Origin of the sequence: Microcoleus sp. w2-18bC1 (assembly GCF_036700365.1) — a bacterium.
GTDB lineage: Bacteria > Cyanobacteriota > Cyanobacteriia > Cyanobacteriales > Microcoleaceae > Microcoleus.
The window spans coordinates 1-42,717 of the sequence record NZ_JAUBOS010000051.1; the positions used below are offsets into that span (position 1 = coordinate 1).

Genomic DNA, 42,717 nt, shown 5'->3' on the forward strand with positions numbered 1-42,717 from the left:
CTCCAAGTCTTCTCTTCATCCCTTGGGCTTATCTTGGCAACTAGAATAACTGCTACCCCTACTTATTGAGCCGATACATCGATTCAATCATCACAAGCGTTTCAGGTTGTTCTACATTCACGACTCAAATAGACTTGCTATAGTCAATAGTCAACAGTCAACAGTCAACAGTATTCCCATTACCCATCCCCTATGCCCCATGCCCCCTGACCAATCTCGGAGTGTTTTATGTCAGAAAAACAACCAAACGATGTAATGAGTTTTAGCCGCTTTGCCGACTGGTGCAGGCATATTGACAGTCTTTCAGAAGAGGCAAGGCACACAGTTAAAGTGTTGTTAAAAAAAGCTGGCACTGATGACCCTGAAGCAGCGGAGCAGATACTTTCAAGCATGACAGAACTCGATCTCAACAGAAATCGAATTACCGACATCAGCTTCCTCGGCTGGCTCACCAATCTGACCACACTCGATCTCAGCTACAATCAAATTAGCGACATCAGCTCTCTCGGTTCGCTCACCAATCTGACAACACTGTCTCTCCGCGGCAATCAAATTACCGACATCAGCTCCCTCGGCTCGCTCACCAATCTGACCACACTGGATTTCGGCGACAATAAAATTACCGACTTCAGCTTTCTCGGCTCGCTCACCAATCTGACCACACTGAATCTCTACAACAATCAAATTACCGACATCAGCTTCCTCGGCTCGCTCACCAATCTGACCACACTCGATCTCTGGCGCAACCAAATTACCGACATCAGCTTCCTCGGCTCGCTCACCAATCTGACAACACTTTCTCTCGAAAACAATAAAATTACCGACATCAGCTTCCTCGGCTTGCTCACCAATCTGACAACACTGGATCTGTGCAGAAATAAAATTGCCGACATCAGCTTCCTCGGCTTGCTCACCAATCTAACCACACTCAATCTCGACAGCAATGGAATTACCGACATCAGCTTTCTCGGCTCGCTCACCAATCTGACCACACTGAATCTCTACCACAATCAAATTACCGACATCAGCGCCTTGCGTAAGCTCACCAATCTGACAACACTGCATCTCGGCGGCAATCAAATTACCGACATCAGCGCCTTGCGTAAGCTCACCAATCTGACAACACTGGATCTGTGCAGAAATAAAATTACTGATATCAGCGTGTTAGGCCTCCTCGCACAAAAACGTCTTACTCTCTCGACTACGCCAATTGATGCTCAAAAAGCCACAGAAGCAGTCAAAGTTGCCTATGCCACTATTGGCTTAGAAGAACCCTCCGTTATTGTTTGCAGCAGTCCCCGCGATGCTTTTCTCCAACTCTTCAACTTGCCCAAAGGCGACCATTCACCAAACTGGTCAAAGGAAGAGCATTGGGATAGATTGGGGAAAAAGCTAGAGTGGAAATGGATGTCCCCATCGATTGTGAGAGAATTTACAAATCCGGCGGTGTGGGAGTATGAGCTTGATCGCATGACGATCGAGTCCGAAGCAGACAGCACACTGAGTTCGCTAATGTACGAAGTTGTTGAGGAATATGCTCGATCGGAACGAACGATGGGGATTTTTTTTCCCGCTCATTTGTTATACCTGAAATCCGCTGAAACCCCCACGACTTTGTTTAAAGAAATCTATTTGACTCAATGGTATATTTCTTCATTAGGCGTCAATATTTCCCAAAAAGCTCAAGAAATACATCACTGCCAAAAGCAGCTTTTCGAGCATTGCGGTTGGATATTTCCCTTTGAAAAAATTTGCGCGGTGTGCGATCGCCCGCGCCACCTGCGCTTTGACAGTCAAAACCGCTTGCACGCGGAAGGAGAACCTGCCATTGAGTTTGCGGATGGATGGAATTTTTATTATTATCACGGTGTCAGATTGCCTGAAGAATATGGCAAAGTCCACCCAAATCAATGGCAATCCCAATGGATTTTAGCAGAAGATAATGCCGAAGTTCGGCGAGTGTTAATTGAAGAAATTGGTTACGCTCGCATTTGTCAAGAATTGTCAGCAAAACAAATAGATAGTTGGCAGGAGTATGCACTATTACAAATAGATGACGCCGATGATATAGATGACGCCTATGATGTCGAGCCGATTATTTTGTTAAAAATGACTTGTCCAAGTACGGGATTCATTCACGCTTTGAGAGTGCCGCCTGACCTGACATCAGCGAGGGAGGCAATTCGCTGGGTAAATTGGGATATTGATCCAGAGGAATTTTCCGTGCAGACTTGATATAATTGTGGCGAGGGATTTCTACAAGTAGTCAGCTACACTGGACAAGGATTTCCCAGCTCGCTCGCAGCAAAGCTGCTGCTATTTTTTGCTCAGAATACGAAGCCTCTGTTTCCCGTCGGAGGAATGACGAGTATTGACCACGCTGACTTACCGAATGTGGGGTCAAATCCTCGATTACGGCTGGCACTTAATTTTGCCAACAGTCGCTTTGAGCCTTACTGGTTTTGCTGTCCGGCAAAGATTGAGGCGCGGACAATTGTTGGACGTACTGCGTCAAGATTACATCCGAAAAGCACGGGATCGCCTGTTTGGCGGACGATCGAGTAATTTACATTCATGCTTTGCGGAATGCTGTTAATCCGTTGATTACGCTATTGGGTTTTGAGGCAAGCTAGTTTGTTGAGCGGTGCGTTTATTGCCGAATATTTCTTTAATTAGCCGGGTTTGGGAAAGCTGAATTTGGAGGCGGTTAACAATCAAGATTTGTATTTAGTAATGGCAAGTTTGATGATGGGTGCGGCGATGTTGATTGTTGGGAATTTGTTGGCGGATTGGCTGCTGAAAGCTGTCGCTCCTCGGATCAAGCTGGAAGATTTGAAATAGAAGACTTAACTCAGTGAGAAGATGTCAGTTGTAACTTAAATCTTGCACCATTCTAAATAATCTGTAGGGGCGGTCTCACCAACAGTTTTAAATAATACAGACAGGTTAAATAAACCCGCTCCCACCCACAAAAAAAGCCCCTTATTGATATTGGTGCAAGATGTCAGTTGTAAATAAAATTTTGTCCCTTTCCGAGTGTTTTATGTCAGAAAAACAACCAAACCAGCCAATGATTTTTAGCCGCTTTGCCGACTGGTGCAGACATATTGACAGTCTTTCAGAATCGGCAAGGTACACAGTTAAAGTGTTGTTAAACAAGGCTGTCACTGATGACCCTGAAGCAGCGGAGCAGATACTTTCAAGCATGACAATACTGTATCTTGACAACAATCAAATTACCGACATCAGCGTCCTCGGCTCGCTCACCAATCTGACAACACTGTTTCTTAACGACAATCAAATTACCGACATCAGCGTCCTCGGCTCGCTCACCAACCTGACAACACTGTTTCTTAACGACAATCAAATTACCGACATCAGCTCCCTCGGCTCGCTCACCAATCTGACAATACTGTCTCTTGACAACAATCAAATTACCGACATCAGCGTCCTCGGCTCGCTCACCAATCTGACAGCACTGTTTCTCAGCACCATTGAAATTACCGACATCAGCTCTCTCGGCTCGCTCATCAATCTGACCAGACTCGAGCTGTGCGACAATCAAATTACCGACATCAGCGCCTTGCGTAAGCTCACCAATCTGACAGGAGTGAATCTCTACAACATTCAAATTACCGGTCTGTGCGTGTTAGGCGAACTCGCGCAGAAACGTCTTACTCTCTCTACTAGGCAAATTGATGCTCAAAAAGCAACAGAAGCAGTCAAAGTTGCCTATGCCGCTATTGGCCTAGAAGAACCATCCGTTATTGTTTACAGCAGTCCCCGCGACGCTTTTCTCCAAATCTTCAACTTGTCAAAAGGCGACCATTCACCAAACTGGTCAAACGAAGGAGATGGAAATAGATTGGGGAAAAAGCTAGACTGGAAATGGATCTCCGTGTTCCCATCGATTGTGAGAGAATTTGCAAGTCCGGCGGTGTGGGAGTATGAGTTCCGGCGCATAAGGATCGAGCCCGAAGCAGACAGCATACTGAGTTCGCTCATGAGGGAATTGGTTGACGAATTTGAGCAATCGGAACGAAGGATGGGGAATGTTTTTCCCGCTGATTTGTTAGGCTTGAAATACCCTGAAACCCCCACGACTTTGTGTAGAGAAATCTATTTGAGTGAACTTTATATCTCTTCACTAGGCGTCAATATTTCCCAAAAGGCACAAGAAATACTTCGCTGTCAAAAGCTGCTTTTCGAGCATTGCGGTTGGATATTTCCCTTTGAAAAGTTTTGCGCGGTGTGCGATCGCCCGCGCCACCTGCGCTTTGACAGTCAAAACCGCTTGTACGCGGAAGCAGAACCTGCGATCGAGTTTGCCGACGGATGGAATTTTTACTATTATCATGGTGTCAAATTGCCGGAAGAATACGGCAAAGTCCACCCAAATAAATGGCAATCCCAATGGCTTTTAGTAGAAGAGAATGCCGAGCTGAGGCGAGTGTTAATTCAAGGGATTGGTTACGCTCGCATGATTCAAGAATTGTCAGCAAAAAAAATAGATAGTTGGCAGGAATATGCACTATTACAAATAGATAATGCCGATGTCGAGCCGATTTGTTTGTTAAAAATGACTTGTCCAAGTACGGGATTCATTCACGCTTTGAGAGTGCCGCCTAACCTGACATCTGCTAGGGAGGCAATTCGCTGGGTAAATTGGGATATCGATCCACAGGAATTTTCCGTGCAGACTTGATGATGGTTGTCGCCGCTACACACAAAGCCCACCGTCGCAGGCTTTAAGATTAAAGTTAAAAAATAATTTCTGACCGTACAGATCCAAAATTATAGAGTCAGCGTATATTACTAATGAACGCAGTACAAAATTTCATAGGTTCGCACCGCTAAAAATTTCAGCTTGCCTGTTTGCAGTTGAGCTGCGATCGCCCTTGGCTACACAGCCAACTATAAAATACGGCTAAGTGATCTTTATTTAGGATTGGGTTTATTTGAACCCGGTGGCTGGTTTATATATCATTTGATCTGCCTGTAATACTTTTATGGCAACCCACCCCTACAGCCGAAAATAACAAAAACTATCCTAAAAGTGCGAACTTGTGATATTTTAACTGAGAATACCACCGCCGTTAGGCAACAGAAGTATCAAATTTAGAGGCTGATTAGAAAATGGCAGAAATTAGAGGCACCGGCCAAGCAGACTTGCTAGCAGGAACTCCGGAAGATGACCTGATTTTTGGTTTGATGGGCACTGACACCATTGCCGGAAACTCTGGTAATGACAGCATTTTTGGAGGTAAGCAAAGCGATTTAATTGATGGCAATTCTGGTCAAGATTCGCTTTTTGGAGATTTAGATAACGACCTTATTAACGGCGGCGAAGGTAACGATTTTTTAGTGGGCGGAAAAGGCAGCGATTCCATATCGGGCAACTCCGGCAATGATGTTTTGTCGGGCGATCGAGATACTGATGTCCTGATAGGCGGAGACGGGGCCGACCTCTTTGTTTTGAGGCGCTACGCTGAGGCTGACCCTTCCCGTACCAGTGGCGGTGTTAGTTTGGCAAATGCCGACGCGATCGCCGATTTTGTACCAGGTACAGATTTAATCGGTTTGGGGGAAGGTCTTAGTTTTAGCGACTTGAATATTCTGGAAGCTGGAAACAATACTGTTATTCAAGACCGGGTAACAGGAGAATTTCTCGCTACTCTCCAAGGGGTGAGGCAAAGTGCGATTAACCAGGCAAGTTTCACTAATAATATTAGCAGCGTTGTTCCCAATCCCCCGCCTCCAGCGCGGACAACGGCTTATGCTTTAACTCCTGCTAATCGGATTGTCGGTTTTAGTCTTTCCAATCCGGGAAGTGTGATCTCAGATTTGCCCGTGACTGGATTGCAAGCGGGAGAAAGTTTGCTGGGAATAGATTATCGGCCGGCTAACGGTTTGCTTTACGGTGTGGGTTCTAGCAATCGCTTGTATACTGTCAATCCGATGACTGGGGAAGCAAGTCCAGTCGGTAACGGGGAGTTTGCTGTTCCTCTAACTCCGGGGGCTGCGGGTTTTGATTTCAATCCGACAGTCGATCGAATTCGGTTTGTCAATGAAGGCGATCAAAACGCCCGCCTCAACCCGGATAACGGGGCACTTGTGGATTTTGACACGGTGGCGGGGGGAATTCAACTCGACGGGAATTTAGCTTATGTTGCGGGCGATCGCAATTTTGGGTCAAATCCGGCTGCAGCAGGGGCTGCGTATGTGAATAACTTTGCCGGGGGAACTTCGACCACACTATTTGTAATTGACAGCGATTTCGATGTTTTGGTGCGACAAGATCCGCCGAATAATGGAGGGTTGAATACGATCGGATCTTTGGGAGTTGATGCGAATAGCGTTCTCGGCTTTGATGTCAGGAGTATTGGCGGCCGCGAGGTGGCAGTGGCGGCGCTGGAAGTTGGTGGCATTTCCGGCTTGTACAATATCAATTTAAGTAGCGGTCAAGCTTCCTTTGTCGGTCAAATTGCCGACGGGAGACAGATTAACGGTTTGGCTTTGCCTTTGCCTACAGCTTACGCTTTAACTGTTAGAAATGGCGCTGAAACAATTGTCGGTTTAAATGAGGCGGCACCGCGGGCGATTCTCAGTGATGCAGCAGTTACAGGGTTGCAGCCTGGAGAAAGTTTGCTGGGAATTGATTTTCGCCCCGCTAACGGTGTGCTATACGGTGTGGGTTCTAGCAATCGCTTGTACGCGATTAATCCAGTTACTGGGCAAGCAAGTGCAGTCGGTAGTGGCCAGTTTGCTGTTCCCCTAACTCCGGGGGCTGCGGGTTTTGATTTCAATCCGACAGTCGATCGAATTCGCTTTGTCAATCAAGCCGGTCAAAACGCCCGCCTAAACCCGGATACGGGGGCACTTGTGGATTTTGACACGCTGACGGGGGGAGTTCAACTCGACGGGAATTTGGCTTATGCTGCGGGCGATCGCAATTTTGGCAATCCCGGCGCGGCTGCTGCTGCTGCGTATGTGAATAACTTTGCAGGGGCAAATTCAACGACACTATTTGCAATTGACACCAATTTAGACATTTTGGTGCGACAAGATCCGCCGAATAATGGGGTGTTGAATACGATCGGATCTTTGGGAATTGATGCTGGTACCGTTCTCGGCTTTGATGTCAGGAGTGTTGGCGGTAACGAGACGGCTTTGGCTGCGATCGAGGTTGGCGGAGTTTCCAGTCTATACAATATCAATTTGACGACTGGTCAAGCTTCGATTGTCGGTCAAATTGGTGACGGGCGAGGGATTAAAGGTTTAGCACTGACTTTAATTTAACTGCTAGATTCCCAGCGATTTTAGGCATCAATTATGTACTTTTGAGGTAGAAAGTTGAAAAAAACTCAACTTTTATACAATCTGAAATTGTCAGTCTAAAATCGTTTGGGCAATTCCTAATTCCCCATTTGAGGTAACATATTATTTTGACAACCAAGATAAGATGTTATCTCAAGTTTTTTACTTGCTACGTTCCCGCAGTGACGGCAAATATCTGTCCGCGAATCCCAATCCTGATTCGGCAGTGAGTTACCTGCTGATGTTTCGCGAAGACTATGACGCTTTGAGCTATCTCAACGCCCACGCTGCTGATGTTGCCGATCGATTCGGAGTAGAATCAATTTCGGGTTCTCAGGTGAAAAAGCTGCTTGAACGTTGGGGCTTTAACGGTGTGGGGGTTGTTCAAGACCCGCTGTTACCCAATATTGAGTTTTTATTGACAAAGGATTGACAATTGACAAGATTTGGTATTCACCCGGTTTCAGGAAGAAATCGGGTTTTTTTGTCAAGTTTTGAGGAGCTCGCCCGATCGAGCTTGTACACTTCTGTGCCCCATATTTAGTGCAAATTGTCAAATATATTAACCTTTAACCCTAAATCTGAATCCTGTTGTATATTCGTAGTCTGTTGATTTATTCCGACACGTCAGTACACAACCTATGGTTAGAGAATTAGAGCGATCGAGTGCCAGCGATCAACGCAACCTGTCCGATTTTCCCGAAACAGCACCCGCAGCCAATCCAGTATTTTTTAGGACTTACAGCCGCCGTACCGAGACAGGGCGGGAGACTTGGGAGGAAGTGTGCGATCGAACAGTCAAGGGGCTGCAAAAGCTTGGAAACCTCACCCCCGAAGAAACACAACTGCTGCACCGGATGCAAAACCAGCTCAAAACCCTCGCTTCAGGCCGCTGGCTGTGGGTAGGTGGCAGCAAATGGATCGAGCAACCAGAGAATTTTTCCGGCGCATATAATTGCTCCTCAACAAATATTCTCGACTGGCGTTCCTTTGGTTTGTTGATGGATTTGGCAATGATGGGCTGCGGCACTGGGGCAGTCTTGGAACCACAATATATCAACCAACTGCCGCCGATTCGCAACCGTTTAACCCTAACCATGCAAGGCGAAATCGGCTCTACACCCGCCCAGTCGCGCCGCCAAGAAACAGAAGTAAAAATAGCAGAAAAAACTGCAACTATTTATGTCGGAGATTCTCGCCAAGGTTGGGTAAACTCCTATCAAACTTTGCTGGAATTATCCACAGATGAAAGATTTGCAGGAGAAGTTCAAGTTTTCATCGATTTGAGCGACGTTCGCCCGGTCGGAGAACCTTTAAAAGGTTTTGGCGGAGTAGCAAATCCGGTGAAATTGCCCGATCTTTATCAGCGCTGCGCCGCAATTTTGAATAAAGCTTTAGGGCGGCAGTTAAATTCAGTTGAATGCTGCGTGTTGATTGATGAAGCGGCGGTCACGATCGTCGCCGGCAATATTAGAAGATCTGCCGGGATGCGTCAGTTTTCTTTTGATGACGAACTGGGGGCAAATGCTAAAAATAATTTGTGGCAACAAGATGAAAGTGGCAACTGGAGAATAGATCCAGAACGCGATGCCCTTCGGATGGCCAACCATACGCGAGTTTTCCATACCAAACCTACACTAGAAGAATGTATTGATGCTGTCCGTAAACAGTATTACAGCGGCGAAGGTGCGATTCAATGGGCCGGCGAAGCTGTAGCTCGATCTAACGTTGATTTACTTTCTACACCGAGTCTTAAACTTGAGTTTTTGAAAGCTTATGACGAAGGAAAAGCTAAAGAGTGGTTGCAGGAACGCCATCCTAATATGACTGCTGGCGAGTTAGAGCATAGGTTAGTTCGTGTGGGCTTAAACCCGTGTGGTGAAATCATCGGCTCTAATTTTCATTGTGTCAGTGGCGACACTCTGCTAATTACTAGAGACGGACTGCATAAAATAAAGGACGTTCTTGGAACTGAAATCGAGATTTGGAATGGTAAAAGATGGAGCTGCGTCACACCATTTAAGACAGCGAGTGATACTTGTGGCGGGCGACGCAAACTTTATCGTGTAAAGTTTGGTGATGGTACTTATCTGGATGCCACAGAATATCATCGCTTTTTTGTCAAGGATCGCTTTGGTAAAGTTTACAGAGAAGTTCAAACCAAAGACTTGATGGATACAAGCCGCTATAGCATTCATACTGAACCTTTTACAATTCAGTATGAAGATGGCTTGAATATCGATTCAAGTTATGCTTACACTTTGGGGGTCGCTCTAGGAGATGGAACTACCGACAAAAATGACAATGCGAAAGTTCGACTTTACGAACATAAAATGGCATTGTCAGTAGCAGGAAATAAGTCTCCTGAAAGAAGCTATGACTATTTACCTGCTTTTACCGATGTAACTAACTTGAGCTTTTCTGGAGAGTTGCTGAAAAGTTTGAAAGTTAACCCAGAAGCACTAAATGTAATTGCGAGCTGGAATCGGCAAGCAATTTTACATTTTATTGCTGGATTAGCCGATACGGACGGCTCGAATACCCACAGTAATGGTATCAGAATTTATATTTCTGACCGCGATCGCGCTTTTAGAGTTCAGTTACTTTTGACCAAATGTGGTATTCGTTCGTCGCTAAATCTTTGCGCTCATCAAGGGTCAATTACTAATTACGGTGTCCGAAGTCGAGATTTGTACTACTTGCAAATTACTGAATGTGGTGAAATTCCTTGTCAGCGGTTAGATGTGAGCAAAGGGACGAATGCTAAACACAAAGGTAAATGGCAAGTGGTCAGAAGTGTCGAAGAATTACCAGGATTGCACGATACTTACTGCTTCAACGAACCAGAGTTTCATAAGGGAGTTTTCGGCAATACCCTAGCTGGAAACTGTAATCTTTCTGAGATCCACCTCAATCAAATTGACCCTTACAACTTCAAAGAACAGGAAGAAGCTTTCAGGGCTGCGGCTCTATCTGTCGCGGTACTTCTCAATCACAAATTTCTTGAACCCCGCTATCAATACAGCCGCGAATTAGACCCGATTGTCGGCGTATCTTTCACGGGATTGTTCGATTTCTTCGTTCATGCTTTTGGCGTTGAGTGGCTGCGCTGGTGGGTGGAAGGCCGCCCGCAAACTCCGCAAGGAATCGCTTTTAAACAGCGGGAAGAAGAGTATTTGAGTGGTTGGCGCGAGATTGTCGATCGGGTAGTATGGGATTATTGCGATCGTCATTCCTTAAAACGCCCCAATCGCTGCACAACCGTTCAACCATCGGGTACTAAATCTCTGCTGACAGGTGCTTCTCCCGGCTGGCATCCGCCGAAAGCCCAGCGTTTCATTCGCCGAATCACTTTCGGCAAAAACGACCCCGTAGCCCTCGCCTGCATCGACTACGGATACAACGTGATTCCGTCTCAATCTGACAAAGATGAAAACGGCAATTTGCTGAACAATCCCTTCGACGAACGCTGTACAGAATGGCTGGTAGAAATACCTGTTGCGGTAAGTTGGGCTGACTTGCCCGGTGCTGATGAAATTGACATTAACAAGTTCTCAGCGGCGGCACAAATGGACTTTTATATGCAGGTGCAAAAGTTCTATGTCAGACATAACACTTCAGCCACGATTGAACTGCGCGAAAATGAAGTGGAAAGTTTGGGCACTCGGATTTATGAAGCGATTCGCGATGATGAAGGCTACATTTCCGCAGCGCTTTTGGCTCGGTTTGATGCTCTTGAAACTTTTCCGCGTTTGCCCTTTGAACCGATAAACAAGGAAACTTACACCAAGATGGTGGAAGAGACTTTAGCGCGCCGCCAAATAGATGTTTTTCATGCGGCACTAAGTCGTTATGACTTAGGTGAAATGATGGATTCAGGGCCAGCGGGCTGCGATTCCGATAAGTGTTTGATGCCAGAGACTAAGGCTATGTAATAGCCTTGAAAGAAATCCCCCGTTTGGGGGATTTTTTTATGTTGTTTTTAAGTGCTGGTTCAGCAAAAATCGTAGGGGTGAGTTCACCAACCATAATTGCCTAAAATCAATAATCTCGTAAACCCGCCCCCACCCAACGACTAATTGTCACTCTCTCCCCGTGTCCGGGAAGGGATTCTTTGAAAATTACCGATCGAATGTTCTGTAGCAAGTGTCAGCTTGCTGCGACTCTAGCAAGTCGGGGTTAAATATCACCGCGAATTTCCCGCCAGGAACCAAGCGACGGAGAATCTCTAGATGACCGTCCGCATCCGATCGAGTGCGGAACTGACCAACTGTCAACCGCTGCATTTTGGGCAGCAAACGAACCAGCACCCAAGGATAAAGTCGTTCTTTGTAAGGCATAATTAACTTGTCTCCATTACGTATGGGAGCCAGAGCCAGTGCTGATAGGTTGGTAGCCGGGACGCACTGGCTTTCTGACGAATGTGATGTTCTCCTCTCATACTACGGACAAATTATGGTTAAGTCAACTTAACCATAGGAATTCTGAATTTGGATAGTTAATGAGTAGTGTGGGGGAAAAACTCAAACAGCGACGCCAATCGCTTTCTTTAACGCAGCAGCAAGTTGCGGATGAATTGGGCGTGAGTGTAACCACTGTGAAAAATTGGGAAGCGGGTAGACATATTCCAAAACTCTATCTCGAACAGACGAAAGTATTGTGCGACCTCCTGAAGCTGTCCTTAGACGATTTGGTAGATTAAATATTTTTTAAATTTGTAACTAATAGCAACATGATAAGAGGTGCAATTTCAGATGAAATTCCTGGGAAGCTGGCACAGACGATCGCCGGGTGCTGCGTGGCAGTTCTTGGCTCAACAATGCGATCCTTTGCCGCAGTGCCTATCGTACCAGGAAGCGGGCGAACGTCCGCACAACGACATCGGTTTTCGCGTTGCTTTGGTTTCCGGTTCTGTGCTGTAGTCTCCCATTTTGACAACTGTCGTTACAGAGACAAGGAGTATTAGACTCGGATTTGGTTTGATATTAAGCAACTGCAAACCCGGTATTAACGCGCATTTCAGGAGGATAAAAAGCCAGCACGATATCCTCTGGTAAAACTCCAGCTTCTAGCAATTCTTGAGTCACTCCTTCTTCAATCCCATCCCATTCAATCCAAATCTTCCCTTCGCGAAGGCGGAGGTGCAAAACAATATTGTGAACTCTGCCAGTTTGATTCCATCCTGCACCCATCAATAAATAGTTATCGTTTTGTCGATCGCAAATTGTCAGACTTTCAATTTCTGGCTGACTGGATTTATACTGTCCGTGAACGGCTACAATTTTTTGAACTATCTGCCGATAGTTTTCTAGCTTATCCATTGTACTATCTCCTCAGAACTTGCATTAAAAACAATTAACTTAATTTCTTGGTCTTGGAGGATCGTTTGAATAGAAACACGCATAAAAAATCCTTTATAAATTTGTTGAGGTACTGCTAAATATATTTCTCTTTCGGGATGCTGCCGCCTCAAAAAGCCTCGGTATATATTGTATTGTCCGACAGCTTTTTCTAGTTCGGAAACTAAGGAAGGACTCGTAAAGCTTTTGATTTCTACAACAATTTTTCGGTGATTCCTTTCAGCAGCGAATAGCTTCTCTGCTGCTAAATCCGCATAGAGACGCAGGTCTTAAAATTCGATTGTCAGCGGATCGTCTGTAATTTCCCAGCCCTCTTTGGCTAAAGCATTTTTGACGCAATCATGATAGATGTCTTGTCTTGGCATGGAAGTAATTATACCAAAAAATTGATCTGCCTTTCAGGGCGGTGTCGGACCAACGACCCATCGTGCGTTATTTAAAAATATCTTTCTGCTTCTGCAACAGCACAGTGGCGGTTAAATAAACTGCGGCGTGCAAACCTAAAATTCCCCAATTCCAAGCCAAGTTTTGCCAAGTCGGTTCGTAGACTGCACTTTTCTCGAATAAGTGCGGTAAGATTGTGCGATCGCACAATCTTACCGCACTTCCCTCAACCGTTCACATAATAATCCCGCGTTCCCTTCGCATTCATCGCTTCTCCGAGTCGATTTAACCCGTACACGTAAGCCGCAGTTCTCATGGAAACTGAAAATTCCTGAGATTTTTTCCAAATTGCCTCAGTTTCTTCGACCATTTTATGCTTCAACCGCTGGTTGACCTCCTCCAGCGTCCAATAAAGTCCGCTGCGATTTTGCACCCACTCAAAATAACTAACAGTTACGCCTCCCGCATTGACTAAAATATCAGGAATTACCTGAATTCCCCTCGCTTCTAAAATCAAATCAGCAGCAGAATCAATCGGCCCGTTAGCTACTTCAAAAATAAACTTAGCCTTAATATCATTAACATTCGCTTCAGTGATTTGATTCTCCAAAGCTGCTGGAACCAGCACGTCTACATCTAATGCTAAAAGCTGTTCATTTGTCAAGATTTCGTGTTCGATAATATTGCAAACAGAACCTTCACAGTAAAGAGCTTTGATACCTTTGTTAGAGTCTTTAAAGCCTCGAATACTGGGGATATCCAGCCCTTGTTTAGCATAAATTCCCCCTTGGGAATCGCTGACAGCAACAATTTTGTAACCTGCTTTCCAGAGCAGTTCAGCTATTTCGGCACCTGCATTACCAAAACCTTGTACCGCTACAGTTGTATCTTGAGGATTTAGCTCAAATTTGGGTAGAATAGTTTGTACTACAAAAAAAGCACCCATTGCTGTTGCCGTATCTCTGCCCAAGCTGCCGCCAATTGTCACTGGTTTTCCAGTCACCACCGCTGGAGAAAGCTGCCGCTTAATAATATTGTACTGATCCATCATCCAACCCATAATCATGGGATTGGTGTAGACATCCGGCGCGGGAATATCGACATCGGGGCCGATGAAATCTGCGATCGCATCGACATAGCCCCGGCTCAACCGTTCCAATTCCAGTTTGGACAATTCCTTGGGATTGAGAGTAATTCCGCCCTTGGCTCCTCCAAAGGGCAAGTTCAAAACTGCACATTTAAAAGTCATCCAAAATGCTAAGGATTGCACTTCATCCAGGGATACTCCCGGATGATAGCGCACTCCTCCTTTAGACGGGCCTCTGGTATTGTCGTAGCGCACCCGATAACCTTGAAAAATTCGTAGGGAACCGTCGTCCATCCGCACGGGAATCGATACAATTAAACTGGATTTGGGGTGTTTCAGCCGTTCGATCGTATCCTCGGAAAGGGACACATATTTTAAGGCTCGTTCTAATCGGCGGCTGGCATCGGCAAATAATGATTCAGACATAAGAAGTTAGTTGACTGTTGACTGTTGTTAGTTGACTGTTGTCAGAGAGAAGAAGGATTCGGGTGCTTAAGCTAATTTAATCACAATCCTGGTTGAATGCTGCCTCCTTTATTCTGACAACAGTCAACAGTTAACAGTCAACTGCGATATTGTCGATCGACAATATCGCAGTGCCAAGCAGGATTAAGCAGATACACTTACAATAGAGGGTGATATTTAAGCTCAAGCCTCAATTTGAGTTCGATAGCTCAAATCATAGCCAGCCATCAGGGGAATTAAATTCTGAAATAGATCGAGGCTTTAGCTGACGTTAGAAACTGAATTATTATTATGGTTGGACTCCTAGCCGCACTCTCTGCGTCTGCGGCAGGGGGTATGAGAATTGCCCTGCCCCTGCTGTTAATTGGTTTGTTGCGGATTGACAAACTTTGGTCTGAAATACCTCTATTGTCGGGGGTTCCCCCCCAGGTGGCTATCACCATCTTGGTGAGTTGGTCGCTGTTAGAGTTATTTGCTTCTAAAACCTTTGTAGGACAGCGGGTACTGCAAATTGTGCAAATTATTTTCAGCCCCATTGTAGGAGCAATTATGGGAATTGCGATCGCTCAGGTAAGTTCGATCGAGGAAATTATTGCTCACCCTTGGATGCTGTGGATAATTGGTATTGTCGGAGGTTTGTTGGCTTTAGTGCTGCAACTGGTACAAGCAGGATGGTTTTATCGGCTGCGGGGTTTGCCGATTTGGGTGATTTTCCTCCAAGATGTTCTGTGCATTTCCTTGGTTTTGTTTGCCTTTGACGCACCGCGGCAGGGAGGGCTAGTGGCGATGATGCTGCTGTGGCTGGCAATTCGCAGTTCTAAAGAGTGGTATCGCTGGTACAGAAGTCAGGGAATACCGGGCGATAGGGGAAATCCCCGCCGCCGCAAGCGCGATCCTGATTAATTAGTAATTAGTTATTTGTAATTAGTCATATCATTTACCCCACATTCCGCACTTCTTAACATAGTCAAAAATATGTTGACGAGAAAACGTCATCCTAGAAATTTAATTGCCAACATATTCTCGATAATTAATGACTATTGAGAACAAAGAAACACTCCTTAATAAAAGCTCATATTTCTACATATCAATAAAAGGCTTGTAGACAAAGAATTACAGCCATTTATTACCCAAAAATCTCCAATTAATGTTAAGACCTGCGGAATGTGGGATTTACGGTTGTTTCGGAATGATTTAACCGCAGAGACCGCAGAGGGCGCTGAGGAAGAGAAGGAAGAGATGAATAATTCCGATCCCAACGGATTTGATATCATTAGTCATGTGTAACAACAGTCAACAGTCAACAGTCAACTGCCAACTGTCAACTGTCAATTTAAAGCAATCCGATCGAGTGTAGCGGGCCTTGACCCGTAATTAACTCCAGCAATAGTGCCACAAAACCAATCATCGCCACACGACCGTTCCAGACTTCCGCCCCCGTGGTCAAACCCCACTCCCACTGCTCTTGAGGGTACATTTTCACTGTCTTGGAAGGGCGTATAACATCGGAGAATTTAACGCTGGGAGATTCGATCGACTCGATGACTAAATCAGCCAAGGCTTCAATAAACACCGGATGAGTATTCAGGGCGGGCACTCGGTAGAAATTTTGAATCCCCGATTCTTCTGCTAATTCTCGATACTCCATGTCAATTTCTTGCAGAGTCTCGATGTGTTCGGAAACAAAACTAATCGGAACGACCAACAAATCTTGGACTCCATTCTCTGCCAATTCGGTAATGGCGTCTTCGGTGTAAGGCTTGAGCCATTCCACCGGGCCAACCCGACTTTGATAAGCTAGAGTGTGTTCGTTCGATCGGTTCAAATGTTCCATAATCAGACGAGTGCAATCTTCAATCTCGCGCTGATAGGGGTCTCCAGCCTCTTCTACGTAGCTGAGGGGGACGCCGTGGGCACTGAAAAAGATGTGAACTTGATCGGGATTCGGATTGTGGTCTAGTTGTTGGGCTATCAATTCCGACATTGCCTGAATGTAACCAGGCCGCTGATACCAAGAAGGAATGGCGGTATATTGTATATCCTTGAGGGCAGGATCTTTGCCCCACATTTCTTCTAGCTGCCGGAAGCTAGAACCGCTGGTGCTGATGGAAAATTGAGGATACAGCGGCAAGATTGTCAAATGTTCGATGCGATCGCGCTTAATTTTGGCGATCGCCTCTTCAGTAAAAGGATGCCAATAGCGCATCCCCACGTATACTCGAGCATCCTGTCCCTTTTCTTGCAAGAGTTCTTGCAGCGAAGTGGCTTGTTCCTCGGTAATCCGCCGTAAAGGAGAGCCGCCACCGATTTGGCGGTAGTTTTCCTGGGATTTTTGAAAGCGCAGGGTCGAAATCAACCAGGCGAGCGGTTTTTGCATCCACGGAAACGGAATGCGAATGATTTCCGGGTCAGCAAACAAGTTGAACAGGAAAGGACGGACATCCTCGATTTGATCTGGCCCGCCCAAGTTTAATAGCAATACTCCCACACGACCCATAGCGGTTACAGCTCTCCCATCGTCTCAGTTCTGTTACTTATCTTTATCATATAACTTAATAATATCTTAAGTCGATAGCAAGGTATACATAATTTTGACTATGGCAACAATTTTTAGAGATTTAAGTTATCGGTATCAGTGTCTCTAGGATTGCGATCGCGCGTCTGGCTGCTTTGAGCGTAGGTGGCCAAGCTCGTTTGAGTCAACTAGCCTGGGAAAATTTGACCGTCAGGGCCGAAACTAAAGTTTTAGACGGTTGCTGCGGTAGCGGTCAAACTAAGCAATTTCTGGTGCAATATTTCCAGGATGTCACAGGACTTGACGCTTGGCCATTATCTCTGCAACGGCCAACGAAAAATGTACCATCAGCCAATAATTATTTAAAAGCTTTTGCCGACTGTCAGTTTGACAGGAGTACACAGCAGCGTTGCGATGCACGAAATGCAACGGGCGCAATTGCGACAAATCTTTCAGGAAGTATACCGCGTGCTTAAGCCCGGTGGTCTATTCATTTTGGTAGATATTCATCGGCATACAAATCCGGTATTTAGGTCAGGGTTGGCTGTATTTTTGTGGTTGTTTGAGACTGAAACTGACTTGGGGAGTTTGTTGGCAGAGGTAGAATGGCGATCGTACAATTCCGAAGAAGCTCAACAACCAAAACTTTATGCTGGCGGCAGCATTCAAGTAATCCAAGTTCAAAAGTCATTAGTCAGCAGTTATTAGTCAGCAGTCATTAGTCATTAGTAATGGACGCGCCAATTATTGACTAAACACTGCTGAATTCTTACTTTTAAAATAAGGAATTTTTACTCATCGCTAATCCTTCATAACTAATGACTAATGACTAATGACTGATGACTAATGACTAATGACTAATGACTAAACAAACTTTTTCGCTTCTGCCAAAGCTGCCTCAAACTTGAGCAATACATCCTTTTCTGTGTGAATAGCTTTCTCTTGTTCCAGCAGCGGGCGGCCAAAGCGAAAAATGCCGTCCTGTTCTACGTGGTCTACATAAGGCAGCGTTTCTGGATGCGGCAAAAATTTTCTACCGATTGGGTACGGCGTGTGGAAAGAAAAACTAAAATCCGGAAACTTGTCGCTCTTGATTTCTAGGTAGTAAAGCGAGTAATAATCTTTGATGTCGGAGTACACGCATTCGCGGCACTTATTTACCAATTTGCGGTTCTGATAAAAAAAGTCCCACTTATCCCAATAGTAGGCATCTTTCATCATTTCCTGGTGGTCGTCGCACAGTTCAAGATATAATTTGTCAGAATCAGCCGGACGGTAGAAGTAAAGCATGGCGTAGGGCATTTCAATCAGTAACTTGACTGCTTGATTTTTTCGCTGATACCATTCCTGCTGGTGAGTTTCGTAGACTTCCTTATATTTAATTGCTTTAAAGCTGTTGAGCTGATTTTCTTTGGCCCAGCGCGACGCCCAAACAGTCCAGTAAGCTAGCTGGAAGGTTGCTGAAATTTCTTCCGAACCTTGTTCTTTCCAGTCGGCTATGATTTTTTCCCACTCGGAACTAAAAGCTACTCGTGATAGTTCGTTTTCTTCAGGCGTTTCTGTATTGATTGGGGTGGGTATTTCGCGATTATTTTTAATCAGCCCTTTGGGTTCTTTGCGCCAATTATTAATATCGGTTGGCGTTAGACTTAAGATGAATCTTCGGTCGTGAACGGGATATTCTAAATGGATTCCTGATTTGCGGAAAGAGCGGTATTCTAAAATAGGGAGTTTGTCTTGTTCAATCCACTGCTGGCGTTCTGCTGGCGAACACTTGAGTATTGTTTCTACTTCTACCGGATCGACGGCTAATTCACTTTTGAATGTCTCCCAAAATCTTTCTTGTTCGGCGGGATTTGCTTCCAGCAGGGATACAATTCGGTTGACGAGATGATCGGTTTGGTCTGGGCAATTTTCGGGAAGTCCTAAGAAGTCGAGGAGTTTGGTCTTGAGTATTCGTCTGGCTGAGATTAGCTCGGCTAACATGAGAAGCTCCAGTAGAGTCATGACTTGCGCCCTTGAACTGGCAAGATTTGCACAAGTCTTATATATCTTAATAGATTCTCCTGGGTTGTCGGCAATTGAAATGTCGGCGCGAGGGAAGCTATCCCGATCGCGCCTGCGGGCCCGTTGCGGTAGGGTATCGCCGCACCTCGGCCCCATCCCTAAGCTAAAATACTCAAAACCAGGGCAAAAGGTCGATCGACCTTTTGCCCTTTTTGGCTAAAACTCATATGTTGCACCATTCTCAATCACTTGTTTGGGAACAGGCTTTTCGGCCTGTTCCACAAAATATAAATTTTCTTGTGGAACAGGCCGAAAAGCCTGTTGCTGACAATGGTGCGAGATATCAGCTAAAATCGATAATTGCGATCGCGCACCCACAAACTTACAGGCACAGCATGGCCTGTTTTGTCAACCTTTACTTCTACCAAAAAAGATTGTCGCTGCTTCCTTTGAGCTTCGCTAATGTCCTGATTGACTTTTTCCCTTTCATCCTCTGGCATATAATAAGTTTCTAAGCCGTATTCCATTTGCCAACCGTTATATTTGCCCTTAATTGCGATTTGATTGGCGGGCAAATTAACGGGATTTTCTCGACTGACGCGGACGGGTTTCCAAGCTTGGGGGCGCCCCGGATTAGTCGCGGCTTTTGGGGCTTCTAAGATTACATAAAAACTGGTTTGTGGTTTGAGATTGTGCGTATTTTTTGGACAAACAATTCCGGGCGGACAAGGCTTTTTTTCGGTAGGTAAATCTTTCCAGTCGGGGAGTTTTTGGAGATTTGTGAGATCGGAAATATCATATCTCAAAACTTGGTAATATCCGCGCAAAAAGTCGTAAGGATCTACTGGTGCTGTTTGCAGGACAACTGTTTTGCCAGTAATAAAAGTGTAAACTGCGGTCGCGGGTACGGCGGCAATTAGTCCGATTTGCAAGAGTAAAGGAACCCACATTCGCCACGCGGGAAGGCGTTTTGCTTCCGGGGGAAGGGTGAATGATGGGGGATTAGCGCTGGTATTTGCTATTTCGGAACTTGGAGGTGTTAAATCTGGATTTTCGGTGTTCATATTGGGAATTGGGAATTGGTTCGCAGAATAATATCGTTGACCTTTGAATCGGCATAATCATCTTCCGAGTGCAGTGCAAGGGGGACGATCGCACTATAGTAGAATGCTCCTATTCATCGGGGATTTTTGCGAAGTGGCGCTCGAACCACAAACCAGCAGCAATTACGCCTATTCCACACAAAACAAAGACAAATGATTTGAGCAACAATCCTGTGTTATATTCAAATACTCTGCTGATAATTTGCAGGGTAATTAATACCATGCCTCCCCAAAAAGTCCGGCGGTTTCCTAATGCTAAACCTTCTCGGATTAAGCCGACAGCGAGCAAAAATGATAAAACATTGAACAGAAAAGTTGCTAATTGAGGAAGGGGAGTAAAATTGAGGTGAATAAGCGGTATTAAAGCGCTGGCGAGGATTAAAATGCCGATCGCACTTGTAGTCAAATCCACTGCTTTTTGTCTTGGTCGCCGCAGTTCCAAACGTCCCAAGCGCAGCCATTCAAACAGCGTGAAACCGCCGAAAACAGCCACATTTGCCAGCAAAACCCAATCCGGCTTAGTTGGCGCAGGATTCGACGAATCTTGCCACAACCAGTGGAAAGAAAGAAAATAAAATAAACTGGCGAGAAACAGCAGGGCTAAACTGCGGGCGGTAGGTTGAAACAGCTTGCTGCGTACCTTCGGCCAGATTGCATCGTCGTATCCCCACAGCAAAGCGGGCGGTAGGGCGCAAAAAATTGCTGTACCCCAGGTTAGATTTAAGCCTTGGACGATAGAAACTTGTAGGGAAAAAATTATCGCGATCGCACCTATGGCAAAAATAGCACGCGATCGACACCAATAAGCCAGCGGCACAAACATTATACTGGCTGCGATCGGCATTTGCCGCACCAAAACTTCCAGCCAAGAAAACTCGACTTTGGAAGACCAATCTAACACGGCAAACCAATAGCCCCAACCGATTAAAAGTGCGGACAAAACGCCCAAAGAAGTCAACCGCAAACTGTAAGCCATTCCGAGCACGCCGATTCCCCAAGCAAGGAAAAGTCCGTAGGAAGAACCGCCAATATGGAACATTTGCGCCATCAATGCCATATTTGCTCCTAAAATCAGAGCTCCTAACAGCAAAAATCCTTCACCTAGGAGTTTGTTTCGCCCTTTTGTTGCGGGCATATTGGGATTGGAGTTTTTGCTTCGGGATGGGGGAATTCGCCACAGATAGAAACCTGCTGCATTGACTGCTACGAAAAGACTTAGCAGCAGTGCCACTCTCACTTCCCGCGACCAAACTTGCCAGTTTGCGGCGACAAAGGTGATGACTCCTATACCGAGGAGAATGCCGCCGAGACTCATCAGAATGCTGAGGAATCGGTTGCGGGAGGCGGTTTCGAGTGTGTTGAATTGGTAGCGTTCCGAAAGTTGTTGGTAGAATGAAGTGTCGATGAGTCCTTCTGCTTGCCAGAGTTTGGCTTGTTCTCGCAACTCGCGCCGAAATTTATCTGAAATCATTTTTAATATTCCAGAGGATTTGAACTGTGATAGTTTTTAATATGTCACTTGTGGGTCGATTGTCGATGGAGGCTGGGACACCTGCTGAACTTGCACAGCAGATTTGATTGATATCCTTCGGCTGTTGAAACCGTTTCTACATAAACAAAGTCCCAGCAGAAAGAAACGAATAAATCAAGGAATGTAATATTATGGTACAAGCTCACTCTAAAAAAATAACTTTTGACGAGTACCTTAATTACTCAAATGATACGGGTCAACGCTATGAGTTAATTGATGGGGAGTTAATAGCTTTGCCACCAGAATCTGAACCTAATAATTTCATTGCTAACTATCTATTTTTCTATCTTGCTAGCAGCGGGCTAGTGCCACTCAGGCTGATTAAAACGCATAATTGCGAGGTTCAAGTTGCCGTTTTGCGATCGGGAGATGCCGCCAACCGCTACCCCGATTTGATAATTCTGGAACCTGAACATATTCCGCTGACAGCAACCAGGCTAACTATCACTTTCGATATGCTGCCTCCTCGGTTTGTTGTGGAGGTAGTGAGTCCGGGTAGAGTGGGCAGCGATCGGGATTACGATCCTCTTCGAGGGCTTCGCCAACGCAAACGAGCTCAGTACGCAGCGCGGGGCATTGCAGAGTATTGGGTTATCGATCCAATAGAAGAAGTGGTGACAGTTTTGCGGCTTGAGGAGGGGCAATATGTTGAGGTTGGGGTATTTCGGGATGGAGAGGCGATCGTATCTCCGATGTTTCCACAGCTAAGTTTGACGGTTCAACAGATTTTGAGTGGAGAGGTTTAAGGGCGGATCAATAGCTAATTGGTTAGCATTCATCTAACCACCTACCGATTAGTGAAAATCTCCACCCTCAACCTGATTGAGGCCATGTTTCAATCCCTGATAGGGATTTAGGTTGATTGCAACCTGTAAGTTTCGCTAACAGTCACACCATTTTTAGATAGTGACGTGAGAATATCATCAACCTTACTTTGCTAAATAAATCTAGGCGAGGAAACTCTATTTTCCCCGCCTAAGCCCTGTAAACCTTGAGTATTCTATAAATCAAATCTCTGTAACTGATGTTTCAAGACCTGTATTACCTTTCTTAATACTTACAAGATAATTATTTTTATTAGCAGGTATAATTCGCTTAGCTGGTAATATATCATCACCCAATTTATAAACAAAAATATTTAATTCACAATCATGTGGTTCCAAAAAATGAACATCACTTATTTCAAAAACTTTGATATTGTTATTGTCCAATGTTATATCTTCAATATTACCATCTCGATAAATTACTTTCACCCGAACAGATTCACCATAAGTGTTGGCAACTTGTACAGTTCTGGAAGTCATGTTTTTATTTCGTTAATAGAGAGTAGATAAAATATATCATAATACATCAATTATTTATATAAATACCACTTAAACCCGCTACCGTCAGGTGGTGGCGGGTTTTGCTTTTTAAAAAAGTGTGAGGTTATCACTCACACCTGTGACGCAAAAAAGCTAGGGGGGAAAACGGGTATTTCCCAGCCTAGCGCTTGAAACTTTTAAAACAAGGTGGCAGGGTAAGGTTTACTCTGCATAACAGGTTTTTAAAATAGGATTATTACTGAGATTCTGATTGCTGACGAGCCATCTCTACTCCTTTGAAAACACCAAAGGCGACCAACCCTGCTACTGCCACAACACCCGCTACAGGTAAAGCTACGGTTGTAGTGGTGGTAAACCCTATAACTCCAAGAATCCCCGGAGCCGAAGAAGTAATTGTAGCAATTGTCACAGAACCTGTCCCAGTAGCTGCCGCTGCACTGGTAATAGCACCCACAATTTTCAAATCATCCATAGCTCTTCCCTAAGATATCTAAAATCATTAATTGAAAAACGCTTTCTTGAGTCCGTATAGTGCTAAACCGACAACAGCACCAGCAGCAACAACGGGTGCTGCACCAATTGCAACAGCCGTTCCGCCAACTGCTAAACCCATCCCACCTACTGCACCAGCTACGGTTGCTCCAGCCGCAGCACCACCAGCTACATACCCAACTACCTCTGTTTTATCTTCAGAGTCATCTTTATGATTAGACATTTATCATTTCTCCAAAAGAAAGGGATTACAAGTCCTTATTGCATATTCAACCTTTTTCAATTCAGTGTCTACCGAAAAAATACTTAAACATCAACTCTTTACATAAAGACCTGTGCCAGCCTCTCCGACATCTCCGACCGCGCTAGACCGTGCCAGCGCTCCGACCGTGCCAGCGCTCCGACATCTGAGAACTAATAACTGATATCTAATGACCACCACCGCTCCCATCGCTTGAGCCGTGGCTGTGGTGCGATTCTCACCCCTTCAGCCGTGCCAGCCATCCAATCACCCCAAAACCCCACACACCGCCCTAAATGGTGCATTTTTCACCCTTGCCAGTGCCAGCAGTCCGATCGCCTCTCACCTGGTCACAGTCGATCGCCTCGGACTCATCCGATCGCCCTGTTGAATCTGGCAATTTGAAGGGGTAACGACAGCCGAAAAAAATTACTCCCTCAAAACAACACCTACCCCTAGGCGCAAATTTTATCCTTCAACCCGATTCAAATTCCAGTCATAGGGCAAAAAAACGATCGCCCATCCATCACCCACAGCCGCCTCCGTCCCCAAATAACCGCCCACATACTCAGCCACCGAACCCGCCGCCTTTACAAAATCCTCGCCGTACCACTTAAAAATCTTGCTCAAATAAAGCGTCTTTTTCTCGGCATCATATCGCACCTTATCAGGATTGTGAATAAAACGGCTCACATCCGCTTCTAGTTGAGTCCGTACCGACTCCGGAAAATAAGCCCCCCGGCGCAGCAGCGGGCACCCGACTGAAGCGCAAACTAATGCAAAATGGATGCGCGGTTCGGCAAATTCCGGCCGCAAAATTGCGTGTTCGATTTGATTGAGACTGTACTTTTTGCCGCCAATAATCGTATTTGAACGAGTGAAAAAATCCAAAAAACTCAGCCAGTTGGGAATTCCCAAAACTTTGGGACGGATGGACGCGATCGGATATACTTCCAGAACTTGAGAAATTGCGATCGCATTATACGCATTCAGCCACAACGCCAGCCGCGCATCCGCATCAGTACCATCCGCCAAATCGACATCGGCCAAACTTTCCAGCCACGCCCTCAAAACATCAGCCCCCTCAGCTTTCCAGCGCCGATAATTGACGCGGCCCAAATCGTCAACGTAGCGTTGCAGCAACTCGTCCCAAATCGTAAAGTCGATCGTACCGATCATTTATTACTATCCCTAATCTAAGGCGGGCATTGCTTTAGCTTCTGCTTCTATTTAATACTACCGTCAATCGATTTTAGATTTTAGATTTTAGATTTTAGATTGACTTCACGGATAAATGCGGGGGCTTGAGGATTTTCGATTTTCGATTGATTCCACGGATAAATGCGGGGGCTTGTACCACCTTTGAAATTCTTGGTCAACCAAAATAATACCTCCAACGGTAGCATTTTTTAGATTAACCCCCTCAAACGGGCTCTGGATTAAATTAGCTTGAGTAAAATTAGCGCCTTGTAAATTAGCTTGCCGCCAAGAAGCCCCGCTCAAACTTGCCCCTTGCTAATTCGCATTTGCTAAACTAGCGTACTGCAGGGGAATGCCGATAAAATCGCCGCCCGGACACTGGTTAGTTTACCGCAACTAATTGATTTGCTGCGGCTTAGGTGAAATCACTGGTGTAGCCAACTCGAAAATCATTCCCCATGAAACTGCTCCCAAAGTTACAGATTTCCTGCTCTTTACATTCTACAATCTTAAAAGATTCTTAATTTCAATTTCAACGGGGATCGGTTTCTTCCGGCACAACACCCCTTTCACTTTGATCTGCAATTTTTTTAATTCCCCTTACCTTCCTAACAAATTATGACGGAACGAACCGACTTTTTCGATAAACTGTTAGCGGCTGTTGAAACCAATCAAAGTTTGCTGTATTTAGCCCTCGATCCCGACCCGGAAACCTTGCCCGCGCTGGTTTCGATGACTGGGGAAGAGACTCAAACTTTTGTAACTGATTTGTTGTCAAAGCTAAAAAGTGCGATCGACCAAACAGCCGATTTAATCTGTGCCTGCAAAATCACCCTCGGTTTTTACCAATCTCTCGGTATTCCCGGTTGGGCATTGCTGCAAGAAATTTTAACAATTATTCCCCCTCACCTGCCAGTAATTTTAGATGCCAAACACTGCGATTTAAATACCAGCACAGTGTTTGCCAAAATTGTATTTCAAGACTGGCGAGTTGACGCTATTACCTTAAGTCCCTATCCCGGATTCGACCAAGTAGCGCCATTTTTGTTATACGCCGGAAAAACTGTTTTTGTGCTCTGTGCCACCGCAAACCCCTCAGCGGCGGCTGTGCAAGAATACCCGACGCCAAACAACCCTTTTTACTTGCAATTAGTCCGACTCTCTCAAACTTGGGGAACTCCCGAAAAACTCGGTTTAGAAGTAGGAGTAATGCCGGATATGTTAGCCCGCATCCGCAAAGAAGCTCCTGAACGCCTAATTTTAGTCGAAGGAGACATCGCCGAAGAAAATGACCTCACAGAAGAAAACGACCTCGCACAACTGCTGGCGGCCGGTTTAAGCACAAATGGTGACGGTTTGCTGCTGCCAGTCCCCCCAAGTTTATTAGCGGGGAAAGAGCCGCACCGAGAAATTGAGAAACTGCGGGATAGTATTAATAAACAGAGGGTGCGGGCGATCGAAGGTAGTCCCACTTGCGAATTGTGGCTGCCCGATGTTTGCTTTTTGCAACCGGAACCTCACCGCGATTTAATCTTGCAACTTTATGACATCGGCTGCGTAGTTTTTGGCGACCACGTACAAGCATCCGGCGCCGTATTTCCATATTACATCGACTTGCGGAAAATTATCTCAATTCCGCAGATTTTCCATCAAATTGTCAGCGCTTATGCAGACATTCTCAAGGATTTAAAATTCGATCGCATTGCCGGAATTCCCTACGGTTCTTTACCCACAGCAACGGGTTTAGCATTGCGGATGGAACGCCCGATGATTTTCCCGCGCAAGGAGGTGAAAACTTACGGGGCGGGCAAATTAATTGAGGGGCATTTTCAGGCAGGAGAAACGATTGTCGTAGTCGATGATATTTTGATTAGTGGCAAAAGCGTGATGGAAGGCGCGGCTAAGTTAAAATCGGCTGGGTTGAATGTGGAAGATATCGTGGTATTAATCGACCACGAACAGGGAGTCAAAGATAAGATGCAGGCCAACGGTTATCGCGCACATTCTGTGCTAGCGCTTTCGGAAATTGCTGAAGTTTTGTATCGAGCAAGTCGCATTGATACCGAGCAATTCAAGCTTTTGACTGCGAAACATTAAACCCCAATTCCTGTAGGCACTGGTTTCTTGTTACCGGGATCTGCCTGGGAACGAGTAAGAACTATGTGTGTCAACTTAAGACTAAAACCCTGTATCTCTCTCGTTTGTATCGAAGTCTTGATCCCCCTAAATCCCCCTTAAAAAGGGGGACTTTGAGTGCTTCCAGTTCCCCCCTTTTTAAGGGGGGTTAGGGGGGATCCAGAGGATGGTGACTCACACAGAAGACTGATACTACGTTTAACTTTAGCTTGACACTAATGCAGTAAGAATTCGTCCCTACAATGCCATTCGATCAACCTTGCAAAACTTCAATTAAAGCATTGCCCATCGCCCGACAGCCAACGAGTTTCATGCCTTCCGACATGATATCACCAGTGCGATAACCTCGATCCAAAACTTCGACAACGGCTTGCTCAATTTTATTAGCAGCTTCCGGCTGATTTAAGGCGTAGCGCAGCATCATTGCCGCACTCAAAACTTGGGCGATGGGATTGGCTTTATCTTGTCCGGCGATGTCTGGTGCGGAACCGTGCACGGGTTCAAAAACTCCCGGCCCGCTTGCTCCCAAACTAGCAGAAGGGAGCATCCCAATACTACCAGTTAGCATCGCCGCCGCATCGGAAAGAATGTCGCCGAATAAATTGCCTGTGACAATTGTATCGAACTGTTTCGGCCAGCGAATTAACTGCATGGCTGCGTTGTCAACATAGAGGTGAGAAAGTTCGACATCAGGGTATTCGGAAGAAAGGGCAATAATACGATCGCGCCACAGTTGCGAAACGTCCAAAACATTCGCTTTATCAACGGAACACAGCCTTTTGCTCCGCTTCCTGGCCGTCTCAAAAGCAACTCGCCCGATCCTGTCAATTTCCGACTCGGTGTAAGCCATCGTATTGACACCGCGTTTTTCGCCTGTTTCCGTCTCAAAAATACCTTTCGGTTTGCCGAAGTAAATGCCGCCTGTGAGTTCGCGGATCACCATAATATCCACCCCTTCGACAACTTCCCGTTTCAAACTAGAAGCATCAACCAATTGCGGTAAAATAGTCGCAGGACGCAAATTTGCAAACAATCCCAATCCGGCGCGCAGTCCTAATAATCCAGTTTCCGGGCGCTGTTCGCGGGGCAAATTATCCCACTTGTAACCGCCAATTGCTGCTAACAATACTGCATCGCAGTTGCGGCATTTTTCCAGTGTTTCTTCTGGCAGCGGATTGCCTGTGGCATCAATAGCAGCGCCGCCCATTAAAGCTTCTTGAAATTCAAAGCCGATGTCCAATTGTTGACCGACAAGTTTCAGGACATCTACCGCCACAGCGATAATTTCAGGGCCGATGCCGTCTCCTGGTAAAAGAGTGATGCGGTAGTTTTGAGTCATATCGATTTTGGAGTTTTGATTTGAGATTTGAGATTGAGAGTTAATGGGAATTCTTTGGAAATGCAAGACATTCTCACAAGGTTATAATCATATCAGGATAAGCAACCTCAGAATTCATTGTCAGGAACCTCAGCCTGAAGGCATGAGGCTTGAAAGAGAAATCTGACAAGCCGTTCTGACCAGCCTAAGTCTTAACTGACTACGTTTTTTGAGTCACGACACCCTGGAATGCGTAGCTAGTTCCTTGCTCTGTCGCTGAAGGTTAAACAGTTCTAAGGTCACTGGGACAGTGCTTTCAGCCTAACAAGCTCTTAAAACATTGGCGAAGCTAACTTTACTCCGAAAGGAGATTGAGGCAACCATACCTCGCCGGAGGGGCAACCATACCCCTCCACCCCACAAAAGTTTTAACTCAATGTAAAGCCGTCCTAAAAGGACGGGGTTTCTAACCCATATTTCTGATGACATTCCCGACTTACCCGCCTGCTCAAGCTGAACCGCCTTTAGACCCCCGGCAGAGTTTGCCAACAATGTATGATTTACCTAGCGAAGACCCAAAGGAGCCCGGTTTGCCAGATACATTTCATTTAGATCAGCCGCAACTCTTGGAATTCACGTTTTTGCCGCCGGGATGGGATGCGGAACAAGTCTTTACAGCCAGTGACCTAAATTTGTATTACGATGCAACACAACCGCGCTGGCATAAACGCCCGGATTGGTTTGCTGCGGTGGGTGTGCCAAGGCTTTATCAAGGGCGCGATATGCGTTTGAGTTATGTAGTTTGGCAAGAACGGGTAAATCCGTTTGTGGTGGTGGAATTGCTATCGCCGGGTACTGAAGATGAAGATTTAGGGCGGACTGTTCAGCAAGCTGGGGAACCGCCGACTAAGTGGCAAGTTTATGAACAAATTTTGCGGATTCCTTACTATTTTGTGTTCAGTCGCTACACGGATGAATTGCGAGCTTTTCATCTTGTAGGAGGCCACTATGAACCTGCCGAATTAATTGATGGGCGGTTATTTATTCCTGAGTTGCAGTTGAGTTTAGGTTGGTGGCAAGGCACTTATAAGAGTATGAATCGTTTGTGGTTGCGGTGGTTTACTGCCCAAGGAGGGTTGATTTTGAGTCCGGGTGAAAGAGCGACGGCGGCGGAACGGCAACTGATAGAATCTCAACAGCAAGTAATTGAAGCTCAACAGCAACTCACAGAATCTCAACAGCGAGAGGAAAGACTAGCGGCGCGGTTGCGGGAACTAGGCATTGATCCTGAACAGTTGGTTTAATAGTTCTCGCACCCAGGCCTGGTGAAACCCGGTTTCAACTCCTCGAATCCGCGCAACAGGAGTGAAATAAGATAAAAATAGTTCGATCGCACGCACGTACAAAAAAATCGGCAAGGAGTCGCACCAGTGGCAGAGGGCGAAGGCATACCAACATCAGCACAGATTGATTCTAGGGACTATTCTTGGGCCTTTTGGCCAGTCGTCCCCCTCTATCCCTACAGCAAGCGGCGCACCATCCGCAAGGAAATAGTTAAAGATACAATCTGGACTTTTGACCAGCTACAAGGCATTTTCTACGTTGTCGTCCCGATTCGGATGACAGTAATTAAATTAGAACCCGAAGGCCTTCTCGTCTATGCCCCCGTTGCACCGACTCCTGAGTGCATCCGCTTGGTAAAAGAGTTAGTAGCAGAGCACGGCGAGGTGAAGTACATCCTGCTGACAACGGTTTCCGGCATCGAGCACAAAGTTTTTGTCGGCCCCTTTGCGAGGTGTTTTCCCGAAGCGCAGGTATTTGTCGCCCCGCAGCAGTGGAGTTTCCCCGTGAATTTGCCGCTGAGTTGGCTGGGTTTGCCCGCGAAACGCACGTCTGTACTGCCCTTTGACAGCAGCAACACGCCGTTAGTCGATCAATTTGACTGGGCAATTCTCGGCCCCCTCGACCTTGGTTTGGGCAAATTTGCAGAAGTTGCGTTATTTCACAGACGATCGCGCACGCTGATGTTAACAGATTCCGTGGTTTCCATTCCCGAAAATCCTCCCGCGATCGTCCAACTCGACTCGTACCCGCTGCTATTTCACGCCAAAGACAGCGCCTCGGACATTGTGGCAGACACCCAGGAAAATCGGCGCAAAGGGTGGCAGAGAATTGCCTTATTTGCCATGTATTTTAGCCCCAGCGTGCTGGAAGTACCGCCGTGGTCGGAGGTATTTGCTAGCGCGCGCAAAGCGCCAGAACGCTCTAGGAAAGCTTATTTCGGGTTGTATCCGTTCAAGTGGAAAACAGATTGGGTGCGATCGTTTGAGGCTTTGCGGGGAGGAGGGCGGTTGTTTGTGGCGCCGATTTTGCAGACATTGATTCTCAACCGCGCGCCGAGGGAAACTCTCGATTGGGTGGATAAAGTGGCGAGTTGGGACTTTCAAAGAATTGTACCTTGTCACTTCGATAGTGCGATCGACTCCCAGCCGCGTGAATTTCGGCAAGCATTCTCATTTCTGAAAAAACACTCGCCTGTTAATTCCTTACCCGAAGATGATTTTAAATTGCTCAGGCAGATTGATGCGGGTTTGAATAAAACTGGTTTGGTTCCGCCTGCGAAAGACAAGGTTTAATCTTACATCTTCCACCTTTGTTAAGCACAGGCAAGATGCCTGTTCCACACAACTCAATTTTCTTGTGGAACGGGCCGGAGAACCCGTTCCTAAACAGGTAATTAAACAGGGTGCAACATCTCAGTTTAATCTTATACCAAGTTGCGTTCAGACGTACAATCATGAGTGATACCAAGTTGGCGTATAAACCGTAATTCCATGAATAAGAAAAACTTTTTGCTGGTACTCTGTCTGTTGCTACCAAGCCTAGTCATAGGCTGCAAGCAGCCACAAACCTCTCAACAAACATCAAGTCCCTTTGTCCGCACACAAACCACCACCATCCCAGGTTGGAAAAAATTTGAGGGACGCGGTGTACAATTGCAGTTACCGGAGAGTTATAGCGGCGGAGATCTCAGCCAATATCTGGACGTGGTGGTTCAGAAGCTGGAATCTTTGGGGCCCTACTATCAGCAGGTAGCTCAGTCACTCAAACAGAATCCATCCGCATTCGTCATCTGGGCTTTTGACTCGAAGGTTAGTAAAGCAGGTTTTCTGAGTAATGTCGCTATTGCTATAGAGTCAGTTGGACCTACAGTGACAATAGATACATACTTGGATCTGATTCCTAAACAATTACCCAGCGAATTTCGTGTCGTGGAGCAGAAGAAAGTGTCGCTTGACCGCTATCAGGCAGGTCAGATCGTGATAGAAGCAACAATTTCCGGTGTAACTGCCAAACAGATAATCTACACGATTAAGCAAGGGAGCAATATGTGGATTGTTGCATTCTCTACCAGTGCTGAGGAATTTGAAGAGCGCAGGCCCACGTTTGAACAAAGTATTAACACGTTTTCAGTGAGCGATTAGCTCGACTTTTTTTCCAGCGAACATTGTAGGTCTGTTGTATAAGCTGATACTAAGTTGCTTTCAAAGAGCTTATTCTAAAATGTGGGAAATAAGTCATTGAGCGCAAGCGTTCCGGATTAGATGCTAGATTGACAAGTCCATGACAAAGTTCATCGACTACCTTAGACATTGACTTGAATATTCGGTTATTAAAGTAGTTTTCTCGTAAATCTTCCCACAGATGTTCAACGGGCATTAATTCGGGGCTATAAGACGGTTGATTCAACAGCCGAATATTTTCGGCGATTTCCAAATTATTTGACATTTATCACCCTCAACTAGATTCTACATCACAATGCAGCTTGGTATTACATCTTGCACCATTCTCAAGAACAGGCAAGATGCCTGTTCCACAAAACTCAATGTTATTGTGGAACGGGCATCTTGCCTGTTCCTAAATAGCTAATTGAGAATAGTGCAAGATCTCAGTTGACTCAGATATCTGTAGGGACACGGCAATGCCGTGCCCTTACCTTTCGCACTTAAACTCATCAAACTTCACCACTTCCGACTCTGGTTTCCGCGTATCAAAATAGTAGCTGCTAACCGTACCCTCGCCCGTATCAAAAATAGTAAACGCAGTAATATCATTGCTATCAATATACGGCAGTGGCCGCCCGTCTTCTCCCAACAAAGGCGCAACAGTCGGCACTACAGGTTCCAATCCGTTCGGGTCTCCAATAGCGCTGTAATCTTCCCGATATGCCGGCGGCACAAATCGGCGCTTTTCCCCCACAAAAGCACCGTAACTGTTGCCCACATTAGAAGTCTCCAAAAAGTGCATTCCGCTGGAACTTACAAACCGATTCCATAAGTGGGAATGTCCGTAGAATACCAACTGCACGCCCGCTGTTTCTAGTAGCGGCACTACATCCCGAATCAGATAATCTTGCTGTTTCGGATACTCGTAACGCACCATTTTAATCTCGCCATCGAGAGCGCGATCGACTATTTGCGCTGGATCAGTATAAGCAGGTACAATATTGTCACCCAGAGAATGCGGCGGGTAGTGAAACATCACAATTTTATATTTTGCCTGCTGGAATTCCGCACTTTTTAACTCTTGTTGCAGCCAATTATATTGAGGGCTGCCCTTGACAATCGGCTCAAAAATATGCTGTCCGTAGCCCCATTTTTCGGGATTATTAAAATCTTCGTCTCGTTCCCGATACCTGCCTCTCGCACCCGGATCTAAATTCGGAGTCCGCCAGATATTCGCAACGTATAAAGTCACTAACCGCACGTCGCCAAAAGTCACAGCATAGTAATTCTTTTCGCCCGGCAAATTGAAGATCTCGTCATAGGTATCGCTATTAAAACTATTGTTTTTCAGCCATATCTTTCGCACTGAAGAGTCATTATTAGGATTCAAAGATGCAGCACGTTGAGCGTATATTTTTTCGGCAGCCACGCGGGGAAAAGGATCATTAAATTGGTCGTTGAGGGCGCTGGTAGTTGAAAACCTGCCCATGATTTCGTGATTGCCAATGGCGGGAAATAAAGGCGCGTGTTGGATTAGTTCGCCGCCGCTGTAAACGGTTTTGATGCCGTTTTTGTCCAGTTCGGAAAATGCGCGCCCTTGCATAGCGGGAAAGAATGCCCGGCCTCGGTAGTCGTCAAACCATTCGGAAGCGCGATCGGGTATATTAATTAAATCCCCAGCCATGAAAACCGCGTCAACTTTGCCAATTGTTTCACCTACTTTCTGGAGATTTGCTGCTGTCATCGGCATCAATTGATGGTCGGAAGTGAGGAGGATTTTGAGCGGCATTCCTGCTGCTGGTTTTGAAGAAAGAGTGAAAACTTGGCTGCTGACAGATGCGCCATTTTTCCTTTCGCTAGTGACTCGATAAGGAATGGGAACACCGGGCCTTAAATTGGGGACTTCTGCTTCGTGGCGCCAGATGTCGCGGACAATTGGATTACTGTCAATTATGCTTTGTTTCATTTCATCGGAGATGCGCGAGTCTTTGTCTTCGCGAGTGCGGCTTAGCTTGGTAGTATTTGCCGTCAGAGTTTGATTCAAATTTTCGCCGTAAGTAACAGTGTTGCGAGTACCAACAAACTCGGTAAACCAGACAACTCGCACCGAGTTTACTGTTGGAAGTTGCAGAAACGGATCGGTTAAAAGCTGAGGTTGGTTGAGGTGAGATTGCATAATGAAACCTAGCAGTAGGACAATCAAAATCAAAAGACCAAAAAACCAGGGATTGCGAGAATAACCTTGAGAAGTTTCTACTGTATTAGGCAAATGCGTTAACATAAGTCATTAGTCATTAGTTGTAGGGGTGGGTTTTACCAGCCAAACAGAACTCCCCCCAAATACATATAAACCCGCGCCACCAACTTTAAATTTTAAACTACCAACGTTATCAAAAAGTTAAGAAATTAGTAAAATATCTCCGATAAAAGAAACCTCCATCCTTTTGGGAAATCTTCTTATAGCGGTTCTCAGGAAAGTAAGGTACTCTTCCTGTTTGCCCAATGCCCAATGCCCAATGCCCAAAAACAGCTCATGTTACTGAGAAAGGCTATATCTCTGAATTCTCTTTCTCTGCGCCCTCTGCGCCCTCTGCGGTTCATTAAAAAAAATCTTTCTCAAAAAGGCTTGAGACTTGCGATATAACATTCTTAACACCCTTACTTCAATCTAAAATCTCAAATCTCAAATCTAAAATCCCATGACTCGCCACCTTCTCAAGGCTAACTGCAAAACCGTACACTTAGGCGGTTTCTCTCCGAATATCGAACCTGCTTTAAGGGTGGATTCGGGCGATCGCATCGATATCGAAACCTATTCAGGATATTATGTTGCTGACAAAGCGCCGCCGGAATTTCTCACCCCCGAATTTTTAGATATTTGTCAGAATTTGCCTCCCAACCGCAAAGTTGGGCCGGGGCCCCACTTGCTGACAGGCCCGATTTATGTTAACAATGCCGAACCGGGAGACGTTTTAGAAATTCACATTGAGGATGTTTACCCCAGTTTACCAGTAGGATTTAATGCAATTCGCGCCGGATGGGGAGCTTTGCCTGAGTATTTCCCCGAACCTAAATTGCGGTTTATTCCGCTAGATTTAGAGCAAAAAACTGCTGAATTTCCCACAGGTAGCAGCATTCGGATTCCCCTGCATCCTTTTTTTGGCATTATCGGCGTTGCCAATGCAGGAATCAACCGTTCTTCTATTCCTCCAGCGCGCTACGGCGGCAATATGGACAATCAGGAACTCCAACCAGGAACGCGGTTATTTTTACCTGTTTTTATGCGGGGCGGTTTACTGTCCATCGGCGACGGACATTCGGCACAAGGAGACGGTGAAGTTGACGGTACTGCCATTGAAACTTCGATGAATGGGACTATTCAAATCATCTTACGCAAGGATTTATTTCTGATATTTCCGTTTGCAGAAACGCCCACTCATATTGTGATTATGGGATTTGGTAGAACATTAGATGAAGCGTTTGAGATGGCGGTAAAACAGACGGTTTATTGGTTGCAAAAGTTTGCGGGTTTCCAAGAGGAAGATGCTTATGTTTTGTGTTCCCTCGCGGTAAATTTTCGGATTACGCAGGCTGTCAACAATCCTCAAAAAGGAGTTCACGGAATGATTCCCAAGTGTATTCTGCTCGATGTGAACATTATTGACCACCGAGCGGGAGGTAAAATGATAACACGCGATCGACCCAAAAATTAGGATCGCGATCGCACAAACTACACAAATTTGTCACTGCTGTGGTCGATCAGGATCGCGTTCCTGTGGACAATTAAGCTTAAAATGGATTAAGTTACCAGTTCTACCTAAATCGAACTCAACATGAAAAACCAGACTGACGATGTTGCCAAAAAAGATTTAGTCGATCGAGCTTTTGGGAGTGCAGCAATACCAGATCCAACAGCGTGGGTGCACGAACATTATTTTCTGGCTAATTTCGCCGATACTCTGGCCCACATCCAAGAAAATATGTCTGAAGACAGTTGCGAAATCGGGGAGAATGGTGAGTCGGGCGAGGGAATATTATCGATCGATGCCAAAATTAGAGATATGTTGAGAGCTACTTTTAGCGACGACGGCTGGCAGTATGTCGAAAGTTTATTGTGAGGTTGGTAACATCCATAAGTATTTGTACGTTCATAAATTTAGAGCGTAAGTTATACCAGTTTAAAAAAAGAATCCAACTTTAGGCCGGTGATCTAAACCCTTAGATCATGCGTTATTCCTAATTCTTTAATCTCAAATATCAAATCTCCAATAATATCAGTTTCCTCCCCCAACGCAGACTCGCAACTGGGAGTAGCTGCGTGCATTTTTACCCCAATTTGAAGTAAATTTGACCTATTGTGATCTAGAATACTTTAGATGTGGGAAAAATTACTGTCGCTAGGAATTTCGATCGATCGCAAAAACGCCGCACTTTCTTCGGGCAAAGCAGTATTGATAAACATCCCGCTGCCCAACTCAAACCCAGCTTGCTTGGTGACTCTGGGAATAATTGCGATATACCAGTGAAAGTATTTTGTTCCCCCTTCGGCGATCGGTGCCGATCGAATATTATAGTTGTAATCAGGATTGTTCAATCCGTAATAAAGCTTAGCCAGTACAGTTTTCAAAGTATCAGCAAGATCCGTAATTTCCCCATCAGTAATTTCATCAAACGAAGAGGAATGTCGGCGCGGAAAAATCCAAGTGTGAAACGGTGAAAGTGCAGCGTAAGGGATAAAAGCCACAAAATGTTCACTCTCACAAATCACTCTTTCTCTCGCCGCTAATTCATCTTCCAAAGTCCGGCAAAACAGACATTCTCCCGTGTCGTCAAAATATCTAATAGCTTCGTCGATGCGGCTGCGAAATTGGCTGGGTACAACAGGCGTAGCAGCTATCTGCGAGTGGGGATGTTCGAGAGAAGTTCCGGCAGTTTCTCCGTGATTTTTGAAGATAATAATTGTTTCAATGTGGGGATTTTTTCTAATTTCTACATAGCGCTGGCGGTATACTAAAAGTATGTTTTCAACTTCTTCAACACTCAACAAAGCTGTCGTCAAATCGTGTCGCGGATGTTCGACAATTACTTCGTGCACGCCGATTCCCGCCATCGTGCGGTGAATTCCCGATGATATCCTCATCCATTCTGCTGTCGGGGAGAGGGCGGGATATTTGTTGTGAATTGCCCGGACTTTCCACCCAGTGCGTGAAGCGAAGCTATCCCGTAGGGAATCGCCCAAACGGCAAGTTTCTAAGGTTCCGTCTTCTTCATTTCCCACGCAAAACGGGCAATCGGCACGGTGGCGTGGCACTGCTGCTGTCCACTTTTTTTTGTTTGCGAATTGATCCGGTCTTGTCGCCCGTTCGGTGGCGATGATAACCCAATCTCTGGTAATTAAATTTTGTCTAAGTTCAGACACTTTTTTACCTTCAGTTGCAGGGTTTAACCGTTTATTATTGTATAAAAAAATTAGTATTTTGTCACTCCCTATTGCAGTTTTTTAACAAATCTTGATTTCTAAATCTCCGGCAGTTCCCAACAGAAGTTAACAACAGTTGGCCTCGACGATAGAATGCGATTAAGACTAAATTGTTACAGAATATCTGTCTAGGCAGTACAGGCAAGCACAGATTTCAACCGCAGAGATTAAGCCAACTGCAACTGCACATTCTGCAACTTGCAAATCGCTTTTAACACTTGCGCCAACAAGAGCGATCGCTCTCGGTCAATCAAATTCAATTCCGGTAAAATCTGATAAGTACAAGGATTTCCCCGCGTCAGATAGACAAACTGATAGTTACGTCCATTCGTCGTCAATCCCCAAACAGACGATTGCTGCTGCAAACTTTTATAAGCATAAGTCAGCAATTGTGGCAAACCGGCCCAAGGATCGATCGCACTATTTTTCGCCTCCACTACCAAAATCCAAAACTGTGACGCCGCGAGTTCTGCATCCGGCTGATTTACCGCTAAGACATCTAAGCGCCCTTTAATTAAAGTATCCCCATCCTCAACCTCGATCGCGATGCTATCTTCCATTGTCAGCACGATCGGAATATCAAAAAATCCTGCTAATCTCATTAACGGTGAAAGCACTAAAAATTTAACGAGTTCTTCGGAAACTTTTCCTGCGGATAAGTAGCGTCGAAAGTCAGTTCTAATTTTTAATATTTCCTGCTGTTCTAATTCTAACAGCGCTTCCAGAGAGAAAAAATCGGTGAAGGCCTCTCCTTCTCGCTCTTCCAGTTTGAGAAGGCGGCGAACGTCATTTAGCGACAGTTGGCTTGCTTCTAAATTTTGGATCATGCTTTTCCCTATCATTCAGATTGAATAATTTTTTTCAAGCAGCTTCACATCATTGTACTATCAAACTAAAATTTATACAATATTTTATATAAAAGTTTTCCCGAAACGAAGCTCGATCGAACTTTATTTGGTCTCAAAAGTCGAGGCAATTATAATTTTCAAATAAACAGCCACAGCCCCAACATTTACACAATTCCCAAAATTCTTAACGAAACTCAAGATATTTTTGCACTCAATTGCGTACAAAATAGTTTAAAGAAGTAGATGCAGTTACAGAAAAAACAATGTCACAAGATACCATCGAATCAATTCTGCATGAAAGACGGCTATTTCAGCCGCCCGCTGAATTCTCCCAAAAAGCTCACATCAAAAGCCTAGAAGAGTACAAAGCCCTCTACGACAAAGCCAAAGCTGACCCCCAAGCATTCTGGGCAGAACTCGCCGCCCAAGAATTAGACTGGTTCCAAAACTGGGATACCGTGCTCGACTGGCAACCGCCTTTTGCTAAATGGTTTGTCAACGGTAAAATTAATATTTCTTACAATTGTCTCGATCGCCACTTAACCACTTGGCGCAAAAATAAAGCCGCCCTGATTTGGGAAGGTGAACCCGGCGACTCCCGCACCCTCACCTACGCGCAACTCCACCGCGAAGTCTGCCAAATGGCGAACGTCATCAAACAATTGGGAGTCCAAAAGGGCGATCGCGTCGGCATTTATATGCCCATGATTCCCGAAGCTGCGATCGCCATGCTAGCCTGCGCCAGAATCGGTGCAGTACACAGCGTTGTTTTTGGTGGTTTTAGTGCAGAAGCTTTGCGCGATCGACTTAACGACGGCCAAGCAAAACTCGTCATCACCGCAGACGGTGGCTTCCGCAAAGATACCGCCGTCGGCCTCAAAACACAAGTAGACAAAGCATTAGCAAATAATGCCACACCAAGCGTTACCAACGTTCTCGTAGTTCAGCGCACCAAACAGAAAATTGACATGGAACCAGGGCGCGATCATTGGTGGCACGATTTGCAAAAAGGTGCATCGGCAAATTGTCCCGCCGAACCGATGGACAGCGAAGATATGCTGTTCGTACTCTACACCAGTGGCAGTACCGGCAAACCGAAAGGAGTCGTCCATACAACCGGTGGTTATAACCTTTATACCCACATGACAACCAAATGGATATTCGACCTCCAAGATACCGATGTTTACTGGTGTACTGCTGATGTCGGCTGGATTACTGGACACAGTTATATTGTCTACGGGCCGCTGTCCAACGGTGCGACAACTTTAATGTATGAAGGTGCTCCTCGCCCTTCAAATCCTGGCTGTTTTTGGGATGTAATTGAAAAATACGGCGTCACCGTTTTCTATACTGCACCCACTGCGATCCGAACATTCATGAAAATGGGCGAACACTTGCCCAACGCGCGCAATTTGTCATCTTTACGATTGTTAGGAACCGTCGGCGAACCGATCAATCCTGAAGCTTGGATGTGGTATCAGCGCGTAATTGGCAACTCGAATTGTCCGATCGTCGATACTTGGTGGCAAACAGAAACCGGGGGAATTATGATTACCGCTTTGCCCGGTGCAATTCCTACAAAACCCGGTTCTGCAACCCTACCGTTCCCCGGAATTGTGGCTGATGTTGTTGACCAAGATGGGGAACCAGTCACTAACGAAAGCGGCGGTTATTTAGTGGTAAAACATCCTTGGCCGGGAATGATGCGTACACTTTACAACGATCCCGATCGCTTCCGTCGCACTTATTGGGAATATTTGCACCCGAAAGATGGCGAATTCGTGTACTTTGCTGGAGACGGCGCGCACAAGGACAAAGACGGTTATTTCTGGGTAATGGGCCGCGTTGACGATGTAATTAATGTGGCCGGACACCGACTCGGCACAATGGAAGTTGAGTCAGCTTTGGTATCGCATCCAGCGGTGGCGGAAGCTGCGGTTGTTGGCAAACCTGATGAGATTAAAGGTGAGGAAATTGTGGCTTTTGTCACGCTGGACAACTCGCAGCAACCTAGCGATGAATTGGCTAAGGAATTGAAGCAGCACGTTGTTAAGGAAATTGGGGCGATCGCCCGTCCCGGCGAAATTCGATTTACTGATGCTTTGCCGAAGACTCGAAGCGGGAAGATTATGCGCCGATTGCTGCGTTCTTTGGCTGCGGGACAAGAGGTTTCTGGGGATACTTCGACTTTGGAAGACCGGACGGTTTTGGATAAGTTGCGGGGAGGTGCATAGGGGTATTTTTCCAACCGCAGATGTAGGCAGATAAACACAGATGAACGCAGATATAATTACATTAGCGTTCATCTGTGATTGAATTGTTCGGTATAATTGAAATCGGGTGCATCCCAATTTTGTAAGGGATCTCGCATTCCGCCAGATAATTTATTAGTTATAAGCAGAGACTTACTGCCGGAATCCGAGAACCCCTACGAATATATTTGCAAAAATGAGATGCACCGATTGAAATCTTGCAGAATAGCCAGAAACCGGGTTTCTTTGGGTTTATTGACCATGATGTAATATTTACGGCAATATAGAGTGTAGGAATGTTAGAAAACCCTGGAAATAAAGTTTGGCTTGATGCAGACACAATCGTTGCTACTAGCGATCGGCAAGCTGCTATTCGTCGCTGCCGTGAGTTGGCAGAGTATAATGAATTAAGAGGCGAGGGGCGCTGCACTTTCTGCGGTGTCATTCTCAATAAGAGTGGTAAGTCATACCGCTGTATTTTTGAACGGGAGATAGAGGAATGAGTCAGATGTGGACTGAAGAGCAAATCAGACAAATAATCCCAGATATTGATTCACAGTTAGACGACAGCGATATTCCAACGGTGATTATTAAGGGTGAAGGTAGCAGTATTTTTCTCCAGTTTGAGAACCGTCGCGAGATTGAATTTTTGATAGCCCAATTATCTAACCTACTTATTCATCACGAGGAATTAGATATGGGAGTTACTGTTAAGGGGTATGTGACAACATTTGGTGAGTATAGCTCTCAATAGCCTGCAACACTACTTCTGAAAGAAAACGGCTTTGGATAAATGGCGGGCTGATTCCTAGGGGTATTTTTGCAACCGCAGATGTAGGCAGATGAACGCTGATGAACGCAGATAAGATTACATCAGCGTTTATCTGTGTTTATCTGCGGTTTACCAACTAGAAATCTGAGTTAGTATTATTATCAGCTAATTGAAGAGTGAGTTATCATAGAAAATACTTCAACATTTCTTGAGACGCGCCATGCTCCCAGAAACCGTACAGTTGCAAATTCCTTTTCAAGTCCTAGTAGATGTGATCGCCTCCCTCCAACTCGAAGAAAAACGCCGACTTTGGCAACTATTAAATGAAGAAATTACTCAAGCAGAAACCGACCTGCCCTCTCAAGTTCTAATTCAAAATAACAATGGGTCGGATTACAAACCCACAGGGGAAATCTTGACGGCGGCAGAAATACGCGATCGCTATCCCCGCGAGTGGGTGCTAATTGCTGATACTGAATCCGACGATTTATGGAATGTGATTCGCGGTGAAGTCTTAGCTCATTCACCGCAGCGAGAGGAAATAGACCGAGCTTTGACCAAATTTAAAGATGTCCGGTCAATTTCTATAGAATACACTGGCCCTATTCCTGATGACTATTCGGTGCTGTCGTGACTTCACAAAAACTTTATAGGTGCTCGCGTTACGGAAATTTACTCGTCTTAAAAGCTGCTGCCTCTAGCACAAGTAATACTGTCAGACAATTCAGATTATTAGTTGATACAGGCTCAACTTATACCGTTTTGCGGGTAAATATATTAGAAGCTCTTGGTTGCGATATCCAAAATCCTCTACGCAGAATTAGGACATCAGCAGGTGGTGGTATTGTGGAAGCACCAGTAGTAGCTGTGCCTTGGTTTAATTGCTTGGGCGAGCGTTTAGAAAAATTTCCTATAGTTGCCTACACGTTACCTGCGACCACTTTTGTAGACGGTTTGCTAGGGATGGATTTTCTTGCTCCTATGCAAGCTGTTATCTACGCTAAAGAGGGAGAGATTCGCATTCGTTTATGACTTATCTAGAACTTCTATATTTTGATGGCCGAAACTGATGCTGGGGAAGCTATTAGAGCGTTCCGTCGAGAGATGTAGCCGATCGCAAGCAATATTTGAACTTGGGTGGAGCGATCGCTTGCATACTACAGTTAGGCGATCGCTCTTTTGTTATCCAAAATTCATCGACGGCAAAAATAATTTGACCGAGTTTAGCACCCGGTTTTACACATTCCAGAAGAGCCATTATTCTTTCTCCTTATGCTATGTTAGATATTTTTACTGTAGCAACATTGGTGACAAGTTAAGACTGTAAGTCTTTTGTCAAGAGGCTTTTAGAGAATTGTTGAAAAAAAACTGGTCAGACC

The 42,717-nt window shown here is 45.5% G+C and carries 39 protein-coding genes and 6 pseudogenes; 25 read left to right on the forward strand and 20 right to left on the reverse strand.

Translation table 11 applies throughout. The annotated features are described in order from the left end of the window. Positions 1-390: 390 nt before the first annotated feature. From QT979_RS29075 to nrdJ, 8 genes and pseudogenes are all read left to right on the forward strand, one after another. Positions 391-1,155, forward strand: a pseudogene (locus QT979_RS29075) (leucine-rich repeat protein); the annotation flags it as partial. Between the two features lie 459 nt (positions 1,156-1,614). Beyond that, positions 1,615-2,235 (forward strand): annotated as a pseudogene (locus tag QT979_RS29080) (DUF6745 domain-containing protein); the annotation flags it as partial. Positions 2,236-2,256: 21 nt separating this feature from the next. Further along, a pseudogene (locus tag QT979_RS21335) lies at positions 2,257-2,841 on the forward strand (ABC transporter permease); the annotation flags it as partial. Positions 2,842-3,205: 364 nt separating this feature from the next. After that, positions 3,206-3,631: pseudogene (locus QT979_RS29085) on the forward strand (leucine-rich repeat domain-containing protein); the annotation flags it as partial. A gap of 507 nt (positions 3,632-4,138) precedes the next feature. After that, positions 4,139-4,705, forward strand: a pseudogene (locus tag QT979_RS29090) (DUF6745 domain-containing protein); the annotation flags it as partial. 431 nt (positions 4,706-5,136) lie between these two features. Then, positions 5,137-7,299 carry a DUF4394 domain-containing protein gene (locus tag QT979_RS21345; protein WP_333311622.1) on the forward strand — a complete coding sequence of 721 codons (2,163 nt, stop codon included), beginning with the start codon at positions 5,137-5,139 and terminating at the stop codon, positions 7,297-7,299. A gap of 163 nt (positions 7,300-7,462) precedes the next feature. Continuing rightward, positions 7,463-7,750, forward strand: a complete 288-nt coding sequence (locus QT979_RS21350) for a hypothetical protein (RefSeq protein WP_333202236.1) — start codon at positions 7,463-7,465, stop codon at positions 7,748-7,750. A gap of 208 nt (positions 7,751-7,958) precedes the next feature. Continuing rightward, the gene (nrdJ, locus tag QT979_RS21355) at positions 7,959-11,252 is read left to right on the forward strand and encodes a ribonucleoside-triphosphate reductase, adenosylcobalamin-dependent (protein WP_333311623.1); all 3,294 of its coding nucleotides are present in this window, start codon (positions 7,959-7,961) and stop codon (positions 11,250-11,252) included. 186 nt (positions 11,253-11,438) lie between these two features. Here the strand turns inward: nrdJ and QT979_RS21360 are convergent, their stop codons facing one another. Continuing rightward, a complete protein-coding gene (locus tag QT979_RS21360; protein ID WP_333209489.1) occupies positions 11,439-11,657 on the reverse strand; it encodes a hypothetical protein in 219 nt (72 codons plus the stop codon). Positions 11,658-11,818: 161 nt separating this feature from the next. Here QT979_RS21360 and QT979_RS21365 point away from each other — a divergent pair, with 161 nt between their 5' ends. Next, complete coding sequence (locus QT979_RS21365) at positions 11,819-12,019, forward strand: helix-turn-helix transcriptional regulator (protein WP_333081626.1); 201 nt, start codon at positions 11,819-11,821, stop codon at positions 12,017-12,019. Positions 12,020-12,071: 52 nt separating this feature from the next. Continuing rightward, positions 12,072-12,239, forward strand: coding sequence for a hypothetical protein (locus QT979_RS21370; protein ID WP_333209487.1), 168 nt, complete (start codon positions 12,072-12,074; stop codon positions 12,237-12,239). Positions 12,240-12,302: 63 nt separating this feature from the next. On the opposite strand, the gene QT979_RS21375 is transcribed toward QT979_RS21370, so the two are convergent. The 4 genes and pseudogenes from QT979_RS21375 to QT979_RS21390 form a co-directional block, all read right to left on the reverse strand. Beyond that, the gene (locus tag QT979_RS21375; RefSeq protein ID WP_333209486.1) at positions 12,303-12,638 is read right to left on the reverse strand and encodes a XisI protein; all 336 of its coding nucleotides are present in this window, start codon (positions 12,636-12,638) and stop codon (positions 12,303-12,305) included. After that, a pseudogene (locus QT979_RS21380) lies at positions 12,626-13,042 on the reverse strand (element excision factor XisH family protein). Before QT979_RS21380 ends, QT979_RS21375 begins: the two are co-directional and overlap by 13 nt. A 67-nt stretch (positions 13,043-13,109) precedes the next feature. After that, positions 13,110-13,271: a hypothetical protein gene (locus QT979_RS21385; RefSeq protein WP_333209483.1), complete on the reverse strand. Its 162-nt coding sequence runs from the start codon at positions 13,269-13,271 to the stop codon at positions 13,110-13,112. A 16-nt stretch (positions 13,272-13,287) separates the two neighbouring features. Continuing rightward, positions 13,288-14,574, reverse strand: a complete 1,287-nt coding sequence (locus QT979_RS21390; RefSeq protein WP_333209481.1) for a Glu/Leu/Phe/Val dehydrogenase — start codon at positions 14,572-14,574, stop codon at positions 13,288-13,290. 330 nt (positions 14,575-14,904) lie between these two features. On the opposite strand from QT979_RS21390, the gene QT979_RS21395 reads away from it, so the two are divergent. Next, the gene (locus QT979_RS21395; protein ID WP_333209479.1) at positions 14,905-15,516 is read left to right on the forward strand and encodes a DUF4126 domain-containing protein; all 612 of its coding nucleotides are present in this window, start codon (positions 14,905-14,907) and stop codon (positions 15,514-15,516) included. Between the two features lie 430 nt (positions 15,517-15,946). On the opposite strand, the gene hemH is transcribed toward QT979_RS21395, so the two are convergent. Beyond that, complete coding sequence (gene hemH, locus QT979_RS21400; RefSeq protein ID WP_333209476.1) at positions 15,947-17,110, reverse strand: ferrochelatase; 1,164 nt, start codon at positions 17,108-17,110, stop codon at positions 15,947-15,949. 390 nt (positions 17,111-17,500) lie between these two features. Here hemH and QT979_RS29095 point away from each other — a divergent pair, with 390 nt between their 5' ends. After that, complete coding sequence (locus QT979_RS29095; protein WP_445304798.1) at positions 17,501-17,836, forward strand: class I SAM-dependent methyltransferase; 336 nt, start codon at positions 17,501-17,503, stop codon at positions 17,834-17,836. A 156-nt stretch (positions 17,837-17,992) separates the two neighbouring features. On the opposite strand, the gene QT979_RS21410 is transcribed toward QT979_RS29095, so the two are convergent. The 3 genes from QT979_RS21410 to QT979_RS21420 all read right to left on the reverse strand — a co-directional run bounded on the left by QT979_RS21410 (position 17,993) and on the right by QT979_RS21420 (position 21,709). Next, positions 17,993-19,114: a hypothetical protein gene (locus QT979_RS21410; protein ID WP_333311624.1), complete on the reverse strand. Its 1,122-nt coding sequence runs from the start codon at positions 19,112-19,114 to the stop codon at positions 17,993-17,995. A 368-nt stretch (positions 19,115-19,482) separates the two neighbouring features. Continuing rightward, the gene (locus QT979_RS21415; RefSeq protein WP_333209473.1) at positions 19,483-20,199 is read right to left on the reverse strand and encodes a GDYXXLXY domain-containing protein; all 717 of its coding nucleotides are present in this window, start codon (positions 20,197-20,199) and stop codon (positions 19,483-19,485) included. 109 nt (positions 20,200-20,308) lie between these two features. Continuing rightward, complete coding sequence (locus tag QT979_RS21420; protein WP_333311625.1) at positions 20,309-21,709, reverse strand: DUF2157 domain-containing protein; 1,401 nt, start codon at positions 21,707-21,709, stop codon at positions 20,309-20,311. 191 nt (positions 21,710-21,900) lie between these two features. Here QT979_RS21420 and QT979_RS21425 point away from each other — a divergent pair, with 191 nt between their 5' ends. Further along, positions 21,901-22,515, forward strand: a complete 615-nt coding sequence (locus tag QT979_RS21425; RefSeq protein ID WP_333311626.1) for a Uma2 family endonuclease — start codon at positions 21,901-21,903, stop codon at positions 22,513-22,515. A gap of 261 nt (positions 22,516-22,776) precedes the next feature. On the opposite strand, the gene QT979_RS21430 is transcribed toward QT979_RS21425, so the two are convergent. The 3 genes from QT979_RS21430 to QT979_RS21440 form a co-directional block, all read right to left on the reverse strand. After that, on the reverse strand, positions 22,777-23,073 hold the full coding sequence (locus tag QT979_RS21430) for a hypothetical protein (RefSeq protein ID WP_333311627.1): 297 nt from the start codon (positions 23,071-23,073) through the stop codon (positions 22,777-22,779). A gap of 256 nt (positions 23,074-23,329) precedes the next feature. Continuing rightward, positions 23,330-23,566 (reverse strand): hypothetical protein, encoded by a 237-nt coding sequence (locus QT979_RS21435; protein WP_333311628.1) that lies wholly within the window; start codon positions 23,564-23,566, stop codon positions 23,330-23,332. Between the two features lie 27 nt (positions 23,567-23,593). Then, on the reverse strand, positions 23,594-23,809 hold the full coding sequence (locus QT979_RS21440) for a hypothetical protein (protein ID WP_333311629.1): 216 nt from the start codon (positions 23,807-23,809) through the stop codon (positions 23,594-23,596). Between the two features lie 244 nt (positions 23,810-24,053). Here QT979_RS21440 and QT979_RS21445 point away from each other — a divergent pair, with 244 nt between their 5' ends. Continuing rightward, positions 24,054-24,218 carry a hypothetical protein gene (locus tag QT979_RS21445; protein ID WP_333311630.1) on the forward strand — a complete coding sequence of 55 codons (165 nt, stop codon included), beginning with the start codon at positions 24,054-24,056 and terminating at the stop codon, positions 24,216-24,218. 77 nt (positions 24,219-24,295) lie between these two features. Here QT979_RS21445 and QT979_RS21450 read toward each other — a convergent pair whose 3' ends face one another. Both QT979_RS21450 and QT979_RS29100 read right to left on the reverse strand, forming a co-directional pair. Next, positions 24,296-25,006: a DUF547 domain-containing protein gene (locus tag QT979_RS21450; RefSeq protein ID WP_333311631.1), complete on the reverse strand. Its 711-nt coding sequence runs from the start codon at positions 25,004-25,006 to the stop codon at positions 24,296-24,298. A gap of 105 nt (positions 25,007-25,111) precedes the next feature. After that, a complete protein-coding gene (locus QT979_RS29100) occupies positions 25,112-25,330 on the reverse strand; it encodes a pentapeptide repeat-containing protein (RefSeq protein ID WP_445304799.1) in 219 nt (72 codons plus the stop codon). A gap of 315 nt (positions 25,331-25,645) precedes the next feature. On the opposite strand from QT979_RS29100, the gene QT979_RS21455 reads away from it, so the two are divergent. Beyond that, positions 25,646-27,124, forward strand: a complete 1,479-nt coding sequence (locus tag QT979_RS21455; RefSeq protein ID WP_333209461.1) for a bifunctional orotidine-5'-phosphate decarboxylase/orotate phosphoribosyltransferase — start codon at positions 25,646-25,648, stop codon at positions 27,122-27,124. A gap of 292 nt (positions 27,125-27,416) precedes the next feature. Here the strand turns inward: QT979_RS21455 and leuB are convergent, their stop codons facing one another. Further along, positions 27,417-28,502, reverse strand: a complete 1,086-nt coding sequence (gene leuB / locus QT979_RS21460) for a 3-isopropylmalate dehydrogenase (protein WP_333311632.1) — start codon at positions 28,500-28,502, stop codon at positions 27,417-27,419. Between the two features lie 461 nt (positions 28,503-28,963). On the opposite strand from leuB, the gene QT979_RS21465 reads away from it, so the two are divergent. The 3 genes from QT979_RS21465 (at position 28,964) to QT979_RS21475 (ending at position 31,966) form a co-directional block, all read left to right on the forward strand. Further along, positions 28,964-29,785, forward strand: coding sequence for a Uma2 family endonuclease (locus tag QT979_RS21465; RefSeq protein WP_333311633.1), 822 nt, complete (start codon positions 28,964-28,966; stop codon positions 29,783-29,785). A gap of 126 nt (positions 29,786-29,911) precedes the next feature. After that, positions 29,912-31,117 carry a DUF4336 domain-containing protein gene (locus tag QT979_RS21470; RefSeq protein WP_333311634.1) on the forward strand — a complete coding sequence of 402 codons (1,206 nt, stop codon included), beginning with the start codon at positions 29,912-29,914 and terminating at the stop codon, positions 31,115-31,117. A 198-nt stretch (positions 31,118-31,315) separates the two neighbouring features. Next, positions 31,316-31,966 carry a hypothetical protein gene (locus tag QT979_RS21475; protein WP_333227230.1) on the forward strand — a complete coding sequence of 217 codons (651 nt, stop codon included), beginning with the start codon at positions 31,316-31,318 and terminating at the stop codon, positions 31,964-31,966. 49 nt (positions 31,967-32,015) lie between these two features. On the opposite strand, the gene QT979_RS29105 is transcribed toward QT979_RS21475, so the two are convergent. After that, positions 32,016-32,270: a transposase gene (locus tag QT979_RS29105; RefSeq protein WP_445304800.1), complete on the reverse strand. Its 255-nt coding sequence runs from the start codon at positions 32,268-32,270 to the stop codon at positions 32,016-32,018. A gap of 204 nt (positions 32,271-32,474) precedes the next feature. Beyond that, the gene (locus QT979_RS21480; protein ID WP_333311635.1) at positions 32,475-34,268 is read right to left on the reverse strand and encodes a metallophosphoesterase; all 1,794 of its coding nucleotides are present in this window, start codon (positions 34,266-34,268) and stop codon (positions 32,475-32,477) included. 418 nt (positions 34,269-34,686) lie between these two features. On the opposite strand from QT979_RS21480, the gene QT979_RS21485 reads away from it, so the two are divergent. Beyond that, the gene (locus QT979_RS21485; RefSeq protein ID WP_333311636.1) at positions 34,687-35,700 is read left to right on the forward strand and encodes an acetamidase/formamidase family protein; all 1,014 of its coding nucleotides are present in this window, start codon (positions 34,687-34,689) and stop codon (positions 35,698-35,700) included. A 120-nt stretch (positions 35,701-35,820) separates the two neighbouring features. Next, positions 35,821-36,105, forward strand: coding sequence for a hypothetical protein (locus tag QT979_RS21490; protein ID WP_333209451.1), 285 nt, complete (start codon positions 35,821-35,823; stop codon positions 36,103-36,105). A 254-nt stretch (positions 36,106-36,359) separates the two neighbouring features. Here QT979_RS21490 and galT read toward each other — a convergent pair whose 3' ends face one another. After that, a complete protein-coding gene (gene galT / locus QT979_RS21495; RefSeq protein ID WP_333214175.1) occupies positions 36,360-37,406 on the reverse strand; it encodes a galactose-1-phosphate uridylyltransferase in 1,047 nt (348 codons plus the stop codon). 227 nt (positions 37,407-37,633) lie between these two features. Next, complete coding sequence (locus tag QT979_RS21500; protein WP_333311637.1) at positions 37,634-38,293, reverse strand: restriction endonuclease subunit R; 660 nt, start codon at positions 38,291-38,293, stop codon at positions 37,634-37,636. 284 nt (positions 38,294-38,577) lie between these two features. Here QT979_RS21500 and acs point away from each other — a divergent pair, with 284 nt between their 5' ends. The 5 genes from acs (at position 38,578) to QT979_RS21525 (ending at position 42,370) form a co-directional block, all read left to right on the forward strand. Further along, positions 38,578-40,548 carry an acetate--CoA ligase gene (gene acs, locus QT979_RS21505; protein WP_333311638.1) on the forward strand — a complete coding sequence of 657 codons (1,971 nt, stop codon included), beginning with the start codon at positions 38,578-38,580 and terminating at the stop codon, positions 40,546-40,548. Positions 40,549-40,862: 314 nt separating this feature from the next. Then, entirely contained in the window at positions 40,863-41,069 is a 207-nt protein-coding gene (locus QT979_RS21510; RefSeq protein ID WP_333214181.1) for a hypothetical protein, read from the forward strand. Further along, positions 41,066-41,320 (forward strand): hypothetical protein, encoded by a 255-nt coding sequence (locus tag QT979_RS21515; RefSeq protein ID WP_333104263.1) that lies wholly within the window; start codon positions 41,066-41,068, stop codon positions 41,318-41,320. The genes QT979_RS21510 and QT979_RS21515 overlap by 4 nt, the downstream gene beginning before the upstream one ends. A 238-nt stretch (positions 41,321-41,558) precedes the next feature. Beyond that, entirely contained in the window at positions 41,559-41,972 is a 414-nt protein-coding gene (locus QT979_RS21520; RefSeq protein WP_333214182.1) for a hypothetical protein, read from the forward strand. Further along, a complete protein-coding gene (locus QT979_RS21525; protein WP_333214184.1) occupies positions 41,969-42,370 on the forward strand; it encodes a retropepsin-like aspartic protease in 402 nt (133 codons plus the stop codon). Before QT979_RS21520 ends, QT979_RS21525 begins: the two co-directional genes overlap by 4 nt. Before the next feature lie 52 nt (positions 42,371-42,422). Here QT979_RS21525 and QT979_RS21530 read toward each other — a convergent pair whose 3' ends face one another. Continuing rightward, positions 42,423-42,596: a hypothetical protein gene (locus QT979_RS21530; RefSeq protein ID WP_333214186.1), complete on the reverse strand. Its 174-nt coding sequence runs from the start codon at positions 42,594-42,596 to the stop codon at positions 42,423-42,425. Positions 42,597-42,717 lie beyond the last annotated feature (121 nt).

Coding starts and splice junctions, on each gene's coding strand:
- QT979_RS21345 (WP_333311622.1), top strand. CDS start 5,137: ATGGCAGAAATTAGAGGCACCGGCCAAGCAGACTTGCTAGCAGGAACT.
- QT979_RS21350 (WP_333202236.1), top strand. CDS start 7,463: ATGTTATCTCAAGTTTTTTACTTGCTACGTTCCCGCAGTGACGGCAAA.
- nrdJ (WP_333311623.1), top strand. CDS start 7,959: ATGGTTAGAGAATTAGAGCGATCGAGTGCCAGCGATCAACGCAACCTG.
- QT979_RS21360 (WP_333209489.1), bottom strand. CDS start 11,657: ATGCCTTACAAAGAACGACTTTATCCTTGGGTGCTGGTTCGTTTGCTG.
- QT979_RS21365 (WP_333081626.1), top strand. CDS start 11,819: ATGAGTAGTGTGGGGGAAAAACTCAAACAGCGACGCCAATCGCTTTCT.
- QT979_RS21370 (WP_333209487.1), top strand. CDS start 12,072: ATGAAATTCCTGGGAAGCTGGCACAGACGATCGCCGGGTGCTGCGTGG.
- QT979_RS21375 (WP_333209486.1), bottom strand. CDS start 12,638: ATGGATAAGCTAGAAAACTATCGGCAGATAGTTCAAAAAATTGTAGCC.
- QT979_RS21390 (WP_333209481.1), bottom strand. CDS start 14,574: ATGTCTGAATCATTATTTGCCGATGCCAGCCGCCGATTAGAACGAGCC.
- QT979_RS21395 (WP_333209479.1), top strand. CDS start 14,905: ATGGTTGGACTCCTAGCCGCACTCTCTGCGTCTGCGGCAGGGGGTATG.
- hemH (WP_333209476.1), bottom strand. CDS start 17,110: ATGGGTCGTGTGGGAGTATTGCTATTAAACTTGGGCGGGCCAGATCAA.
- QT979_RS21410 (WP_333311624.1), bottom strand. CDS start 19,114: ATGTTAGCCGAGCTAATCTCAGCCAGACGAATACTCAAGACCAAACTC.
- QT979_RS21415 (WP_333209473.1), bottom strand. CDS start 20,199: ATGAACACCGAAAATCCAGATTTAACACCTCCAAGTTCCGAAATAGCA.
- QT979_RS21420 (WP_333311625.1), bottom strand. CDS start 21,709: ATGATTTCAGATAAATTTCGGCGCGAGTTGCGAGAACAAGCCAAACTC.
- QT979_RS21425 (WP_333311626.1), top strand. CDS start 21,901: ATGGTACAAGCTCACTCTAAAAAAATAACTTTTGACGAGTACCTTAAT.
- QT979_RS21430 (WP_333311627.1), bottom strand. CDS start 23,073: ATGACTTCCAGAACTGTACAAGTTGCCAACACTTATGGTGAATCTGTT.
- QT979_RS21435 (WP_333311628.1), bottom strand. CDS start 23,566: ATGGATGATTTGAAAATTGTGGGTGCTATTACCAGTGCAGCGGCAGCT.
- QT979_RS21440 (WP_333311629.1), bottom strand. CDS start 23,809: ATGTCTAATCATAAAGATGACTCTGAAGATAAAACAGAGGTAGTTGGG.
- QT979_RS21450 (WP_333311631.1), bottom strand. CDS start 25,006: ATGATCGGTACGATCGACTTTACGATTTGGGACGAGTTGCTGCAACGC.
- QT979_RS21455 (WP_333209461.1), top strand. CDS start 25,646: ATGACGGAACGAACCGACTTTTTCGATAAACTGTTAGCGGCTGTTGAA.
- leuB (WP_333311632.1), bottom strand. CDS start 28,502: ATGACTCAAAACTACCGCATCACTCTTTTACCAGGAGACGGCATCGGC.
- QT979_RS21465 (WP_333311633.1), top strand. CDS start 28,964: ATGACATTCCCGACTTACCCGCCTGCTCAAGCTGAACCGCCTTTAGAC.
- QT979_RS21475 (WP_333227230.1), top strand. CDS start 31,316: ATGAATAAGAAAAACTTTTTGCTGGTACTCTGTCTGTTGCTACCAAGC.
- QT979_RS29105 (WP_445304800.1), bottom strand. CDS start 32,270: ATGTCAAATAATTTGGAAATCGCCGAAAATATTCGGCTGTTGAATCAA.
- QT979_RS21480 (WP_333311635.1), bottom strand. CDS start 34,268: ATGTTAACGCATTTGCCTAATACAGTAGAAACTTCTCAAGGTTATTCT.
- QT979_RS21485 (WP_333311636.1), top strand. CDS start 34,687: ATGACTCGCCACCTTCTCAAGGCTAACTGCAAAACCGTACACTTAGGC.
- QT979_RS21490 (WP_333209451.1), top strand. CDS start 35,821: ATGAAAAACCAGACTGACGATGTTGCCAAAAAAGATTTAGTCGATCGA.
- QT979_RS21500 (WP_333311637.1), bottom strand. CDS start 38,293: ATGATCCAAAATTTAGAAGCAAGCCAACTGTCGCTAAATGACGTTCGC.
- acs (WP_333311638.1), top strand. CDS start 38,578: ATGTCACAAGATACCATCGAATCAATTCTGCATGAAAGACGGCTATTT.
- QT979_RS21510 (WP_333214181.1), top strand. CDS start 40,863: ATGTTAGAAAACCCTGGAAATAAAGTTTGGCTTGATGCAGACACAATC.
- QT979_RS21515 (WP_333104263.1), top strand. CDS start 41,066: ATGAGTCAGATGTGGACTGAAGAGCAAATCAGACAAATAATCCCAGAT.
- QT979_RS21520 (WP_333214182.1), top strand. CDS start 41,559: ATGCTCCCAGAAACCGTACAGTTGCAAATTCCTTTTCAAGTCCTAGTA.
- QT979_RS21530 (WP_333214186.1), bottom strand. CDS start 42,596: ATGGCTCTTCTGGAATGTGTAAAACCGGGTGCTAAACTCGGTCAAATT.